At 31.9% G+C, this 57,671-nt stretch carries 49 protein-coding genes and 1 pseudogene (1 of these 50 running past the window's edge); 22 read left to right on the top strand and 28 right to left on the bottom strand.

The features are described 5' to 3' along the window. The coding region (locus F6464_RS11830) for a beta strand repeat-containing protein (protein ID WP_191963380.1) at positions 1-4,405 on the bottom strand (4,405 nt) is incomplete at its 3' end. A gap of 738 nt (positions 4,406-5,143) precedes the next feature. Further along, complete coding sequence (locus F6464_RS11835; protein WP_394349407.1) at positions 5,144-7,015, bottom strand: alpha-amylase family glycosyl hydrolase; 1,872 nt, start codon at positions 7,013-7,015, stop codon at positions 5,144-5,146. A 133-nt stretch (positions 7,016-7,148) separates the two neighbouring features. Here F6464_RS11835 and F6464_RS11840 point away from each other — a divergent pair, with 133 nt between their 5' ends. The 6 genes from F6464_RS11840 (at position 7,149) to hemN (ending at position 16,242) form a co-directional block, all read left to right on the top strand. Next, on the top strand, positions 7,149-8,795 hold the full coding sequence (locus F6464_RS11840; RefSeq protein WP_394349408.1) for an OstA-like protein: 1,647 nt from the start codon (positions 7,149-7,151) through the stop codon (positions 8,793-8,795). A gap of 21 nt (positions 8,796-8,816) precedes the next feature. Then, positions 8,817-10,013, top strand: coding sequence for an aspartate aminotransferase family protein (locus F6464_RS11845; protein WP_151108094.1), 1,197 nt, complete (start codon positions 8,817-8,819; stop codon positions 10,011-10,013). Between the two features lie 130 nt (positions 10,014-10,143). After that, positions 10,144-11,541, top strand: coding sequence for a tetratricopeptide repeat protein (locus F6464_RS11850; protein ID WP_151108096.1), 1,398 nt, complete (start codon positions 10,144-10,146; stop codon positions 11,539-11,541). 158 nt (positions 11,542-11,699) lie between these two features. After that, positions 11,700-12,443 (top strand): shikimate dehydrogenase family protein, encoded by a 744-nt coding sequence (locus F6464_RS11855; RefSeq protein ID WP_151108098.1) that lies wholly within the window; start codon positions 11,700-11,702, stop codon positions 12,441-12,443. A 180-nt stretch (positions 12,444-12,623) separates the two neighbouring features. Then, entirely contained in the window at positions 12,624-14,756 is a 2,133-nt protein-coding gene (locus F6464_RS11860) for a DUF349 domain-containing protein (RefSeq protein ID WP_151108099.1), read from the top strand. 121 nt (positions 14,757-14,877) lie between these two features. Next, positions 14,878-16,242, top strand: a complete 1,365-nt coding sequence (gene hemN / locus F6464_RS11865) for an oxygen-independent coproporphyrinogen III oxidase (protein ID WP_151108101.1) — start codon at positions 14,878-14,880, stop codon at positions 16,240-16,242. Here hemN and F6464_RS11870 read toward each other — a convergent pair whose 3' ends face one another. From F6464_RS11870 to F6464_RS11905, 8 genes are all read right to left on the bottom strand, one after another. Continuing rightward, positions 16,243-16,944: a sulfite exporter TauE/SafE family protein gene (locus F6464_RS11870; protein ID WP_151108103.1), complete on the bottom strand. Its 702-nt coding sequence runs from the start codon at positions 16,942-16,944 to the stop codon at positions 16,243-16,245. It lies immediately after the preceding gene. Between the two features lie 118 nt (positions 16,945-17,062). Further along, a complete protein-coding gene (locus F6464_RS11875; RefSeq protein WP_151108105.1) occupies positions 17,063-17,512 on the bottom strand; it encodes a FixH family protein in 450 nt (149 codons plus the stop codon). Between the two features lie 16 nt (positions 17,513-17,528). Continuing rightward, positions 17,529-18,947 (bottom strand): cytochrome c oxidase accessory protein CcoG, encoded by a 1,419-nt coding sequence (gene ccoG / locus F6464_RS11880; protein WP_151108107.1) that lies wholly within the window; start codon positions 18,945-18,947, stop codon positions 17,529-17,531. A 4-nt stretch (positions 18,948-18,951) separates the two neighbouring features. Further along, entirely contained in the window at positions 18,952-19,890 is a 939-nt protein-coding gene (locus F6464_RS11885; RefSeq protein WP_151108109.1) for a cbb3-type cytochrome c oxidase N-terminal domain-containing protein, read from the bottom strand. Positions 19,891-19,928: 38 nt separating this feature from the next. Next, complete coding sequence (locus F6464_RS11890; RefSeq protein WP_151108111.1) at positions 19,929-20,099, bottom strand: CcoQ/FixQ family Cbb3-type cytochrome c oxidase assembly chaperone; 171 nt, start codon at positions 20,097-20,099, stop codon at positions 19,929-19,931. A 6-nt stretch (positions 20,100-20,105) separates the two neighbouring features. Beyond that, positions 20,106-22,295, bottom strand: a complete 2,190-nt coding sequence (gene ccoN, locus F6464_RS11895; RefSeq protein ID WP_151108113.1) for a cytochrome-c oxidase, cbb3-type subunit I — start codon at positions 22,293-22,295, stop codon at positions 20,106-20,108. 36 nt (positions 22,296-22,331) lie between these two features. Further along, positions 22,332-22,523: a cbb3-type cytochrome oxidase assembly protein CcoS gene (gene ccoS / locus F6464_RS11900; RefSeq protein ID WP_151108115.1), complete on the bottom strand. Its 192-nt coding sequence runs from the start codon at positions 22,521-22,523 to the stop codon at positions 22,332-22,334. Between the two features lie 65 nt (positions 22,524-22,588). Further along, complete coding sequence (locus F6464_RS11905; RefSeq protein ID WP_151108283.1) at positions 22,589-24,979, bottom strand: heavy metal translocating P-type ATPase; 2,391 nt, start codon at positions 24,977-24,979, stop codon at positions 22,589-22,591. Between the two features lie 105 nt (positions 24,980-25,084). On the opposite strand from F6464_RS11905, the gene F6464_RS11910 reads away from it, so the two are divergent. Beyond that, positions 25,085-25,765, top strand: a complete 681-nt coding sequence (locus tag F6464_RS11910) for a Crp/Fnr family transcriptional regulator (protein ID WP_151108117.1) — start codon at positions 25,085-25,087, stop codon at positions 25,763-25,765. A gap of 2 nt (positions 25,766-25,767) precedes the next feature. On the opposite strand, the pseudogene F6464_RS14675 reads toward F6464_RS11910, so the two are convergent. The 6 genes and pseudogenes from F6464_RS14675 to ruvX form a co-directional block, all read right to left on the bottom strand. Beyond that, positions 25,768-25,908 (bottom strand): annotated as a pseudogene (locus tag F6464_RS14675) (nucleoside triphosphate pyrophosphohydrolase); the annotation flags it as partial. Positions 25,909-25,991: 83 nt separating this feature from the next. Beyond that, positions 25,992-26,546 (bottom strand): REP-associated tyrosine transposase, encoded by a 555-nt coding sequence (locus F6464_RS11920; protein ID WP_151108119.1) that lies wholly within the window; start codon positions 26,544-26,546, stop codon positions 25,992-25,994. A 760-nt stretch (positions 26,547-27,306) separates the two neighbouring features. Continuing rightward, entirely contained in the window at positions 27,307-28,080 is a 774-nt protein-coding gene (gene mazG / locus F6464_RS11925; protein WP_151108121.1) for a nucleoside triphosphate pyrophosphohydrolase, read from the bottom strand. Positions 28,081-28,177: 97 nt separating this feature from the next. Next, positions 28,178-28,699, bottom strand: a complete 522-nt coding sequence (locus F6464_RS11930; protein ID WP_151108123.1) for a DUF5606 family protein — start codon at positions 28,697-28,699, stop codon at positions 28,178-28,180. A gap of 55 nt (positions 28,700-28,754) precedes the next feature. Beyond that, positions 28,755-29,342, bottom strand: coding sequence for a peptide deformylase (gene def, locus F6464_RS11935; protein ID WP_151108125.1), 588 nt, complete (start codon positions 29,340-29,342; stop codon positions 28,755-28,757). A gap of 134 nt (positions 29,343-29,476) precedes the next feature. Next, positions 29,477-29,893: a Holliday junction resolvase RuvX gene (gene ruvX / locus F6464_RS11940; RefSeq protein ID WP_151108127.1), complete on the bottom strand. Its 417-nt coding sequence runs from the start codon at positions 29,891-29,893 to the stop codon at positions 29,477-29,479. A gap of 214 nt (positions 29,894-30,107) precedes the next feature. Here ruvX and F6464_RS11945 point away from each other — a divergent pair, with 214 nt between their 5' ends. Both F6464_RS11945 and F6464_RS11950 read left to right on the top strand, forming a co-directional pair. Beyond that, entirely contained in the window at positions 30,108-30,491 is a 384-nt protein-coding gene (locus F6464_RS11945; protein WP_151108129.1) for a hypothetical protein, read from the top strand. A gap of 150 nt (positions 30,492-30,641) precedes the next feature. Beyond that, on the top strand, positions 30,642-31,457 hold the full coding sequence (locus F6464_RS11950; protein WP_151108131.1) for a 2,3,4,5-tetrahydropyridine-2,6-dicarboxylate N-succinyltransferase: 816 nt from the start codon (positions 30,642-30,644) through the stop codon (positions 31,455-31,457). Between the two features lie 54 nt (positions 31,458-31,511). On the opposite strand, the gene F6464_RS11955 is transcribed toward F6464_RS11950, so the two are convergent. Then, the gene (locus F6464_RS11955; protein ID WP_151108133.1) at positions 31,512-32,267 is read right to left on the bottom strand and encodes a lipopolysaccharide kinase; all 756 of its coding nucleotides are present in this window, start codon (positions 32,265-32,267) and stop codon (positions 31,512-31,514) included. A gap of 157 nt (positions 32,268-32,424) precedes the next feature. Between F6464_RS11955 and F6464_RS11960 the strand changes: the two genes are divergently transcribed. After that, positions 32,425-33,486: a glycosyltransferase family 9 protein gene (locus F6464_RS11960; protein ID WP_151108135.1), complete on the top strand. Its 1,062-nt coding sequence runs from the start codon at positions 32,425-32,427 to the stop codon at positions 33,484-33,486. A 5-nt stretch (positions 33,487-33,491) separates the two neighbouring features. On the opposite strand, the gene F6464_RS11965 is transcribed toward F6464_RS11960, so the two are convergent. Further along, a complete protein-coding gene (locus F6464_RS11965; protein WP_151108136.1) occupies positions 33,492-34,313 on the bottom strand; it encodes a glycosyltransferase family 2 protein in 822 nt (273 codons plus the stop codon). A gap of 55 nt (positions 34,314-34,368) precedes the next feature. On the opposite strand from F6464_RS11965, the gene F6464_RS11970 reads away from it, so the two are divergent. Beyond that, positions 34,369-35,106 carry a glycosyltransferase family 2 protein gene (locus tag F6464_RS11970; protein WP_151108138.1) on the top strand — a complete coding sequence of 246 codons (738 nt, stop codon included), beginning with the start codon at positions 34,369-34,371 and terminating at the stop codon, positions 35,104-35,106. On the opposite strand, the gene F6464_RS11975 is transcribed toward F6464_RS11970, so the two are convergent. Then, a complete protein-coding gene (locus F6464_RS11975) occupies positions 35,098-35,820 on the bottom strand; it encodes a polysaccharide deacetylase family protein (RefSeq protein WP_151108140.1) in 723 nt (240 codons plus the stop codon). The genes F6464_RS11970 and F6464_RS11975 overlap by 9 nt on opposite strands. Positions 35,821-35,886: 66 nt before the next feature. Here F6464_RS11975 and F6464_RS11980 point away from each other — a divergent pair, with 66 nt between their 5' ends. Both F6464_RS11980 and F6464_RS11985 read left to right on the top strand, forming a co-directional pair. Continuing rightward, entirely contained in the window at positions 35,887-36,657 is a 771-nt protein-coding gene (locus F6464_RS11980) for a glycosyltransferase family 2 protein (RefSeq protein WP_151108142.1), read from the top strand. A gap of 58 nt (positions 36,658-36,715) precedes the next feature. Continuing rightward, positions 36,716-38,641 (top strand): LTA synthase family protein, encoded by a 1,926-nt coding sequence (locus tag F6464_RS11985; protein WP_151108144.1) that lies wholly within the window; start codon positions 36,716-36,718, stop codon positions 38,639-38,641. A gap of 17 nt (positions 38,642-38,658) precedes the next feature. Here F6464_RS11985 and F6464_RS11990 read toward each other — a convergent pair whose 3' ends face one another. The 6 genes from F6464_RS11990 to F6464_RS12015 form a co-directional block, all read right to left on the bottom strand. Continuing rightward, positions 38,659-39,450 (bottom strand): glycosyltransferase family 2 protein, encoded by a 792-nt coding sequence (locus F6464_RS11990; RefSeq protein WP_151108146.1) that lies wholly within the window; start codon positions 39,448-39,450, stop codon positions 38,659-38,661. Positions 39,451-39,459: 9 nt separating this feature from the next. After that, complete coding sequence (locus F6464_RS11995) at positions 39,460-40,362, bottom strand: hypothetical protein (protein WP_151108148.1); 903 nt, start codon at positions 40,360-40,362, stop codon at positions 39,460-39,462. Between the two features lie 31 nt (positions 40,363-40,393). Then, positions 40,394-41,227, bottom strand: a complete 834-nt coding sequence (locus F6464_RS12000) for a glycosyltransferase family 2 protein (protein WP_151108150.1) — start codon at positions 41,225-41,227, stop codon at positions 40,394-40,396. A gap of 14 nt (positions 41,228-41,241) precedes the next feature. Continuing rightward, positions 41,242-42,165, bottom strand: a complete 924-nt coding sequence (locus F6464_RS12005) for a GDP-L-fucose synthase family protein (RefSeq protein WP_151108152.1) — start codon at positions 42,163-42,165, stop codon at positions 41,242-41,244. Positions 42,166-42,176: 11 nt separating this feature from the next. Next, positions 42,177-43,265 (bottom strand): GDP-mannose 4,6-dehydratase, encoded by a 1,089-nt coding sequence (gene gmd, locus F6464_RS12010; protein ID WP_151108154.1) that lies wholly within the window; start codon positions 43,263-43,265, stop codon positions 42,177-42,179. Positions 43,266-43,378: 113 nt separating this feature from the next. After that, positions 43,379-44,680 carry a glycosyltransferase gene (locus F6464_RS12015; protein ID WP_151108155.1) on the bottom strand — a complete coding sequence of 434 codons (1,302 nt, stop codon included), beginning with the start codon at positions 44,678-44,680 and terminating at the stop codon, positions 43,379-43,381. A 161-nt stretch (positions 44,681-44,841) separates the two neighbouring features. On the opposite strand from F6464_RS12015, the gene F6464_RS12020 reads away from it, so the two are divergent. The 5 genes from F6464_RS12020 (at position 44,842) to F6464_RS12040 (ending at position 49,238) form a co-directional block, all read left to right on the top strand. Continuing rightward, a complete protein-coding gene (locus F6464_RS12020; RefSeq protein ID WP_151108157.1) occupies positions 44,842-45,426 on the top strand; it encodes an L-threonylcarbamoyladenylate synthase in 585 nt (194 codons plus the stop codon). Positions 45,427-45,453: 27 nt separating this feature from the next. Next, positions 45,454-45,837 (top strand): GxxExxY protein, encoded by a 384-nt coding sequence (locus tag F6464_RS12025; RefSeq protein ID WP_151108159.1) that lies wholly within the window; start codon positions 45,454-45,456, stop codon positions 45,835-45,837. A 27-nt stretch (positions 45,838-45,864) separates the two neighbouring features. Further along, positions 45,865-47,283: a CCA tRNA nucleotidyltransferase gene (locus F6464_RS12030; protein ID WP_151108161.1), complete on the top strand. Its 1,419-nt coding sequence runs from the start codon at positions 45,865-45,867 to the stop codon at positions 47,281-47,283. Between the two features lie 120 nt (positions 47,284-47,403). Further along, positions 47,404-48,423, top strand: coding sequence for a COX15/CtaA family protein (locus tag F6464_RS12035; protein ID WP_151108163.1), 1,020 nt, complete (start codon positions 47,404-47,406; stop codon positions 48,421-48,423). 41 nt (positions 48,424-48,464) lie between these two features. After that, positions 48,465-49,238 carry a CDP-alcohol phosphatidyltransferase family protein gene (locus tag F6464_RS12040; protein WP_151108165.1) on the top strand — a complete coding sequence of 258 codons (774 nt, stop codon included), beginning with the start codon at positions 48,465-48,467 and terminating at the stop codon, positions 49,236-49,238. A 244-nt stretch (positions 49,239-49,482) separates the two neighbouring features. Here F6464_RS12040 and corA read toward each other — a convergent pair whose 3' ends face one another. Continuing rightward, positions 49,483-50,565: a magnesium/cobalt transporter CorA gene (corA, locus tag F6464_RS12045; RefSeq protein WP_151108284.1), complete on the bottom strand. Its 1,083-nt coding sequence runs from the start codon at positions 50,563-50,565 to the stop codon at positions 49,483-49,485. A gap of 68 nt (positions 50,566-50,633) precedes the next feature. Here corA and hutI point away from each other — a divergent pair, with 68 nt between their 5' ends. After that, entirely contained in the window at positions 50,634-51,872 is a 1,239-nt protein-coding gene (hutI, locus tag F6464_RS12050) for an imidazolonepropionase (RefSeq protein ID WP_151108167.1), read from the top strand. Positions 51,873-51,918: 46 nt separating this feature from the next. Here hutI and F6464_RS12055 read toward each other — a convergent pair whose 3' ends face one another. After that, positions 51,919-52,803 (bottom strand): GAS domain-containing protein, encoded by an 885-nt coding sequence (locus tag F6464_RS12055; protein ID WP_151108169.1) that lies wholly within the window; start codon positions 52,801-52,803, stop codon positions 51,919-51,921. 99 nt (positions 52,804-52,902) lie between these two features. Here F6464_RS12055 and F6464_RS12060 point away from each other — a divergent pair, with 99 nt between their 5' ends. Beyond that, entirely contained in the window at positions 52,903-53,970 is a 1,068-nt protein-coding gene (locus F6464_RS12060; RefSeq protein ID WP_151108171.1) for a formimidoylglutamase, read from the top strand. 81 nt (positions 53,971-54,051) lie between these two features. Beyond that, positions 54,052-55,305 (top strand): DEAD/DEAH box helicase, encoded by a 1,254-nt coding sequence (locus tag F6464_RS12065; protein ID WP_151108173.1) that lies wholly within the window; start codon positions 54,052-54,054, stop codon positions 55,303-55,305. A gap of 15 nt (positions 55,306-55,320) precedes the next feature. On the opposite strand, the gene ettA is transcribed toward F6464_RS12065, so the two are convergent. Beyond that, positions 55,321-57,015, bottom strand: coding sequence for an energy-dependent translational throttle protein EttA (ettA, locus tag F6464_RS12070; protein ID WP_151108175.1), 1,695 nt, complete (start codon positions 57,013-57,015; stop codon positions 55,321-55,323). 349 nt (positions 57,016-57,364) lie between these two features. On the opposite strand from ettA, the gene F6464_RS12075 reads away from it, so the two are divergent. Continuing rightward, on the top strand, positions 57,365-57,671 hold the 5' end (the start) of the coding sequence (locus tag F6464_RS12075; RefSeq protein ID WP_191963381.1) for an ice-binding family protein. 1,301 nt of this gene lie beyond the right edge of the window; the window shows 307 of its 1,608 coding nt (coding positions 1-307); the start codon lies at positions 57,365-57,367; the stop codon falls past the right edge of the window.

The following is a 57,671-nucleotide window of genomic DNA, read 5'->3' on the forward strand; positions in this document are numbered from 1 at the left end:
CAGTTGTTAAAGCAGTACCATAGGTTTTTGTTGGTCCTGTTGCAGTAATCGTCAAATTAGCTTGTCCTACAGTCCCGTTAAATGCGTTGAAAGTAATGTTATAATTCGCAGCTAAGAACCCGCCTGTTCCTGTTGGTGCTGATGGTGTAACCACATAGGCTAATCCCGCAGCTGTAGTTGCTGATAATCCTGCAACATTCGGCGTAAGGGTTACGCTTGTTATAGTTTGTCCTGGAATAGCTCCAACAGCTGTAAAGTTAGTTGCACTTGCTCCTGCTGTTAGGGCAGTACCATAGGTTTTTGTTGGTCCTGTTGCAGTAATCGTCAAATTAGCTTGTCCTACAGTCCCGTTAAATGCGTTGAAAGTAATGTTATAATTCGCAGCTAAGAACCCGCCTGTTCCTGTTGGTGCTGATGGTGTAACCACATAGGCTAATCCCGCAGCTGTAGTTGCTGATAATCCTGCAGCATTAGGTGTAAGGGTTACGCTTGTTACTGCTTCTCCTGGAATAGCTCCAACAGCTGTAAAGTTAGTTGAGCTTGCTCCTGCTGTTAGGGCAGTACCATAGGTTTTTGTTGGTCCAGTGGCTGTTACCGTTAAATTGGCTTGTCCTACAGTTCCGTTAAATGCGTTGAAAGTAATGTTATAATTTGCAGCTAAGAACCCGCCTGTTCCTGTTGGTGCTGATGGTGTAACCACATAGGCTAATCCCGTAGCTGTAGTTGCTGATAATCCTGCAGCATTCGGCGTAAGGGTTACGCTTGTTACAGTTTGTCCTGGAATAGCTCCAACAGCTGTAAAGTTAGTTGCACTTGCTACAGTTGTTAAAGCAGTACCATAGGTTTTTGTTGGTCCTGTTGCAGTAATCGTCAAATTAGCTTGTCCTACAGTCCCGTTAAATGCGTTGAAAGTAATGTTATAATTCGCAGCTAAGAACCCGCCTATTCCTGTTGGTGCTGATGGTGTAACCACATAGGCTAATCCCGCAGCTGTAGTTGCTGATAATCCTGCAGCATTAGGTGTAAGGGTTACGCTTGTTACTGCTTCTCCTGGAATAGCTCCAACAGCTGTAAAGTTAGTTGCGCTTGCTCCTGCTGTTAGGGCAGTACCATAGGTTTTTGTTGGTCCTGTTGCTGTAATCGTTAAATTAGCTTGTCCTACAGTTCCGTTAAATGCGTTGAAAGTAATGTTATAATTCGCAGCTAAGAACCCGCCTGTTCCTGTTGGTGCTGATGGTGTAACCACATAGGCTAATCCCGCAGCTGTAGTTGCTGATAATCCTGCAGCATTAGGTGTAAGGGTTACGCTTGTTACAGTTTGTCCTGGAATAGCTCCAACAGCCGTAAAGTTAGTTGCGCTTGCTCCTGCTGTTAGGGCAGTACCATAGGTTTTTGTTGGTCCTGTTGCTGTAATTGTTAAGTTTACTTTATTAATAACGAAATTTCCTGCCGACAATCCAGTTAAAGTACTGTAATTGGCAGTGTTGGTCGGCACAAAACTTGCAGTAACTGCATAAGTTGCAGCTGTTGTTTGAGATGCAGCAGCTCCTGTTAAAATTGTAGTTACTACTCCTGGTACTGAACTGGCAGAAATACTTACCGTAGCACTTTGAGCAGATCCTGAATAAGTTGCTGGTGAATTTGAAACCACTAAAGTCGCTGTAGGAGCTGTTCGAGAATCATTTGAAACATTAATAACACCAGATATGGTTGTAGTAAAGTTAGTTGTATTAATAAAAGTAGCACCAGATCCTGTAAAACCCCATGTTCCAATTGCAGTTCCTAATCCTCCAAGAGTAAGATTTGCAACGGTAACGTTTGATACAATATTAGCAAAAGCTCCACTAGCAATAGTTAAGTTATTTGCTACTGCGCCTAGAGCAGTAGTACTATTAATACTTAGTGTTCCTGCGCTTATGTTATTTCCGCCAGTGTAGGTATTAGCTCCACTAAGAGTTACTGTTCCTAAGTTCGATTTTGTTAAACCACCTGTACCGGCAAGTATTTTACTTATTGTTCCGCTTTCAACGGCATATGAAGCCGCTGTTAACGCGCCTGTAGTTCCTGTAATAGCACCACTCGTTAGCGTTACAGCACCAACTGTATCAGTAAAAGTCAACATGCTTAATGTTCCTCCTGAAACAGTAACTGCACCAGTTGCTATTGCACTATTTACTCCATATTGTAGCGTTCCTGCAGAAACGGTAGTTAAACCGGTATACCCATTACCAGCTGAAAGAATAACCGTACTTGATCCTATCTTTGTTAAACCAAGTGTACCACTAGAATTATTAATTGCACTTGAAAATGTGAGTTGTTGTCCTTCGGCACTAGCAGCGGTTGTTCCGCCTACATTCAAATTAAAAGTTGCAGCTACATTCTGATTGATACTTCCTGTAAATGAACTATTAACTCCAAAAGCATCAATAGTTGAATTAGTTGCACTAACTGTAAGTCCTCTGTCGAAAGAGGCTATATTTGATTGAAGTGTTCCTCCATTAAGGCTAATAGTACCTCCATTTCCAAGAGCACCATTACCCGAAGAAGCTACAACTGCACTTACTCTTAAAATCCCTGAAGTAATAGTTGTACCACCTGAATAAGAATTTGAAGCTCCAGAAATAATAGCGGTGCTAGTTCCAATTTTTGTTAAGCCTAATCCTGCGGAAGTATTGTTAATTAATCCTGAAAGTGTTAAGTCCTGACCCTCTGCACTTGCAACGGTAGTTCCTCCAATATTTAAATTAAAAGTACCAGCAGCCGTTTTTGTAATAGGCGCTGAAATAATTCGTGAAGTACCATACCCGTCTAGCCCAGAATTTGTTACTGCAACAGTAATCGTTTTACTAAAAGTTGCTGTGTTGAATTGAATAGTTCCACCATTTAAAATAATATTACTAGCTGCACTTGCACTGTTACCAAAAGCACCATTTGTATTTGTAACAACAGTATTATTAGAAGCTCTTAAAATCCCTGCGGTTACTGTTGTAGTTCCATTATATGTATTTAATGCGGACAAATCCATTGTACCAGCACCTTGTTTTGTAAGTCCTCCAGCACCACTTACTATTGAACTTATCGAAAGATCAACAGCTGTAGAGTTTGTAGGGTTAAAGGTATCATTAGCTACAATAAAGTTTCTAGTGGATGCCATTGTTATAGGTGCAGCTATTGTCGCACCACTTGTTCCTGTACCTGCATCTGTAACGGTTACATCTCCTCCAAGTGTTAATACTCCTGAACCAGTTATAGAAGAACCCGTTACTGCACCGCATTCTAACAATGTACTTGTAGGTGAAGCAAGATTGAACGTCGATAAAGCAAGTATACTTCCAGCAGTAACTGTTAAAGAACCTGAAAAAGAACTTTTACTAGCATTAAGCGTAACACCGTTTGAGTTATCAATGATTAGGTTAACGGTAACTGTGGATGGTAACTCAACATTAGATGTTATTTGAGCAGCACTCCCTTTATATTCTAAAATTGCAGTGGAATAGATTGGTGTAGTTCCTGCTACTGTTACAGTACCTTGTATAGAGAGCAGGGTATTAATCGTAGATGTGGCTGAAAATGTTTTAATTCCACTTCCAGACAAGGTCAAATTGTTATAGGTATAGGCACCTACGGTTTGATTAGCAGTTGTGCCTCCAGACCCATTGCCATAGTATTCTACAGTTCCTGTTGAGGCGGTAAATGTTCCTCCACTCATATTCCCACCCACATTCAAAAATCCAGCATTTGAAAAAGTAAATATATCATTAACATCACCCATTGTTATAGTCCCTGAAGCGGTAACGGTTCCTGTAGTTAAAGTTATACCTGAATTTCTTTGATTACTTCCTGTTGCGGTTACAGTTATTGTGGTACATGAAAGTGAACCTGATGCAACATCTAGAATTTTATCATCATTATTACCAGTTCCTGCTCCAATAAGTACTGCTCCTGAAACTGTAAGCGAATTTCCTGAACTAATGGTGACAGTATTCGCTGTATTACCACCGTTCATTGTATAAGTTTTACAGACTGCGCTAGTATTTATTGTGATAGTTGCAGTTACACCATTAGGAATTACTACATCATGAGCGCTTGTAGGAACCAGATTTAAAGACCAATTTGCAGCCGTATTCCAGTTGCTACTACTTGAACCATCCCAAGTATTAGTTTGCGCAGAAGCTGTGATTCCAAATAGCAAACTCAATAGCAGTATTGCCACCGAGAAAGAGTTGTTTAAAGGCTTCTTCTTTAAAATGATTTTCGAAAAGCCAACATCGTTAATAGGAATTAACAAAAGTCCTGTAATTTTACTGATAAAAAATCCAGTAGTCATTTGTTTTACGATTAAGAGCGCTGTTTTAAAAAAGGCAAATAGGGCATTTACGCTTTTTGTTTGTAATGGTGTTTCCATACTATTTAATTTAAACATTTTAAAAAAAATCGAGTACTTAATAAAGTAACTCTTACTTTTTCAGTTAATTAGGTTTCGTTTTGTGGTATTTTGGGTATTACATAGCAAAGTAAAGGGCAGTTTAAAAAAAATAAAAATAAATCTGTTAACTAACTCAAAAACTCGTTTAATAACCTATGCTAATCCGTTCATCTATAATAGGTGTATTTCATCGATAGTTAATTTTAACAAATATCTTTATAATTACATAATTTGTAAGAATAAATACTTTTTAACATTTTTTTTTTATAAAAACAGACTTATAGTAAGAATAATTTAATTAAAAATCGATTTCGAAGTATGATAAATAGATTATAATTGTTAAAAAAATAAATAAACAAGTGTTAAAAATGGAAAATACCTAAAGATTGAAAGATTGAAAAGTTAGCGCTAAAGAATTATTTTTATTGATTAAGGTGAGAAATGAATGGGAACCAAATAATAAAGCTGTTTTCTTTTGAAGTTATAGTGCACATGTTTTTAATGTTTAATTTTTTTTAACAATTAAGGCATTAAGAGAATTACGTTTTAGATTGTTCTTAATGAACCTTAAGTATTTTAATGATTCGAATTTTTGTGAACTTATTTCAAATGCTTTTAATGCTGGAGAAATTCAATAACTATTGTTTCTATTTCGAATAAAAAAAAAGCCTTACAAAATTGTAAAGCTTTTATGAAAAGGTATTTTAATTACAGTTTTTATAATTCATAAATAAACGATTCTAAGGGTGAAATGCTAATTTTCACTTTTCCCTCACCATTTACAACATGAAGTTTTGTAGTGCTTTTTCCGTATAATTGGTCTTTAATTGAATATATACCATCTTTTACTTTCCATGATTGAATGACATCAGCAGGGATTTTTAGCTCAAAATGACTGGTGTGTTCTGATGAAAAATTAGTAATTACAATGAGTTTTTGTTTATCAGACCAGCGTACAAACGAATAGACTTCAGGATAATACCCTGATGTAGCATAACGATTCAAACCATGTATTTCTTGGTATTTCCCCATTAATGCCGAACTGTTGATAGTAAAATTCAACAGTCGTTTGTAAAAATCCCGTAGGCTTTTTTCAGATTCTGATAATTGCCCACCGTCGAACTTGCCTCCATTCATCCAGCGTTGATGATTGGGAACGCCTACATAATCAAAAATTGATGTTCTAGAATGCGTGCCAAAACCGCCATTTTCGTTACCTGCCTCACCTACTTCTTGTCCGAAATAAATCATTGTTGGCGAAGTGCTTATCGTTGCCGAAAGTACCATTAATGGTTTTCCTTTTTCGGATGAACCTGCAAATTCTGGGCTTGCCAAACGTTGTTCATCGTGATTGTCTAGAAAATGCAACATATGATGTTCGATATCTGCCATACTTTTTTGAATATCGGTAATAGGATCAGTATTGCTTTTTCCTTGAATAATTTCTTTCAATTTATCATACAATGCCACTTTATCATACAGATAATCCATTTTCCCTAAACGAATGTAGTTTCTCGATTCATTAGGATTATAAACCTCAGCTATTAAAAAAGCATTTGGGTTTTTCATTTTAATAGACGAATTCATGTAACTCCAAAATTCATACGGCACCATTTCGGCCATGTCATAACGAAAGCCATCAACTCCTTTTGCGGTCCAATACAAAGCGATATCTCTAAATTTTGTCCAAGAGCTCGGTACCGATTTGTCTTTCCAAAAAGCAAAATGCTCCTTATTCGATTTTTTATCGTAACCTGCTGGAAGCTCCGGAAAATCTTTAGAACCATCGGGACGAATGCCATAGTTTATTTTTACCGTTTCATACCAATCGTTTATATCTGGTTTTGCCAATCGCGAACCATTGCCAGTCCATTTTGCAGGATTTTCATCAAATTTACCATCAATTAGAGGATTCTTTTCCCCATTTAAGGGTTTGTAATTATCCGATGTTGGTACTTGAAAAGCTTGTCCTGGAATGTAATAGAAATTGTTATTTCTGTCGTATTCTACTGTAATATTATCATCGGCGCCAAAATCGCGAACACCTTTCGGATTTGATTTTCCCTCGTATTTTCGTGCAATGTGATTCGGAACAATATCAATTATGACTTTTAACCCATTTTTGTGTGTTCGTGCTATTAAAGCTTCAAATTCTTCAAGCCGTTTTGCGGGATTTACTGCTAAGTCTGGATTAACATTGTAATAATCTTTTACAGCATACGGCGAACCTGCGCGCCCTTTTACAACTTCTGGATCGTCATTTGAAATTCCAATCGCAGTATAATCGTTTACCAATGCGTGATGTGGCACACCTGTATACCATATATGAGTGACTCCTAATTTCTTTATTTCTGTTAACGCTTTATCTGTAAAATCATTAAACTTACCTACTCCATTTTCTGCTATAGTTCCCCAAGGTTTATTTGTGGTGTTTTTATTACCAAACAATCTTGTAAAAACCTGATAAACAACTGCTTTTTTCTCTACAACTACTTCTTTTTTATTGGTAACCATACTTTTCTTCTTTTTATTTTGAGCATTTGCCGATAGCGTAAAACCTATTAATGCCATTAGAACTATTTTTTTCATGTTGTCTTTAATTTTAAAAAGTCTACTTCACAAATATAAAAAAATACCATTAGTTTGTATCTACTGATAAATTATTCTTAATAACGATTTTCCTTGTTGGCTTTTTCATAAATTTGGCAAAAAATAAAACCATTTGAAAAATATTCTTTTTTTTCTATTTCTTAACTTGTTCTTGCCAGGTTTTCAATCACTTTTGGCTCAAAGTTCAAAGAAAATTGTAATTGAGTATTCGGATTTTGCCGATGTCAATCAAACTGAAATACCAGATGCTTTACTACTTTCGGGAAATGTGCGTATCAATCATGACGGAGCCATTTTAACGTGTAATAAAGCCTACTATTTTCAGAAAGAAAACTACGTAAAAGCTTTTGGAAATGTTCAAATTGTGCAAGGCGATACCTTATATATGAACAGTAAATATGCTGAATATAATGGAAATATCAAGCAAGCCTATGCCACAGGAAATGTAGTGATGCGTTCACCTGAAATGACTTTAGCCACAGACACATTAAACTTTGACAGAAAAAATCAGCAAGCCTATTACAATACTAACGGAACCATTACGAATAAAGATAATGTTTTAAAAAGTAAATCGGGACGGTATTACGCAGCTGAAAAAAAGTTTCAATTTCTAACCGCAGTAACAATTAAAAATCCTAAATACGTAGTAAAATCGAACCATTTAGATTATTACAACAATTCAGGTCATTCGTATTTGTTTGGCCCATCAACCATCACTAGTGACCAAAATTTTATTTACACTGAGAAAGGGTTTTATGATAGTAAAAAGAATATTGGACATTTTCTCCGTAAATCTTATATAAAATACAAAGACCGATTGATAGAAGGAGACAGTTTGTATTACAATAGGACTAAAGATTTTGCATCGGCAACCAATAATGTAAAAATTACCGATACTATAAACAAAGGCATTATCAAAGGACATTATGCTGAAATTTACAAACAAAAAGATTCGATGTTTGTAACCAAAAGAGCCGTGGCTATTAATCTAGTCGATAAAGATTCTGTTTATATTCACGGCAAAAGACTTTTGATTACTGGCAAACCTGAAAATAGAATTGTTAGAGCTTACACTAATGCTCGATTTTTTAAAACCGATATGAGTGGTAAATGTGATTCGATACACTCTAATCAGAAAACTAAGCTCACGCAACTCATTGGAAAACCTATTCTTTGGAATTTTGACAACCAAATGACGGGCGATGTAATGCATTTAATTGGCAACGATACGACTCAAAAACTAGATTCACTCAAAGTGCTTAACAATGCCTTTCTGGTCTCTAAAGACACCTTAGGAACTGGCTTTAATCAAGTAAAAGGACAAAATTTATTCGGGAAATTTAAAGACAATAAACTCTACGAAGTGGATATTATAAAAAATACCGAAGTAATTTATTACCTCAGAAATGATGCCCATGAACTCATAGGGATTAATAAAAATGTGAGCAGCAAAATTAATTTAACTTTAGACGGCAACACTATAGATACCATGACGTTTTACACCAATGTGGATGGAGATATTTATCCTGAAAAAGACTTGCCCGAAAATGCAAGGAAACTTCGAGGATTTATTTATCGAGGTGAGGAACGAATGAAAACCAAAGATGATATTTTTCCACCAGAAGAAAATGAGTTAAACGATAAAATCATTAAAGAAAGTGAAGCCGAAATGAAAAAGGAAAATGTTCCAATGAAAGTACGAAAAGAAACCTTAGATTATGATAAGAACAATCCTGTTTCAAAACCAGTAGTAAAATAAATCAAAAAATACATATTCCTTTTGAATCCTGATTTCATCAAATACCAAGCACAAACGTCTCCCTACCCTTTAGGAATGGAGATTTCGCATGCGCTGGGTTCTTACATTTATGATACCAATACTAAAAAATATTTAGATTTTGTTGCTGGAGTTTCTGCTTGTGCACTTGGACATCAAAACAAAAGAGTTAATGATGCCATAAAAAACCAATTAGACAAATATTCACACGTGATGGTATACGGTGAATATTCGCAAAGCCCAGCGGTTGAATATTGCAAATTACTAGCCTCACTCCTACCCAAACCCTTAGAAAAAACCTATTTGGTCAACTCAGGAACTGAAGCTACTGAAGGAGCTTTAAAACTCGCTCGTAGAGTAACTGGCAGAAGCCAACTCATTTCTTGTCATAATGCGTATCACGGTAATACGATGGGATCGTTGAGTGTTATGGGATTTGAAGAGCGCAAGCAAATTTTTCGTCCGTTAATTCCAGATGTCGATTTTATAACTTTTAATAACGAAGCCGATATCTTAAAAATAACTACTAAAACTGCTGGAATTATTTTAGAAAGTATTCAAGGAGGTGCAGGATTTATTCAACCAGAAAATGATTTTTTAGTAAAAGTAAGACAACGTTGCGACGAAGTGGGTGCTTTATTGCTTATTGATGAAATCCAGCCAGGCTTTGGAAGAACCGGGAAATTATTCGGATTTCAAAACTATAATGTAGTTCCTGATATTGTTATTTTAGGGAAAGGAATGGGCGGAGGAATGCCAGTTGGTGCATTCTCAGCATCAGCGGCACACATGGATTTACTAAGCCACAACCCTAAACTGGGACACATTACCACATTTGGCGGACATCCTGTCATAGCGGCTGCCTGCTTAGCCACTTTACAAGAAATCATTGAAACTAACCTAATGCAAGAAGCATTAGAAAAAGAAAAACTATTTCGTTCGCTTTTGGTACACCCTTTGATACAAGAAGTAAGAGGAATAGGATTAATGTTGGCAATAATGACTAAAGATGCATCAATAACCAATCAAGTCATCTTTAAATGTCAAGACAAAGGATTAATTTTATTTTGGTTGCTTTTTGAGGGTTGCGCCATAAGAATTACACCTCCTTTAACTATTTCTAACGATGAAATTCGTGAAGGTTGTGCCATAATTCTTGAAGCAATGGATGAGATTCAATCGATAATGCATCATAAATAATTATCAATTGTTAATTCTAAATTATCAATTATTCTTTTGTTAATTAAATTGTTCACAACAATTCTAAATTTTCCTCACATTAAGAAGTACGTTACCTAATTTTATTTAGGATAATTTTAAAGAAAAAGATATGCAATTAAGCGACGAAGACGAAGAAGACTACAACTTATCCTTATCAAAATTTGAATCGATGTTGAAAACCAACAAAGTGCTCTTTTTTGATTCTGAGGAGTTTGAAGACATTATTCTTCATTACCTTGATATGGGTAAAGCCTCTTTAGCAAAAAAAGCCTTAAAATTAGCATTAGAACAACATCCCAAATCAACTGGTTTAAAATTGGTTCAGGTAGAAATGTTGGTCTATGAAGACAAACTCGATCAAGCAGAAAAATTACTGAACGAGTTATTTGCTATCGAACCCAACAACGAAGAAATATACATTCAAAAAGCCAACATCTATTCTAAAAGAGACAATCACGAAAAAGCCGTAGAATTATTAAAAACAGCTTTAAAATATACGGACGATTTTGCAGATGTTTATAATTTAATAGGTATGGAATATCTTTTTATGGACAATCTTGAAATGGCTAAAGAAAGCTTTATTAAATGTTTAGAAGAAGATGTAGAAGACCAAACCGCTTTGTACAATGTGGTATATTGTTTTGAGTTTTTAGACCAAAATGAATTGGCTATCGAATATCTGAATAAGTATATCAATAAAAATCCCTACAGTGAGATAGCTTGGCATCAAGTGGGGCGATTGAATTATGGTTTAAAAAAATACAACGAAGCTTTAATTGCATTTGATTATGCAACCCTTATAGACGATGAGTTTCTAGGCGCCTTTATGGAAAAAGCAAAAGCTTTAGAACGACTCAAAAAATATAAAGAAGCTATTGAAAGCTATAACCGAACAATTGAATTAGACGACCCTACGTCCTACGCCTTACTTAGAATAGGAAAATGCTATGAGAAATTAGGAAATAAAGTTTTAGCTTTAAAATTTTTCAACAAAACAGTTCATGAAGACCCACTGTTAGATAAAGGTTGGATTGCGATTACCGATTTTTATGTTCGTCAAAAAAACTTTCAAAAAGCCTTATACTATGTAAATAAGGCCTTGAGCATTGATAACGAAAATCGTTTTTATTGGAAACGATATGCTACCATCAACAAAGAAATGAATTTATTTGAAGAAGCAGAATTTGGTTATAGAAAAGCGGTAGAACATGGAGACTACCAATTAGATACTTGGTTGTTTTGGGTTGATATTTTACAATTTCAAGGCGAATTCGAAAGTGCCATTCAAACTTTATTACAAGCATCCGAATATTTTCCTGAAGAATATGAAGTAGCATATCGTTTGGCGGGATTGTATTTTATGATGTTAGACGACAAAAAAGGAAAATTTCATTTAAGCAATGGTTTACGTTTAAATTATAAACACCACACTATTATTAAAGAATTATTTCCAGTTGTTTGGGACAGAAAAATGGTGCAAAATGCCATAAATAAAAATAAAAAATAATAGGACTTGATTTCTTTACCGCAGATTCGCAGATTATTGAAAATTACTGAAAAAAATCTGCGAATCTGCGGTGGAATAAGTATTAATATTGAACAGATTTTCAATTTGATTACTATTTTTAAAAATATAAGAATAGTCATAAAAAATAAAATAACTTAATGTCACATAAACAATTCGGATTAGTTGGAAGAAATATTAGTTATTCCTTTTCAAAAAGTTATTTTACAGAACGCTTCCAAAAAGACAATACACAAGATTGCACTTACGAAAATTTTGATATTCAAGAAATTACTGATTTCCCGTCAATTCTAAAAAACAATCCCGATTTAGTAGGATTAAATGTCACTATACCTTACAAAGAAACCGTAATTCCGTTTCTTAATGAATTATCCGAAACGGCAGCCAAAATTGGTGCAGTAAACGTAATTAAAATTACAAAAGAAAGGAAATTAATTGGTCACAATTCAGATTGTTATGGTTTTAAAAAAGCATTAGAACCTTTATTAGAACCCCATCATAAAAAAGCCCTAATACTTGGAACAGGCGGTGCCTCTAAAGCGGTTGCCTTTGCCTTAGAAGAATTAGGAATTTCATCTGCTTTTGTTTCTCGAAAAGCTTCAGAAAAACAGATTAGTTATGACCAAATAGATGCTTCTACTTTCGAGAATTACCATATAATTATAAATAGTACTCCTTTAGGAACAAGCCCAAATACTGAGGCATTTCCTAAAATTCCTTATGAGTATTTTACACCAAAACACATTGCTTTCGATTTGATTTATAATCCAGCAGAAACCCAATTCCTTAAAAAAGCGAAAGCAAATGGAGCAGTAATAAAAAATGGTTTAGAAATGCTAGTGAATCAAGCGGAAAAAGCTTGGGAAATTTGGAATGAATCTTAAAAAATCTCTATTAAATTGTATCAACTGCTATACTTCATTTGATTATTTTTAGATTAAAAAAATTTAAATCCCTATAGTAATAGGTTTTAAATGTTTATAATTGTTGGTTTTACTTTGAATTTCAGTACATCTTTAGTATCTTTCGCCTTCAAAAAATAAAAACCTTATACATTTTATAAAATGTTAGAAGAAAAGACTGATAACCTGCTTGATGCAGACGGAGACAAAAACATGACATCGCAAGAAACGGTGCAAACTGAGAATACAGTTGAACAGACTGTAACAGAATCGATTCCTGATACCGAAGTTGAAGCGCCTATAGTAGCTGAAACCAATGAAGCGCCTGAAGTCGAAGATTTAGTTGGTGAAGAAATTGCTGAAAGTAAAATAGCAACTGAAACTAATCCTGAAGTTGAAGTTGAAACTTCAAACATTAATGATAGTCATATTATAGAACTTACTCCTGATGAATTAGCAAACGATGAATTAGAATATGAGCACGGAACCAACGATATCATAAATGCCATTGCCAATGTAAATGCGGCCGAAAGTGAAGATGAAACCGTTCGTCATGAAATTCCTTTACAAGATTATGAAACATTATCTATGGAAGCTCTAGTAGCTGAATTAGAAACTCTTGTAACAAACGAAAAAGTGATGGCTGTTAAAGATCATGTGGAGGAAATCAAAAAAGCTTTCTTGGCTAAATACCATCATTTTATTGAGGAGAAGAAAGACGAATTTCACGCTGAAAATCCTGATACTTCTGAAGATTTTCATTATCATTTTCCTTTAAAAGTAAAATTTGACCAATTATATTCTAAATACAGAGACAGAAAAAATAACCATTTTAAAAGTCTACAAACCAATTTAAAATCGAATTTAGAAATTCGTTTAGCCATTGTAGAAGAATTAAGAAACCTCATCAATCCACAAGAAAACATCAAGGATACCTTAAAGCATTTTAATGAATTGAGAGATCGCTGGAAAAATGCAGGTCCGATACCAAAAGACAAATACAATCATGTTTGGAATAATTACCATTTTCATGTGGAAAATTTCTATGATTATTTGCACTTAGACCGTGAGGCTCGTGATATCGATTTTAAACACAATTTAGACCAAAAACTAAAAATTATTGCTCGTGTAGAGGAACTAGTAAATGAAGCCGACATTAACAAAGCCTTTAGAGAATTACAGGATTTACATAAAATTTGGAAGGAAGATATTGGTCCAGTTTCTAGAGAACATCGTGAAGAAGTTTGGAACAAATTTAGTGATTTGACCAAACAAATGCATGATAAACGAGAAGTCCTTTTCGAAAAATTGAGAGGCACAGAACTCGAAAATTTAAATACTAAAAAAGATATAATTGCTAAAATAGAAGTTTTAGCACAAGAGAAAGTAAATTCGCATGCCGCTTGGTTGGGTCAGGTTGAAAAAGTAGAAGCATTACGAAATGAATTCTTTATTGCCGGGAAAGTACCTAGCGATTTGAATGAGGAGACTTGGGCCAGTTTTAAAAACGCCGTTAGAAGTTTTAATGTTTTAAAAAACTCATTTTACAAAGACATTAAGAAAGATCAAAACGATAATCTTACAAAAAAACAAGCGTTAGTTGCTAAAGCTAAGGAGCTACAAGAAAGTACCGACTTTGAAACTACTACTCCAATCATGAAACAAATTCAGGAAGATTGGAAACAAATTGGACATGTTCCCAGAAAATATTCTGACAAATTATGGGCCGAATTTAGAGGTGCTTGCAATGGTTATTTCGAAAAATTAAAAGAACAAAAATCAGAAGAAAATGCTGTCGAAGTAGAAGCTTTCGATAAAAAGAAGGACTATTTAGAAACTATTAAAACCTTTGAATTAATTGGTGAACACAAAGCCGATTTAGCAGCTATAAAATTACATATAGAAGCTTGGAAAAGTTTTGGCAAAGTACCTTTTCAAAGAAGACATATAGAAGGCAAATTCAATAAAATTTTAGATGCCTTGTTCGAAAAATTAAGTTTGAGCAAGAAAGACACTGATATGATGCGTTTTGCAAATAGAATGGATCACTTATCTGAAAATAATGATACAAGAAAATTAGACAATGAAAAGATTTTCTTAATGCGTAAAATTGAAGAAGTTCAGAATGAAATTTTCCAATTAGAAAACAACATTCAGTTCTTTACCAATACAAGAAATGCTAAAAAAGAAAATTCTATAGTTTTAGAAGTTCGCAAAAACATTGCTATTCATAAAGAAAGTCTTGATGTTTGGAAAGAAAAACTAAAACAATTAAGAAATTTGAAACAAGAATAAATTTCGAATATTTTACCAGAAACCTCAATCTAATTTTAGTTTGAGGTTTTTTTTATATATGACAATTATCATTTTAAAACTTCAAATGTAGCCTTACTTTTGGATATTGAAAGATAGTACCATGAAAAAATCATTGCTTCAAAAGTATAATGTTCCAGGGCCTAGATACACGAGTTATCCAACAGTTCCGTATTGGAATGAAACCGATTTTAATTATCAAATTTGGATAGATACCTTAAAAAAATCTTTTTCAGAAAGCAATGATTCTGAAGGTATTAGTTTGTATATTCACTTGCCTTTTTGTGAAAGTTTGTGTGCTTTTTGTGGATGCAACAAACGGATTACCAAAAATCATGGTGTCGAGCATCCCTATATTGAAGCAGTATTAAAAGAATGGGCTTTGTATTGCAAAATAGTAAACAAAAAACCAAAAATAAAAGAAATTCATCTTGGCGGAGGCACTCCTACTTTTTTTTCTTCTAAAAACTTAGAAGATTTGATAAACGGTATTTTTAGTCATGCAACGAGAGCCGAAAATTATGTATTCAGTTTTGAAGGGCATCCTAATAATACCAAACGGGAACATTTACAGAAATTATATGATTTAGGCTTTCGTAGAGTGAGTTTCGGAGTTCAAGATTATTCTGAAAAAGTGCAAAAAGCCATTCATAGGGAACAACCTTTTCATAATGTGGCTAAAGTTACTTTTTGGGCGAAGGAAATTGGTTATACTTCTATTGGTCACGATATTATTTTTGGTTTGCCTTTTCAAGAATTAGAAGATGTAATCGATACTATAGAAAAAACAAATTCATTACAACCTGATCGATTAGCATTTTACAGTTATGCTCATGTGCCTTGGATAAAAGGAAATGGACAACGTGGTTTTAAAGATGAAGATGTACCAAAAGACGATATAAAAAGACAGCTTTATGAAGTGGGAAAACATTTGCTGTATGAAAATAACTATCATGAAATAGGAATGGATCATTTTGCTTTAAAAACAGATAGCTTGTACAAAGCCATTGAAAATAGGGAATTGCATCGTAATTTTATGGGCTACAGTTCTTCTAAAACACAATTAATGATTGGTTTAGGTGTTTCAGCTATTAGTGACAGTTGGTATAGTTTTGGCCAAAACGTAAAAAATTTAGAAGATTATTATCAAATGCTTGAATGGGATAAATTACCTATTTTTAGAGGTCATTTGCTAACAGATGAAGATTTGATCATAAGAAAACACATTCTTAATTTGATGTGCCAATTTGAAACGTCCTGGAAAGAGGAATCAAATTATTTTGAAGAAATACCTGAAGTTATGAATCAATTAAAAGAACTAGAAAAAGATGGGTTGGTATTAATTTCAAAAGATAATGTTCAAATTACTGAAGCAGGAAAACCTTTTGTTCGAAATATTTGTATGGCATTCGATTTACTCTTGAAACGCAAAGCACCTGAAACGCAATTGTTTTCGATGACTATTTAATTAATGACAATTGGGATGCGCTTGAATAAACAAGCTTAAATTTCCTGGAGAAACATAAGGAATTCCAAGTCCCAAACCTCTAAGAATAAATAAAATTCCTATACAAACAGCTGCATAAGGAATGATTTTCTGAATTTTATTTCGAACGGAAAGCGTTAAAAAAGAATTTAAATACACCACGCTACTCATTAAAGGAACGGTTCCTAAACCAAATAAAGTCATATACAAAGTTCCAAAACTAACACTTTGCATAGCAATAGCTCCGAACAAAGCTACGTAAACCATTCCACATGGTAAAAATCCGTTTAACAATCCTATAGTAAATAGCGATTTGTAACTTTTACTCCTAAACTGATTTCCTAGAGTGGCTTTTACTTTTGAAATTATTTTAAAAATTGGTTTTGAAAAATTATGGTTAGCGAAAACTTTTTCAGGAATTAAGACTATCAAAATCATCGCAATACCAATTAAAACAGATAATTGTTGTTGAATACCAGCAATAAATAAACCTTGTCCAAGCATCCCAAAAATTAAACCAATGCTTGCATATGCAGTAAGTCTACCTAAATGATAGGTTATAATTTGAGTGGTTTTTTTTGCTGGATTGGTTCTATCTACAGGTAACATCATAGCAATTGGCCCGCACATTCCTATGCAGTGCAAACTACTGATAAGGCCAAAGATAAAAGCAGAATAAAGCATTTTTTTTTAGATGATAGATGATAAACGGATAGATAATAGACTAATGGTCAAGTTCATAAAAGATTTATTTTAGTTTAAAAAATTTGTCCATACTCTATTATCGTTTCGTCTTTTTTCTTTAATTTATATATACTATTTCTTTAGTAAGATATGATTTTCCTTCATATTGCCATTCCATATTTATATCCCATCGACCGCCTAACAAACTTGTTTTAGGTATGAGCAAAGTTGGATTAGTTACCGAAATAGGAATTTCGAAATCTAATTTTTTGTTAGACGGTCTGTAAAGGGATACTTTACCTTTAATATTTTTTGGCACAAATTGATTTGGAAAGTGAATAGTTATTCCTTGAATGTCGGTTACTATTGTTGGTTTATACTTTAAATCCGTTGCGTTCTGTATGCGAATCATTTCATCTCCAAATTTGGCATCGTGTTTATAATATTCTTCAACAACCAAATCGTTATCGTACTTGCTATCGGTTTGTACTTTTATGATAAAATAAAAAATAAAACTTGCGAATAAAACAAATGCTATTACTATAGAAGTTCCCCAATTAATTTTCATTTTTTTATTTTTTTAATTAGTCAAAAGTTCTTGGACTTAAAAAACTAGTTGTTGTTGTTTCAAGTTTTTTATTGCCATTATAAACCTCAATTTTCAGTTTGGTTTTATCATTGTCTAATAAAAATCTGTTGATTTCTACAAACAACGTTCCTCCGTTCATCCCTTGTCGCGGTACTTTTAAATCTTGTACACCAACCACTTTCAAATCTCCTTTAATTCCTTTTAATTTAAAATGTACTTTGTTGAAATCTTCATTGGTTTTATTGATTATTTTAAAAGTAAATACATTACTAATATTATTGCCTTTGTGTTCGTACAACTGTCCTGGTAATCTTAATATTACGGTTTCAACATCATTTCTTAAAAATAATAAACCCGTTAAAACTCCTACTAAAATTAATAAAACTGCTGAATAGCCTTTCATTCTAGTGGTAAACTTGAATGTAGCTTTTTTTTCAATTTCATCTTCAGAAGCATAACGAATAAGTCCTTTAGGCAAATTCACGCTTTCCATTATTGTGTCACATTCGTCAATACAAGCGGTACAATTAATACATTCTAATTGGGTTCCGTTTCTTATGTCAATTCCAGTTGGACAAACGTTTACACATTGTTTGCAATCGATACAATCGCCTTTACCTGTTGTAGCCCGATCTTCTTGCTTGTTGAATTTTGCTCTTCCTAATTCTTTTTCACCCCTAACAAAATCATAGGCAACATTAATCGATTTATTATCTAAAAGAACGCCTTGTAATCTTCCGTAAGGACAAGCTATGATACAAACTTGTTCTCTAAACCAAACAAATACAAAGTAAAAAACTCCTGTAAAAATGAATAATGCGATCAAAGTACTGATATTGTCTTTTGGCCCATCCTCAATCATTTTAAACAATTCGTCGCTACTTATTAAATAGGCAAGAAAGATATTTGCAATAAAAAAGGATAGTATTAAAAATACAACCCACTTCAAACCTTTCTTTCTAATTTTTTCAGCATTCCATTCTTGTTTTGAGAGTCTAATTTGTGCTCCACGATCCCCTTCAATCCAGTATTCTATTCTTCTGAAAACCATTTCAAGAAATATGGTTTGCGGACAAATCCATCCACAAAATATCCTCCCAAAAATAACAGTGAAGAAGATGACAAATACAATCCCAATAATCATAAAAAGAACAAAAAGGTAAAAATCTTGTGGCCAAAACGGGAACCCAAAAACATTGAATCGCCGTTCCAAAACATTGAACATCATAAACTGATTGCCATTAATTTTTACAAAAGGATTGGCAACAAGAACAATTAATAAAAAATAGCTAACCCATTTTCGATAATTGTAAAATTTACCGCTTGGTTTTTTTGGAAAAATAAATTTCCTGTTCCCCTCTTCATCAATCGTTGCGATGGAATCTCTAAAAGATTCATCTGAAAAATTAGACATTATTTTATTTTTTTACTTGGGTTGTATCTGTTTTGGCAGTTGCAATATCATCACTTTTTTGAGCGCTTGTATCAATCCAAATTTCCCCATCTGGTGCTTTGGGATCTTTAGGATTAGTACCTTGTAACGAAATAACATAACTTGCCACTTTTTGCATTTCAGTTGGTTTTAGCGTTCCTTTCCATGAAATCATTCCTTTTCCGTCTCTTCCTCCATGTTCAAGAGTGTGGAAAATATTTTTAATACCACCGCCTAAAATCCAATGTGTATCGGTTAAATTTGGCCCTATTTGTCCACCAGCATCCGCTCTATGGCATGCCACACAATTGGTTGTAAAGATGGTTTTGCCTTCCGCTAAACTAGGAGTATCTGTTAAAAGAGTAACCGTTTCTTCATCCATCATATCAGGTGCTGTTTTCATATATTCAGCCACTTCAATTTTGGCTTGAGCCATTTCGTTTTTAAGTTCCATTTCTTGATCTGGAGCTCCTAAAATTTCAAATCTCACAAGGTAAATTATGGCAAATACTATGCATCCGTAGAACAAATAAACCCACCACGGTGGTAAAACATTATCTAATTCTTTAATTCCATCATAATCATGGTCTAACAAAAGTTGTCCCTCACTTTCCATTGGTACGGTTCTAGTGAGTTTTTTCAGAATGTTTTTGCACCAATCGCTTTCTTGAATACTTAAGCTATTTACGGCATCGACTTTTTGTTTTTGTTCTTCTGAAAGAATTTGATACATCACATTATCAATTGCGCTTATGGTAATCTCAATTGCTATCAAAAGAAAAAGGAACACTACCAGAAATAAGGAAATCATAGGAAACTTTACAAAAGCGAAATCATCTCCAGAGTCAACAAAATATTCCATAGCACCAACAACTGATAAGAAAATTAGAGGTACTCGTATGTAGGAAGGGATTAATTTTTTCATTTTTTAAAATTTTAGTGTGATATTGCTATTATCCAAATTTATTTATCATTTAGAGGAATGTTACTTATCTCTTCTATTTTTTCTTTTTTATAAGAGAACACCCAGAACCCTAGGCCAACAAAGAAGAAGAAAAAAATCAATAATGATAGTATTGGAAAAATGGCGACACCATCGATAGTTTCCATATTGTGTTTTATTTGCTCGAACATATTGGTTTAGTTTTTTGGGTTATTTTTTACTTTTATATCAGTTCCTAACCTCTGAATATAAGCTATCATAGCTACAATTTCTCTTTCATTCATAGGTACAAATTGCTCTCCTTTGGCTTCTGCCTTTTTCTTGCTATTTTCATAACTTTTTACGAAATCGGGATCTGCTTTTAGATTCTCTTCTATTTTTAGAGCTTGTTTTCTCAAATCATTAGTACCATTTGCTATTTCAGCATCCGAATAAGGAACACCAAGTGTTCGCATGGCTTTCATTTTCTTTTCTAATAAAGAAATATCCATTGCTTTATTATCAAACAACCATTTGTATCCTGGCATAATTGAACCTGCTGAAATACTTTGCGGATCCCAAAAATGATTGAAATGCCAGCTGTCATTGTATTTAGCTCCAACTCGTAATAAATCTGGACCCGTTCTTTTAGACCCCCAAAGGAATGGATGATCATAAACAAATTCTCCTGCTTTTGATTGTGGTCCGTAACGCTCTACTTCGCTTCTAAAAGGACGAACAGATTGAGAGTGACAGCCCACACAACCTTCACGAATGTATAAATCGCGACCTTCTAATTCTAAAGGCGTATAGGGTTTTACACTGGCAATAGTTGGAATATTTGATTTTATCATAATTGTTGGAACTATTTGAATAATTCCACCAATTAAAATAGCAATAACCGCAAAAAGTGTCAACTGAATAGGTCTTCTTTCCAACCAAGAATGGTATTTTTCGCCTTTAATTCTACCTGCACTTATTTTGATTAATGCAGGTGCTTCAGCCAATTCGTCTTCTACATTTGCATTAGCACGAACCGTTTGAATAATATTATAAACTAAAACCAACATTCCAATTAAATACATGGTTCCACCTACTGCTCTCATCCAATACATTGGCATGATTTGAGTTACAGTTTCAAGAAAGTTTCCGTAGGTCAACGTTCCGTCTGGATTGAATTGTTTCCACATTGATGCTTGTGTAAATCCCGCAACATACATGGGTAAAGTGTATATGATAATTCCTAAAGTTCCTATCCAAAAATGGAAATTAGCTAATTTAATAGAGTATAATTTTCCTTTTGTCATTCGAGGTATCAACCAATAAATCATACCAAATGCCATAAATCCGTTCCAAGCTAAAGCTCCAACGTGAACGTGAGCAATAATCCAATCGGTATAGTGTGCAATAGCATTAAACTTTTTAAGCGATAACATTGGACCTTCTAAAGTTGCCATTCCGTAACCTGTTATGGCAACTACGAAGAATTTCAAAATTGGTTCTTCACGTACTTTATCCCAAGCTCCACGAAGTGTTAAGAGTCCGTTTATCATACCACCCCAAGAAGGTGCAATTAACATAATGGAGAATACAACCCCTAAGTTTTGTGCCCAAGTTGGTAAGGCCGAGTATAATAAATGGTGTGGTCCTGCCCAAATATAAATGAATATCAATGACCAAAAATGAACTATAGAAAGTCTATACGAATATACTGGACGATTGGCGGCTTTTGGAATAAAATAATACATCAGTCCTAAAAAAGGAGTAGTTAAGAAAAATGCAACAGCATTGTGACCATACCACCACTGCACTAGAGCATCTTGTACACCTGCATAAACGCTGTAACTTTTCAATGTCGAAACTGGTAATTCTAAACTATTGAAAATATGTAAAACGGCTACAGTAACGAAAGTTGCAATGTAAAACCATATGGCAACATACAAGTGGCGCTCTCTTCTTTTTAAAATTGTTCCAATCATATTAATACCAAAAGCAACCCAAATTAAAGCGATAGCAATATCTATTGGCCACTCTAATTCGGCATATTCTTTTGAAGTACTATATCCTAACGGAAGTGAAACAGCAGCAGCAACAATAATTAATTGCCATCCCCAAAAATTTAAATTACTCAAAAAATCACTAAACATTCTGGCTTTAAGCAAACGTTGCAATGAATAATAAACTCCTGCGAACATTGCATTTCCTACGAAGGCAAAAATTACTGCATTGGTATGTAAAGGTCTCAAACGTCCAAAACTTAACCACGAAATTCCATCGGTTATATTTGGAAAAAGAAACATTATAGCTAGTATAAGTCCCACTAGCATTCCCACTACACCAAAAACGATAGTGGCGTAAAGAAACTTCTTTACAATTTTGTTGTCATAATAAAATTGTTGCATTTCCATAGATAGATATTTGATTTTAAGATTAAATAATTAGTTTCATTGATTTTCCTGACTTTCAGCTTTTGGCTTTTTGACATTAGACTGAATTAGTTCATCGTCAAAAAGCATTCTAACTGATGGGGTATAATCATCGTCATATTGACCTGATTTGACTGCTCTAATAAAAGCAATAAAAAAACCTATTGCTAAGACTATGCTAATGGGAATTAATAAATAAATGACACTCATACCTTAAATTTGTGTTAAACAAAAATACATTGGCCTTAACAATAAAAACATGACATTTGTCATACTTAAAAATTTTTAAATTTTAATTTTTTGCTGTAAAAATTACTCATTAAAGTCACGAAACTAACAATTGTTACAGTACTCAATGGCATTATTATAGCAGCGATTATTGGTGATAAATTTCCTGTTATGGCAAAAGATAAACCAACTACATTATACAAAAGCGATAGTGCAAAACTCATTTTAATAACACTAATTGATTTTTTTGACAATCGTAAAAAATAACCTAATTTTTCAAACTCACTGGCATCTAAAATGGCATCACAAGCAGGCGAAAAAACATTCACATTTTCTGAAATGGAAACCCCAACATTACTTTGTGCTAAAGCTCCAGCGTCGTTTAAACCATCTCCAACCATCATGACATTTTTGCCCTCTTCTTGCAATTTTTTTATAAATTCTAATTTCTGTTCTGGCTTTTGATTAAAGATTAATTCTACGCCTTTTGGAAGCATTGCTTCTAAAGTACTCCGCTCCCCTTCATTATCGCCAGATAATATTTTTATTTGATAATTTGCTTTTAAATTATTAAAAAGAGAAACTAAACCCTCTCTGTATTGATTGTTGAAAATGTATTTTCCTAAATAAACTTCATTAATCATTATATGTACTGCGGTTTGTTGAATACTATTTTCTTCTAGCTTACCTAAAAAAGAAGCAGATCCTATTTGTATAAAATCACCGTCAATTTTTGCTTGAATTCCTTTACCAACAATCTCTTCATAATCCATAACATTCAATCGGTTTGCTTCAAGTAAAAAATCATATAACATTCTACTTAACGGATGGTTTGAGGCTCTCAAGACATTTTTAATAGCTATGCAATTTTCTTCGGACAATGGTTTTCCTTCGTAAGTAATATTCGATTTTTTATTGGTTGTAATTGTTCCCGTTTTATCAAAAACGATGGTATCAACTTTAGCTAATTGCTCAATAACAATAGCATTTTTAAGATAAAACTTTTGTTTTCCTAAAATTCGTAAAACATTCCCGAAAGTAAACGGAGCAGTCAATGCCAATGCGCAAGGACACGCTACAATTAATACTGCCGTAAAAACATTAAAAGCAATATTGGCATCAATAAATATCCAATATCCAAAACCAGCAAAGGCAATTAGTAAAAGTATTGGGGTGAAATAGCGACTAATTTTATCCGTAATGGTTTTGTGGTGCTGTTCGACATTTTTTTGAAAAATAGCATTGCTCCACAACTGCGTTAAATAACTTTGTGATACTGATTGTAAAACCTCCATTTCAATAATTTTACCCATTTGTTTTCCGCCAGCAAATACTTTATCACCTGATTTTTTTGTAATTGGAATGGCTTCTCCCGTTACAAAACTATAATCAATCTCCGTTTTTTCAGATATTAATATACCATCAACAGGAATAAGTTCTTGATTTCTAATTACTAATCGGTCGCCTTTTTGAATGTCATAAATCGGAACACTTTCTTCAGAATTATTGCTATTTATTTTAGTAATTGCAATCGGAAAATAAGATTTAAAATCTCGTTCAAAACTCAAGAAACTATAGGTTTTAATTTGAAACATTTTACCTAAAAGCATAAAAAATATCAAACCCGTTAGGCTGTCAAAAAAGCCTGAACCATAATTCATTACAATATCAAAAGTACTTCTGATAAAAAAAATCACAATTCCTAAAGCGATAGGAATATCAATGTTTAGCATACCCGATTTAATACTCTTATAAGCAGATACATAATATCCACTTGCAGAGTAGAAAAAACTTGGTACCGATAATGCAAAAATTAACCAACGGAAAAATCCACGATAATGGTCTAACCAATATTCGCTTACTTCAAAATATTCTGGAAAAGAAAGCAGCATGATGTTACCAAAACAAAAAAAGGCAACTCCTAGTTTATAGGTCAAACTTCTATCAATAGTGCTTTTTTTAGTTTCATAATTCTCTAAACTAATGTAGGGTTCATAACCAATTGAACTTATTAAATTGACAATTGTTTTGAGAGAAACGATCTTAGGATTGAATGTAATTCGTACTTTCTTTTCAGGGAAATTTACTTGTGACGAGTTTATTCCTTTTTGAAGACGCTGTAGATTTTCCAAAATCCAAATGCATGAACTACAGTGAATATGAGGAATGTTAAGGGAAACGATAGCTGTTGCATCCTCTTGGAATTCCAAAAGTTTTGAAACAATACTTTCATTGTCTAAAAAATCATATTTTCCTTTTATATCTAGTGGTGTTGCCCCAGGTGATTTTTCGAAATCATAATAACAAGTCATATCATTGAGACTAAAAATTTCGTAAACGGTTTTACAGCCGTTGCAACAAAAATCTTTGGTGTCAAATTCAATTCGTTCTAATTTTACAATATCTAAACCACAGTGGAAACATTTTTGTGCATCCATAACTTTACTCATTTTACCTTTGGCAAATTTCTCAAACACTTGTCAAGAAAAGGATGACATTTATCATATTAATGTTTTAAATTTGCAATACTAAAGTCAACAAAAATGAGTAAATGTGAACAATGTATCGTGAGAGAATTCAGTTCTTTGAAAGCGTTAAACAAAGATGAATTGATTCAACTTTCTGATTGCAAAACATCCTACACCATTAAAAAAGGGGAAACTATTTTTGAAGAAGGTGAAAATGTAAACGGGATCTATTGTATAAAAGATGGGATTTGTAAACTCACAAAATTGAGTCCAAACGGTAAAGATCAAATTATTAAGTTGGTAAAAAAGGGAGAATTATTAGGACAACGTTCTATGATTAGTGAGGAACCCGTGAACCTAAGTGCCGTTGCTCTTGAAGACATGCAAGTGTGTTTTATTCCCAAATCAGACATCATGGGTTATTTTGATAAAAACAATCAGTTCTCGATGAATGTTATGCGAACCATTTGTAGTGATTTGAAAGACTCTGATGACCACATGGTCTCTTTGGCGCAAAAAACGGTTAAAGAACGATTAGCGGAAACCTTACTTTATTTAGAAGAAACTTTTGGAAAAAGTAGTGATGGCTCCTTAAACGTTCAACTTTCACGAGAAGAATTATCAGGAATGATAGGTACTGCTACCGAAAGTTGCATTCGATTATTATCTGATTTTAAAAAATTAGGATTGATAGAATTGAATGGTAAAAAAATTGTTTTAAAAGATAGTAGTAAATTGAAGAGAATTTCGGAATAGCATTATAATTTCTTCGCTTCATTCCAAAAAACATCCATTTCAGCGAAGGTCATATCCATTAAAGGTTTGCCTAATTCACCATCTTTACTTTCAAGATATTGAAAACGTTTGATGAATTTTTTATTGGTACGTTCTAACGCATCTCTTTCTGGTGCTCGTCTGCGACGAGTACCTACTTACTTTCGTATGACAAATAAAGCGTTTGCAACGAGGGTCATAAAACATTCTACCATAAAGTCTCTACATTTACATTACAAAACACTGTATTATCTTCTTCATAATTTCTATAGCTGCTATTTACATAATCTCTTTCATGAAAAACGATTTCGGCAGCTACAGGATTATAATGTATATAATTAACTCGCTGTTCTATTTTTTCTAAAGTATCTAGTATAACAGGATGAAAACCATCTTGCCATAATTTATAATTTTTAGCTCTTCCTGTTTTTTGTGCTTCATAACTAAATTTTCGTAAAAGCCACTCCCTTCTACTCTCTGGATGTTCTTGAATTGCTTCTACAAGTTTTTTGGACGTAAATTTTTTAAAATCCCGAATTACATTTTGCAACTCGCCATCAAATGCTGTTACGATTAAATGTATATGACTCGTCATATATACATAAGCATGTACACTCAGTCCTTTTTCCTTGATACAGTAATTTAAGGACTCATCAATAATAGTACAATAAATAGGTCTTGTAAATAAATCTACCCAATCTACAACTGTAATAGTAATAAAAGTAGGTACAGTGCTATCTATAACTTTGTATTTCTCAGACATTGTTTTCTTTCAAATATATTGATTTTATGAAAATTACTAAAAAGTTTGTTTATAGTATTTATGCTTTTGTAGCCGCGTTGCAGACGCTACGATTTGTCTTTTAATTTAAGTAGGTACTCGATGCAATCGAGCACCAGAGTTGCGGACAAACGAGCGACAGTGGGATAGTTTGTTTATAGTACTTCTACTTTTGTAGCCGCGTTGCAAACGCTACGATTTGTCATTTAATTTAAGTAGGTACTCGATGCAATCGAGCACCAGAGTTGTGGACAAACGAGAGCCAGTGGGAGAATACGTGGATAAACGAGAACCAGTGGGAGTAGTAAACTTAAAAGAATTTCGGAGTAATATATGTGATTCCTCCTTCGTCGGAATGACAAAACCGAGACTGTTTTTCCTTAACTTAATGAAATTGAGCTCTCGCTAGCAATACGTTTAAGTTCTGCTCTCGAAAGATTGGTAAATTATCTATAAAAGATCGAATGTAAACTTATTAAAACTAAAAAAAATCCCATTAAAATAAGAATTATACTGAAATGTTTCAAAAAAGTATATCCCAAAAAAGCATTAATCCCTAAACTAGGTTTTCGGATTTCTTTATTTTTAATATAAAAACCAATAATAATTATTAATATACCTATAATAATTGAAAAAAAATATTGTTCATAATTCCTAAATTTATTAAATCCGTTAGCACGTATTTGCAAACCGTGAACACAAACAAAGATTAAAACTAAATTTTAATTCTAATTTGTATTGATTACAACTTCTTCGCCTCTTCCCAAAAAACATCCATTTCAGCTAAAGTCATATCCATTAAGGGTTTCCCTAATTCCCCCGCTTTGCTTTCAAGATATTGAAAACGTTTGATAAATTTTTTATTGGTGCGTTCTAGGGCATCTTCGGGATTTATGTTTAAAAATCGAGCGTAATTTATCATCGAAAATAATACATCTCCAAACTCTGCTTCTATTTTATCTTGATTTCCTGCCTGAACTTCAACTTGCAATTCTTCTAATTCTTCTTGAACTTTATCCCAAACCTGATGCGGTTCTTCCCAATCAAACCCCACCCCTTTTACTTTGTCTTGAATTCTACTGGCTTTTACTAATGCTGGTAAACTTTTAGGAACGCCTTCTAAAACCGATTTCTTGCCTTCTTTTAGTTTTAGCTTTTCCCAATTTTGTTTCACTTCTTCTTCGTCAGCCACAACTACATCACTATAAATATGTGGATGGCGATGAATGAGTTTATCGCAAATTTCATTGCAAACATCAGCTATATCAAAATCATTGGTTTCACTTCCTATTTTAGCATAAAAAACAATATGCAACAATAAATCGCCTAACTCTTTTTTTACTTCGTTTAAATTATTATCTAAAATGGCATCTCCTAATTCATAAGTCTCCTCAATAGTTAAATGCCGCAACGTTTGAATGGTTTGCTTTTTATCCCAAGGACATTTCTCTCGCAATTCATCCATAATAGTTAATAGTCGTTCAAAAGCTTGGAGCTGATTTTTTTTGGAGTTCATTAAGAAAGGTTAAATGGTTTAAATTATCATTGTAAAAATAAGAAATCCTGTCAGGAAAATATCATGACAGGATTAAAATATAATGTAAAGAGTTAAATTACTCTTTCTTTGTTTTTGTTTTTTTTGCTGTGGCTTTTGGTTTTTCTGCAACAACTTTTTCTTCAATAGAATCAGAAACTGCTTCTTCTACTTGCTTTTCTTTGTCATTATCGGTAGCTTCAGTTTTAGGTTCTTCTTTAGAAACTAATCCGTTTGATTGAAGCATATTGTACCAATTTAATACTTTTTTAATATCAGATGGGTACACTCTATCAGCATCGTAATCTGGTAAAATTTCTTGAAAATAAGCAATCAATTTTCCGTTATCTTCCTTATGAGAAATGGCTGTAGGTCCATTATCTTCCTTAACAGCAATATTTCGCATTACCTCAGTCAATGGCTTTTCAGCACTGTTTGTATAAATAGAAATTTCTGATAAAAGACTCACATTACTTCTTAACCCAACGGTTACTTTTTTTCCGTCAAGTAATGACTCGGCAACAAATCCAGTTCTGGTTTGAACCTTTAGTAAGTATAATCCTGGTTTACCTGAAATTGATAATATTTTTTCTAAATTCATTTTGTAATTTTATAATTATGTGGTAATATATATTTTGGCTTAGTAAACTGTAAAATTATCTTCCTTTAGCAGAGAGAAATTTCATTTTATAATCAGGTCGAGTTTTGCCTTCCATTATATTTTGAAGTTTCTTTTTAATCAATTGTTTTTTTAATGAGGATAATAAATCTGTAAAAAGAACACCTTCAATATGGTCGTATTCATGCTGAATTACACGAGCTACAAGTCCGTCAAATACTTCTGTTTTTTTAATAAAATCTTGATCGTAATATTCGATTGTAATTTTTTCGTGTCTAAAAACATCTTCTCTAACTTCTGGAATACTCAAACAACCTTCATTAAAACCCCACTCCTCACCTTCTTCTTTTATCATTTTTGCATTAATAAAAGTTCGTTTAAAGTTTTTTAGTTGGTTTTGCTCATCATTAGACAAATCATCGTCTTCCCCAAAAGGAGAAGTATCTATTATAAATAAACGAATAGCAAGTCCTACTTGTGGTGCAGCAAGTCCTACACCATAAGCATTGTACATGGTTTCGTACATGTTAGCAATTGTTTCCATTAAATTGGGATAATCTGGTGCGATTTCCTCACCTACTTTACGCAGGACAGGATCTCCGTATCCTATAATTGGTAAAATCATTTTTAAAGTTTTTACGATTTGGAGTCAAAATTTATAAAAATCATGACATGGTTGGCAAAAATAGTAAAAAATAGAGAATGAATAATTTACTTTTTAATAATTAGCAAAAAATTATTAATTTATAAAATAAAACATCAAATCATCTTTCTGGTCAGATAGTCTTGTAGCATAATTGTTGCAGAAATTTCGTCTACTAATGCTTTATTCTGTCTCTTTTTTTTATTTAATCCACTATCAATCATCGTTTGAAATGCCATTTTAGAGGTAAAGCGTTCATCAACTCTGATAATTTTCATTTCAGGAAAAGCTTTAGAAAATTTCTTAACAAACTCTTCAATTATTGCAGTACTTTCAGAGGGTTCTCCATTCATTTGTTTGGGTTCTCCAATCAAAACTTCCGAAACTTGTTCTTTACTAAAATAAGTAGTTAAAAAGGATATAGCAGTTTCTGAAGGAATAGTAGTAAGACCTGAAGCAATTATTTCTAATTCATCAGTTACTGCAATACCAGTTCGCTTGAGTCCATAATCTATTGAGAGTATTCTAGGCATTTTTTTGGTAAAGATAAAGCTTCGTTTTGAGTTATAATTTCTTTTTTTATTAGAAATTTATAAAAATTAGGAAGAGTATTTGTCACAGTATTTTTAAAGAATGTCAAGGAATTACATTTAAAAAAACAATTTTATAAAAATTTTTAACATATTTTAATAATTCATTACAATTATGTTAAAAAAAATAACGTAATTGCAACACTAAATTTTCAATATGAAGCACCATAAAGTACTTTTTTTATTATTACTAATTGCTTCATTTGCTAATTCGCAAAACAAAACCTTTTCAATAGATCATGTTGAATCTAGAGATAACAATCTAGAATGGACACTTATTAAAAACATTGGAGAACAAATGGTTCACTTTTCTAAAAGCGAAATTAATTTGTTTATTGATAAAAGATATCATCTTACCATTATTTCAAAAACAGATTTACCAGAGAAAGGCATTATTTATTTATGTAATGATGAATCAAAAAATTTAGTTACCATTATGCTTATTGATAATATAAAGATGTATTTATATAGCAAAACAAAACGTTTTCTAATTAATTTCGAAAACAAAAAACTATTAAAACTTACTGCTGATATAGATTAATAGTATAATCATTATTTGTGTTTCGTGAAATTATTTTTCTCCTCCCCCCTCCAAAAAATTACTGAATAACTGTAAAAATATTTTCAGTATTCTATTTTAAATTAGAGCTATTATAAAAAATGATTTTATATTTGCCAAAAATCACAACTTATGACAGCTTTACAAACCATCATTGAACAAGCATGGGAAAACCGCGCATTATTACAAGAAGAGAAAACTATAAATTCCATTAGAGAAGTTATTGACTTATTAGATTCGGGAATCCTTCGTGTTGCTGAACCTATAAATGATTCTTGGCAGGTTAATGAGTGGGTAAAAAAAGCAGTCGTTCTTTATTTTCCTATTCAAAAAATGGAAACATTTGAGGTAGGTATTTTTGAATATCATGATAAAATTCCGTTGAAACGTGGTTATGCCGAAAAAGGAATTCGTGTGGTGCCTCATGCAGTAGCTAGACATGGTGCCTATTTATCAAAAGGGGTAATCTTAATGCCTAGTTATGTAAATATAGGTGCGTATGTAGATGAAGGAACAATGGTTGATACATGGGCTACTGTAGGAAGCTGTGCTCAAATAGGTAAAAACGTACATCTTTCTGGCGGTGTTGGTATTGGCGGTGTGCTTGAACCTTTACAAGCCGCACCTGTAATTATTGAAGATGGTGCCTTTATTGGTTCGCGTTGTATTGTTGTAGAAGGGGTTCACGTTGGTAAAGAAGCAGTTCTAGGAGCTAATGTTTGCCTAACAGCTTCAACAAAAATTATTGATGTTACAGGAGAAACTCCAGTAGAAAGAAAAGGATTTGTTCCTGCTCGTTCAGTTGTGATTCCAGGAAGTTATACCAAAAAATTTGCTGCTGGTGAATTTCAAGTGCCTTGTGCGTTAATCATAGGAACTCGTAAACCGTCAACCGATTTAAAGACTTCATTAAATAATGCTTTGAGGGAATATGATGTAGCGGTTTAAATCGTTCTATCATGAAATAATACTTATCAAAATCCGAATTTAGTTTCGGATTTTTTATTTGCCAATTTTTCGCTTCAGATATTTCTTTTTAGTGATTTTTCGTTTAAATTGGATCGTTTTTTTCAAAAGTAATGCTTGTAATTTTGGTTCCGAATTACCACTTAACTCCGCATATTTTTTCGCAACGATTTTTACCATTTGTTTGGAAAGCCACATTTTCTTAAAATTATCCATACGGTTTTCTATAGACAAATTTTCAAATTTCATGCGATTTAAATCAATTAAGAAAAAATCATAATTACTATTATCATTTTTAATAATTAAAGTATTCCCTGGCGAATGATCTAAAAAATTAACCTTTGCTTCGTGCATTTTATATGTAAACTCGGTAAATTGTTCTAAAATTAAATTTCGTTCAGGAAACAACGGATTATGAATTAATTCTCTAATGGTAAAATCATAATCTATTTGTTGGCTCATGTAAAAACTATCCCCTAATAAGTCCAAACTGTTTCTTTCTTCAACATAGGCTATAGGAATTGGGGTTTTAATAGAATGGTCATTTAAATAATTGGCATAATCAAACGAACGTTTGGCTTTAGTGCTTCTAAAAAAAGAATAAATAATAGCTTTAAGTAAACCTGGTTTTTTAAAAAATTTAATGTTTACCTTTTCATTTTCGAGAAAATTCGATTTAATGGTATTCCTAGAACCTTGTACAATTAGACTACCCTCGCTAAAAAAACGATTAACTAATTGAAGTATAGCTTTTTCATGTTGTTTGTAATTTGGATTTAGGATAATCTTCACAGTGTATAATAATATTTTGGTTTAAATGTATAAAAAATAGTACTTTGCAGCAAGAATTAGTTTTATGAAATCACCATAAAAACAAGTTTTTGTAAAAAACACCAATAAAAAAAAAGCGATATCCTATCTGATAGTTGAAAAATTAAAATTCACCGATATGAAAAAAATTTTAATCATACAAAATAAGCGAATTGGTGATGTACTTATTAGCTCAGTTATAGCAAATAATTTTAAAGCAAAATATCCCGAGAGCGAAATTCATTTTATGGCTTATGATTTTACTCATGGTGTAATCCAAAACAATCCTAATATTGATAAAATTATTTCGATTAAAGAAAAGGAACTCAAAAAAATTCCTGTTTTATTTCAACTTATACGACAAATTCGAAAGGAAAAATACGATATCATTTTCGACCCTTACTCTAAAACTCAAAGCCGATTAATTTGTAAATTTTCAGGAGCTACTCAAACCATAGGACATAAAAGTAGAAAGAAACTAGGAAACTTTGGTTATTATACTCATCCTATTTCTATTTCTAAAGAAAAAACTAAAATATGTGGTAAAGCTATTGAAGACCGAATTCATCTATTGAGTCAATCTGGAGATTTTGAACCAATAGATTATGAACCAAAAATATTTTTATCGGATGCAGAAAAATCAGAAAACTGGTTGGGCAAGTATCAGTATAAAAAAGTAATCGTTTTAGGCGTTCTTGGCAGTACTCCCCAAAAATCTATGCCTTACAAATATGTTGCAGAAATTATAGACTGGATTGCGGAAAAATATGATGTGTACTTGCTTTTTAATTATGCACCACATCAAAAAGAAGAAGCTCAAAAAATACATGACTTATGTAAAAACAAATCCAATATTATCTTAGACATTTATGCTCCTACCATTCGTGATTTTATAAAACTCATGAATCAATGTAGTCTTTTAGTAGCTAACGAAGGAGGTACTGTACATATTGCAAAGGCACTGAACAAACCAACATTTACTATTTTTTCACCTTATGTAAATAAAGAGCATTGGGCAAGTTTTGAAGACGGAAAAACACACCATTCAGTGCATTTATTAGAAATGAAACCTGATTTATTTGAAAGTTTTACATTTGAAGACCGTAAAAAAATAGAGAAAAACCCAGATGTATTATACCATCAACTTACTCCTGAACTTATTATACCGGAATTAGAAATTTTCTTAAAAAGCAATCTGTAATTTTTTTATTGCTTCTTTATAATTCCAAAATCAGTCCACTTTTTTAATTGCTCTTTCGTTTCTTTACGAATGTTTCTATTTTTGTTTATAGATTCCGGAGTGGCATACCCACGAGGATGATCTAAATGCAAACAAACCGTACTGTACCTAATTTGCTTGGGCTTAATGCCAAAATTTACTAATCTTTCCCCTAACTCTCTATCTTGGCCACCATATTGCATTCTTTCATCAAAACCATTTATGTCTAATATATCTTTTTTCCAACCTGATGCATTATGACCGTTCCAGCTAGGTGTTGTAGGTGTTACTAAATTTAAAAGAAAACTAATTAATCCTTTAGAATATACTTTACTATTTTTGAAAGATGTGTTCATACCTTTGGATTTTAGCCAATTTAAATCAAAACATTTTTCAGAATAGATTTCGTCCTGAGTAATATTTTGAGATAACATTAATGGCAACTTATGATAACCACCAGAAAGAAAAAAACCTTCTTCACGAAACTTAATATGTTGTTCTATAAAATCAGGCCTTGGAATACAGTCTCCATCTGACATTAAAATATAAGGAGTATTGCAACTTAAAATAGACTTGTTTAAAATTTGCGATTTTTGAAAGCCATTATCTTCGTGCCAAACATGAATTATAGGAAAAAAAACTTCTTTTCTTATTTCTTCAATCAAATCGGAAGTAGCTTGAGTTGAGCCATCATCAGCAATTACCATTTCGAAATTGCGATAGGTTTGGGTATTGTATCCCCAAATCACTTTTTTAAGCCATTCGGTAGCATTATAGGTGCTAATAATAACAGAAATATTCTTTTGCATAATTAAACAAAGATAATTTATTTTTGTTAAATTTGCTTTCCTATCAAAAAAATTAATGAGTACGCTTACTGTAATTATCCCTACTTTTAATGAAGTTAGTTATATTGAAGACGCAATTAAATCGGTAAATTTTGCTGATGAAATCATAATTGTTGATTCCTACAGCACCGATGGCACCCAGCAAAAAGCAAAACAGTTAGGTTGTAAAATTATAGAAAGACAATTTGATAATTTTTCTAATCAAAAAAACAATGCTATTGAATTTGCTATAAATGATTGGATTTTATTTTTAGATGCCGATGAGCGCGTTAGCCAAAAACTTAAGTTAGAGATTTTATCGGTTATTAAAACCCCAAAACATTCAGGTTATAAAATAAGTTTTCCACACTTTTATATGAATCGTTTTTTGTACCATAAAGTAGATAAAGTACTGCGGTTAGTAAAGAATAAGAATGTAAAATTTACTGGTGATGTTCACGAAAAACTACAAATTGATGGTAGCATAGGTTGTCTTAAAAACTTTATGATTCATTATACCTATAAAGGTTTATTTCATTTATTGAATAAAAAAGATTCATATGCTTGGTTTCAGGCAAAAACATCATATAAAAAAGATAAAAAAGCAACCTACTTTCATCTTATTTTCAAACCCTCGTATCGCTTTTTTTCATCCTATATTTTAAAAAGAGGTTTTTTAGATGGAGTTCCAGGATTGGCATTGGCAAGTATTAATGCTTATGGGGTTTTTTCGCGTTATGTGAAAATCATTTTAATTGAAAAAGGATTAAAATAGTTTTAATTTCCCAAAACGAATTTTTAATTTAAATTTCAATAAACTATCTTCTCCCTTTATATCTAAACGCATAATTTCATAAATGCTTTTTAAAGGAAATTGGTTTACTCTATTGCCAATTCGTAAGCCCATTTTTATATTGTTTTGTTTTAAAACTTTAAAAAAACTTTCTTTTTTCACGCCATTTTTTGGAAAATTACCATAGGGGTATGCAATAGCATTGTATACTTTTAAGTTGTTTTTATTAATAATTTCGAAACATTTTTCAAAGTCTTTTGTAATTTCTATATCGGATAAACTATCGTATTCTTTATGACTATAAGAATGTAAACCTAGTTCAATTGAACTATCCAAACTTTTTAATTGTTCTAAAGACATTATTTTTTCCGGTGAAGATTTTGAACTAGCGTTCCATATATCGGTTTTTCCAATAAAGGCAAACGGAATAAAAAAAGTGGCTTTAAAATTGTATTTTAGCAATAAAGGGATTGCATAATGAAACTGATTTTCAGTGACATCATCAAAAGTAATTACAATACTTTTTTTAGGAATTGTAACTTTATGCTCTAATTCTGACAAATGAAAACTAGTATATCTATTTTCTGCCAAATGTCGCAACTGATTTTCTAATTTTTGTACAGAAATATGTAAACCCTTGCTTTCATTTTCATTAATACAAATATTGTGATACATCAAAACGGGTAACTTGGACATTCAAATAAATTTTTAAAAAGTTAGTATGTGTAAAATTATTACATTTGCTCTAATATATATTGTTTTATGTTTGAAAATAATACGAGCCAAAAAATAACTGCATTAGCCATTACTTTTAATGAAGCAGAAAATGTAAAAAGATATATTGAAAGTTTGTCTTTTGCTGATGAAATAATTTTTGTAGATTCTTTCAGTACTGATAATACTGTTGCTATTGCTCAGGAAATGGGCGTTAACGTCATACAAAACAAATTTAAAGATTTCTCATCTCAAAGAAACTTTGCAATAAGCCAAGCTAAATACGATTGGATTACTTTTTTTGATTTGGATGAAATTGTAACTGAAGCCCTTGAAGCCGAAATTAAACTTGCCGTAGCTTCAAATAATCAAGTTGTTGCCTATTTTGTAAAGCGAATTTTTTACTTTCTAGGTGAACGAATTAATTATGGTGGATGGCAAAATGATAAAGTGATTAGAGTTTTTAATAAAAAATTTTGCAAATACAACGGAAACTTAGTGCATGAAGTTGTTGCTGCTAACGGAAAAATAGGTTTATTAAAAAACAGTGTTAATCATTATAGTTATAAAGACTTTGATAATTATAATAACAAATTGAATCATTACAGCAAATTACAAGCCGAAGCACTATATTTAAAGAACAGAAGACCAAATGGATATCATTTTTTCTTTAGACCTTTGTATCGCTTTTTTTGGCAATACATTTATCGATTAGGAATTTTAGACGGAAAACAAGGCTATATTTTAGCTTATGTTCATTCGTTTTCAGTTTTTAAGCGCTACTTGCAATTATGGATGAAATATCGAAAAATTGATTGATGATTTTCAATTTCAAACTTTAGATATAATTTATATTTACTTTATAATTTAAAAAAAAATGATTAATAGCATACGCTTGAACGAATATAAAGTATTGATTTATAGGATATTTTTAGCTTATTTTTTTTATTTTATTACTAGAGTCCTATTTTATGTTTATAACTCTAGCTTATTACATGTAGAATCTATTTATGACTTTTTAGCTTTATGTTATTACGGATTAGCTTTTGATACTACTGCAATCTTGTATGTCAACCTACTCTTTATTCTGTTTTCGATCCTTCCATTTTTAAAAAACACCTTAACTGGTTATCAAAAATTTCTTTTTTATCTCTATTTTGTTACTAATTTAGTAGCTTTTGCAACAAATTTTGTAGATTTTATCTATTACAAATACACCTTTGCTAGAACAACAATTGTTGCATTAGAAGTGCTAAAACACGAAACAAATAAAGCAACTTTATTTTCGAGTTTTTTAATTCATTATTGGCATGTATTTTTATTGTTTTTAGTATTGTCAGCTTTTTGGATTTATTTATATAAAAAAGTGAGTGTCAAAAAATCTTTAGCAGCTAAAAAAATACATTATTTTGGGTTTTCTATTGTTGGGTTTCTTATTATTTCATTATTAATTATAGGAGGAATTCGGGGTGGTGATTTTAAAAAATCTACTCGTCCTATTAACCTATTAGATGCTAGTAAACACGTTAAAAACATTGTTCATTCCGACATTGTTCTTAATACGCCTTTTGCCATAATTAGGACTTTATTTACTAATAGTTTTGTTAAAACAAACTATAAAAATGTTACTAATAAAGTTATTTTAGAAAAAATTCAACCTATAAAACAATACCATAATAACCCTAAAACTAAACCCAATATAGTTGTATTTATTTTAGAAAGTTATGGTCGAGAATATATAGGAGCATTAAATAAAGGCGCTAAAATTACTAATTATAAAAGCCATGCTCCTTTTTTAGATTCTTTATCGCAACATAGCCTTATTTTTACAAATGGGTATGCAAATGGGAGACAATCTATTCACGGGATGTCATCTATATTAGCTGGAATTCCATCATTTAAAGATGCTTTTACTTCATCTCCTTATCCAAAACAAAAAATAGAATCTTTAGTTTCTACTCTTGAAAGTGAAGGATATAACACTTCATTTTTTCATGGTGCTGCAAATGGTTCGATGGGATTTTTAGGTTTCGGAAATATTCTTGGCATAGACAATTATTACGGAAGAACAGAGTTTAATGACGATTCGCAATTTGATGGTTTTTGGGGGATTTGGGATGAACCTTTTCTTCAATTCATGAAAAACACATTAGACAAGAAAAAGACTCCGTTTTTTGCATCTGTATTTACTGTCTCCTCACATGAACCGTATATTATTCCAGAAAAATATAAAAATAAATTTCAAGAAGGAAGCATCCCTATGCACAAATGTGTGGAGTATACTGACTATGCTTTGAAGCGATTTTTTGGTGAAGCTAAAAAGCAACCTTGGTTTTCTAATACCATTTTTGTTTTAGTTGCCGATCATGGTAATCAGGTTTTTTATAATGAATACAACAAAGCTATTAATCGTTTTACAGTACCAATAATTATCTACAAACCAAATAGTAAATATGTAGGAGTTGATACTGATTTAGCACAACAAATAGACATTTACCCCACAATTTTAGATATGATTGGTTATAAAAAACGGTTTAGAAGTTGGGGCAGAAGTTTATTAGATAAAAAATCGAGCGAACCTTTTGTAATTAACTCAACTGGTAATATTTATCAATTTTTAAGAGGAAATTACATTTGTACTTTTGATGGTAAAAAAGCACTTGGTTTTTATGCCAAAGACGATAAAGGGCTTGAAAAAAATTTAATTCAACACAAAAATGCGGAAATGAATGATATTGAACTACATTGTAAAGCATTTATTCAAGATTATATGGAAAGAGTTGTTGATAAAAAATTGTATTAAAAACAAACTGTTGTTATTTATAAATATTGATTAATTCCTTTACTAATTTTCGTATGCTTTTTTAAAATAGTCTCGTTTTGTATGGCATCGTTTAATTCAAAATTTTCTTTCGAATTGATTTTATGATAAATATGAAATATTATACCTGCATAACGCATCCTTTTCGATTGAACGCCATTGTTTCCAATACGAATCACTAAATCCGAATCTTCTCTCCCCCAGCCTTCAAAATCTTCGTTATAACCGTTTATGGCAATAAAATCATTCCGCCAAAAAGACACATTGCAACCACGAAACTTTTTTGAAACTCCTTTATGAATTTTAAATAAATTTGACAAAAAAGGGACATGTAAACAACGAGATTTATTTTTAATTTCCTTAGAAAAAAAATTAAAAAATATTTGCTTTTTTTCTAAAACTTCATCAACATAAGCAGGTAAAATATTAACTCTTGAACCATACAAATAAACTCCTTTTTGGCTTGAGTTTACATGATCTTCAATAAAATTTTTATGTAATATACAATCACCATCAATCTGAATTATATATTCAGATGAAGCTTTAGCTATTGCTTTATTTAGTATTTTTGATTTTCTAAATCCTAAGTCTTCTTGCCATATATGATGAATTGGTACTGTACTCGTTTTTTTAAACTCCTCAATTAACAATTGAGTTTCTAGTCTAGAACCATCATCGGCAATAAGAATTTCTGAAGGCAAAACGGTTTGTGACATAGCACTTTTTAAAACTAATTCTAATGCTTCTGGCCAATTATACGTTGAAATTAATAAAGCAGTTTTAAAATTCATAATAAGTTTTTAGAAATATTTTTCGAATTTTGGGTGGTAATTTATTTTCTTAATTTGTAAATGCTTAAACCATTGACCAAAATTTCTAAAAAAAAGCTTAACTCTTGGTATCTTTAAATTGGCATCTTCTTGAACTAATTTTTTCAATTCAGATAAAGATTTAGTAGGAAAATAACCCAGCTCTTTCCAAATTTCAGGATTTAAATAGAAAACATCTTTTATTTCATGATAGTTATCTTTGTTGGCTCTTTTCCATTTTTCTAAAAAATTAGGATTTACATCTTCTTTATGACTCCAATTTTTAAGTTTTAAAACTAACTCTTCTTCTGTTCGAGCTAATCCTTCATGAAGAATAAAGTCTTCATCATAAATAATTCGCTCTTTAGTGTTTTTAGCATATTTATAATTTGGATAATTTGTAGCCAAAAGTAACTTTGTTGGCTTATTTACATATAATAATCCGTCCTCTAAATATTTATATACATTTATATGAAAACCTGCAAACTGTATAGGATGTTTACTTGGATTTATTAAATAGGAATCATACTTTCTTATTCTCTTAACAAATTTTTCAAAGTCTATAAAAATTTCATCAGAATCTACTTGAATTAACCAATTTCCAATACCCATCTTTAAGGCAAGCATATATCTTTCACGAGTATCGTTTTGCATTCCCGTAATTTCAGGAACATAAAAATCATCTTCGTAAATGACAATTTTATTTTTTACATCAAACTCTTTTAACCATCTATAAAAACTATCGTCTACTTCAAAATAATTTCCTGACCATGTTCTCTTTTTATAATCTAAAGCTAAAAAAATAGTGTCTGCCATTTCATAAACTGGCGGAATTGATTTTTTTAACAATTCGTAATCATAAGACATTAAAAAACCAACTTGAATTTTTTTCATTTTATATCGACTAAAGGAGCTTACAAATATTTTATTCTTTTTTCATTTCGTTAGAAATTTTAGGCAAAAATAACAACATAATACTTAGAATCAGTTTTAAAACTTTCCAAGAAAATGAATATTTTTTAATATACTGAAATTGAATAAACCGCTTAGAATTAAGTTCATTAACATTCTCATAATCCTTTATAAAAGTAGGGAAATATTTTTGAATGGATTGTGACTTTTCTTTATGGAATACTTCTGAAAATTTAGGATTAGACGAAATACCGTTAAAGTCGTAAACTGAAATCGTCTTTTTTAAGTATTTATAAGGAACATTTTTATGACAAATAACATACGCGAAAAACTCCCAGTCAGATGCTATTTTATACTCTTCATTGTAATAAAAATGTTCTTCAAATAACGATTTTCTTATAAAAGTGGATTGATGATTTAGTGAACTAGTATAAAAGAAAGAAAACTGCAAATGCTCAGGATAAGTTTTTAAGCGCTTAGAATTTCCACTCTCTTTATAATTATCACCGTAGTAAATATCGAATTGAGAATTAAGTTCAGGAACTACTTGAGACAAGGTCGCTTCAGAATAAAAAGTATCCCCACCATTCATAAAAATAACAAAATCACCAGTTGCAACTTTAATCCCTTTATTCATAGCATGAAAAACTCCATTGTCATTCTCACTTACCCAATAGGAAATTTTATCTGCATATTCTAAAATTAGATCTTTGCTCCCATCGGTACTTCCTCCATCAATTACTATAAATTCATATTCATCATACGTTTGGCTAACAACGCTTTCTAAAGTTTTTTTTAAACCTTTTTTATCGTTATAATTTATGGTAATAATGGATAATTTAGCCATATGAAAGTTATCAATTATCCATTAAATTTCTCTTGATAAACTCTTCTAATTCCTTCCGGAAGTTCAATAGTATGTCTCCAACCTAAACCGTTTAACTTAGTCGTATCTGTCAATTTCCTAGGTGTTCCATCGGGTTTTGAAGTGTCAAAAACGATTTGGCCTTCATAACCAACAATATGTTTGACTAATATAGCCAAGTCCTTAATTGAAATTTCTTTACCAGTACCAATATTTACAAAACCTTTTTCATTGTAGTTTTGCATTAAATAGACACAAGCATTTGCCATATCCGAAGCGTGTAAAAACTCCCTAAGCGGAGTTCCAGTTCCCCAAACTACAACTTCACTTTCATTATTTTGCTTGGCTTCATGAAACTTTCTTAACAATGCAGGTAATACATGAGAGTTCTGTAAATCATAATTATCATTAAAACCGTACAAATTGGTTGGCATAACAGATATAAAATTACTATTGTATTGATCTCTATAGGCATCGCACATTTTTATTCCTGCAATTTTTGCGATAGCATACGGCTCATTAGTTTCTTCTAACAAACCTGTTAAAAGATATTCTTCCTTTAAAGGTTGTGGGGCTAATTTTGGATAAATGCATGTTGAACCTAAAAACAATAACTTTTTCACTCCATTTTTATAACTTTGATGAATAACATTACTTTGAATAAGTATGTTTTCATAAATAAAATCAGCTCTTAGCGTATTATTGGCAACTATCCCACCAACTTTAGCAGCCGCTAAAAAAACGTATTCAGGTTTTTCTTTTTCAAAGAAATCGGCAACATCTTGTTGATTAATAAGGTTTAATTCAGTTGAAGTTCTGGTAATGATATTTGTAAATCCTCTATTTGTTAAATCTTTAACAATGGCACTACCTACCATTCCGCGATGGCCTGCAACATATATTTTAGAAGTAATTTGCATGTTAACTGATTTTATTTGAAATTTTTTAAATGTTTCTCCTTTTTGAAAATTTCTAAATCAGCTTGCATCATTTCTTTTACCAACATATCTAAAGTATATTTTGGTTCCCAACCTAGTTTAGTTTTAGCTTTTGTATTATCGCCAATTAATAATTCAACCTCAGTAGGTCTAAAATAGGCTGGATCGATTTTTACAACCACTTGCCCAACTTTAAAAGCATATTCAGGGTTAGATGAAGAAACAACTGTTGCGGTTTCGTTTACGCCTTCGCCTTTAAAATCTACCACTACACCAACTTCGCTGAATGACATTTTAATAAATTCACGAACTGTGGTTGTTACACCAGTGGATATTACAAAATCTTCTGGGGTTTCTTGTTGTAATATAAGCCACATTGCTTCAACATAATCTTTCGCATGACCCCAGTCGCGTTGAGAATCTATGTTACCCATATACAAGCAATCGTCAATACCTAAAGCCATTTGAGAAACTCCACGGGTAATTTTTCTGGTAACAAATGTTTCTCCACGTCTTGGACTTTCGTGATTAAAAAGGATTCCGTTGCAAGCAAACATATCATACGCTTCACGATAATTTACAGTAATCCAATAGGCATACATTTTTGCTACCGCATAAGGCGAACGCGGATAAAAAGGAGTTGTCTCTTTTTGAGGAACTTCTTGAACTAATCCATATAATTCAGAAGTGGATGCCTGATAAATTTTAGTTTTTTTAGTTAATCCTAATAACCTAACAGCATCAAGAATTCGCAATGTTCCTATACCATCTGCATTTGCAGTATATTCAGGAATATCAAAACTCACTTTTACATGACTCATTGCACCTAAATTATAGATTTCATCAGGTTGGGTTTCTTGTATAATTCGTATCAAGTTCGTAGAATCACTTAAATCACCGTAATGCAATTTAAAATGCTGATTATTCACATGTGGGTCTTCATATATATGATCGATTCTTTGCGTATTAAATAAAGAACTTCTTCTTTTAATACCATGAACCATATATCCTTTAGACAATAATAATTCTGCTAAATAGGCTCCGTCCTGTCCTGTTATTCCTGTTACTAATGCTACTTTCATTTGATGCTTTGAATTTTTATAATATTGTAAGAATTGATTTAAATTTTATTAAGTGTAAAATGCAAAATATATTATGTGGCAAATTTAATATTAAAATCATGATTTCAATTATTCTATTCAAATAATGTTTGTAATACAGAAGTCCCATATTCAAATGATGAAAGTTTTTGAACTTGGCTTACTGCATTCTTTGAATAATTTTCATAATCTTCAGGTGATAATCTATAAACTATTTTAATACCATTAGCAAGGTCTTTAGAATCTTTTAAAATAGCTCTATAACCGTTATATCTGTTTATTACCATACTGTTAACTATACCCATATCAAATCCCACAACAGGAGTTCCGCAAGCTAATGCCTCACTAACCATCATAGGCCCAGAATCTTCAATTGAAGAATTTACATAAACATCAACCGCTTGATAAAGTAATGATAAAATATTATAATCTTTTATATATCCTAAATGTTTAATTCCAAACGGAATTTCTTTAAAAACTTTTTTATTATTAGAGTTACTAGAAATCATCAAAATATTTATTCTCGACCTTTCTATTGTATCTAGTTCCTGAAATAGAATTTTTAAACTTTCTAAAAAATAATTAAACCCTTTTCTTAATTCATTATCATAAGTAGCTCCTACTAAAATGTAAAATTTATTTTCGTCTAGATTAAAAAATTCTTTGGCCTTTATTTTGCCTTTAGGTTTCATTATAGTTGTATCTATTAAACTATTAATGTTTAAAATTTGATCTTGATTTTTATATATCATAGAGGACAATGCCTGTTTCTTAACCCAATCTGAACCTGAAATAATTTTAAAGTTTCCTTCTCTAGCATTCTTCAATTTAGTCTCAAAATTTATTTTGGCAATTTCTTTAAAATACGGACTTTTTATTGCAGGACATTTTTCAGTACAACCTCCATTACTATACTGTTTACAATCCCAAGCAAAATGACATCCTCCAGTAAAATGGTTCATATCTATAGTAATAGTATATACTTGAGCATTTGAATGTTTTTGTAACAAAAGTAGATCTGAAGAATTCATAAAATCTGCAGTCCAACCAGAAAAGATATAATCAGGTGTAAATCCTATAGCACTTATCACTTTCTCGGGATCAATAGTAATAAGTGTTTCATTCTTACTATAAAAATGATATTTTGAATCTAATCTTAATTTCTTTTTTCTTCTAAAAGTTTTTTCAAGGAATTTAGTATACAAAGATTTTCTCTTGACTGGCGGCGATGAAAACTCTAAAATATACTCTTCTTCTTTTGTTTTCTTTTTTACAAGCATAACAACTTTATGTCCCTGGTTTTTAAATATTCTAGCTATTTTATGAACAAATTCACCTCCTCCTCCATAATCATGGGTGACTAAAAGTAATATATTTTTTGATTTATTTACATTCATTAATTGAAAATATATAGTCTAAATTTTTATATTTTTTCAAAGATAATTTTATTTAATAAAAAAACTGTTGAAAATAAATAAGAATAAAGGTAAGTTTTATAAAGCTCAATAAAAGTTAATACCTTTGTAACAATCAAAAAATATCTTATTACCAAATTTAAATGAATGAAAATAGTAATTCTATACTAAATACCGAAATTCATAACGCCTTTGAAATCATACAAAATGGAGGAATAATTCTTTATCCTACTGATACTATTTGGGGCATAGGTTGTGATGCTACCAATCCTGAGGCAGTTGCAAAAATATACAAACTCAAACAACGTAATGATTCTCAAACTATGATTTGCCTTATGAATGGCGAAAAAATGATGTATAATGTATTCAAAGATATACCTGCTGTAGCATGGGAAATATTAGATTTATCTGAAAAGCCTACAACCTTAATTCTCGATAATGCTAGAAATATTGCTCCCAATATTATTGGAATTGATAAAACTTTAGGCGTTCGTATAGTAAAAGAGCCCTTTTGTTTTAAATTAATGGAACGCATGAAAAAGCCTTTGGTGTCAACTTCTGCTAATATATCGGGTATGTTTACCCCAAAATCTTTTAAAGAAATTAGCCCAGAAATTATAAATGGTGTAGACTATGTAGTAAATTTGCATCGCGATAAAATTTGTGATAAACCATCTACGATTATTAAGTTAACTAATGATTGTCAGGTAAAAATTATTAGAAAATAAAAATAACCGCAGATTTGCAGATTTTTTATGGAAGACTATAAAAATAAAGATGAAACTTATCAAATTATTGGAATATTATTTGAAGTTAATAAAAATTTAGGAAAAGGATTTTCTGAAATCGTATATAAAGATGCTATTGAGTATGAATTTAATGAACTTCAAATTCCTTTTGAAAGAGAGAAAGAATTCTCTGTTAATTATAAAAACACAACTTTAAAGCATAAATTCTATGCGGATTTTGTAGTTTATAATGAAATAATATTAGAAATTAAAACTGTAGATTGTTTTAATAATAGTCACTACAATCAATGCTTAAATTATTTAAAAGTATCTAATAACGAATTGGCTCTTTTAGTCAATTTTAATTCTATTTCATTAGATTATAAAAGAATTGTTAGAACAAAAAAATAAAAAAATCTGCGAATCTGCGGTAAAACAATGAACTACACAAAAGCACTCCAAAATCCATTATTTAAAATCATTGCAAAAGCAAGTCAAGAACTTAACCTTGAAAGTTATGTAATTGGTGGATTTGTTCGTGATTACTTATTGCAACGCGATTTCAAAAAAGACATTGATATTGTAGCCATTGGCTCTGGAATTGAATTGGCTTTAAAAGTTTCGGAATTATTGCCTCATAAACCCAAAGTACAAGTTTTTAAAAACTACGGAACAGCCATGTTACGCTACAAAGAAATTGATATTGAGTTTGTAGGAGCCCGAAAAGAAAGCTACAATCAAGACAGTCGTAATCCCATAGTTGAGAACGGCACTTTAGAAGATGATCAGAACAGACGTGATTTTACCATTAATGCTTTGGCTTTTTCTTTAAATCCAAATAATTTTGGAGCATTAGTTGATCCGTTTAATGGTTTATCCGATTTAGAAAACAAAATAATCAAAACACCTTTAAGTCCTGATATTACTTATTCTGATGATCCGTTACGCATGTTACGTGGAATCCGTTTTGCAACGCAATTGCATTTTGATATTGAAACAGAATCGTTTCTAGCCATAAAAAGAAATGCCGAAAGAATTAAAATTATTTCTGGAGAACGAATTGTAGATGAATTAAACAAAATATTAGAAACCGAAAAGCCATCAATTGGATTTTTACTTTTATACAAAACGGGACTTTTAGACCTGATTTTACCTGAATTAACTGCCCTGAATAATGTAGAAGAAATAGACGGACAAACTCATAAAAATAATTTCTATCATACATTAGAGGTGGTGGACAATATTTGTTCGAATACTGATGATGTTTGGTTGCGATGGGCAGCGCTATTGCATGATATTGGAAAAGCACCAACAAAAAAATTCAACAAGAAACAAGGTTGGACGTTTCATGGACACGAATTTCTTGGTGGCAAAATGGTAAAGAGAATCTTTGAACGATTGCATATGCCGTTGAATAATAAATTAAAATTTGTTCAAAAAATGGTTATGCTAAGTTCACGACCAATTGTATTAGCCGAAGATATTGTAACAGATTCAGCTGTACGTCGCTTAGTTTTTGATGCTGGCGAAGATGTAGATTATTTGATGACACTTTGCGAAGCTGACATTACGACCAAAAACCCTAAAAAATTTAAGAAATACCATGATAATTTTGACATTGTTCGCAACAAAATAATTGAAGTTGAAGAACGTGATCATGTGAGACAATTTCAACCACCAATTTCAGGTGAGGAAATTATGGAACTCTTTAATTTAAAACCTTCACGAGAAATTGGCATTTTGAAAGAAGCTGTTAAAGAAGCCATTTTAGAGGGCGAAATTCCAAATGAATATGAAGCAGCTTTCGAATTCGTATTGAAAAGAGCAGAGAGATTAGGATTGACAAGAATTGTATAGTAACAAATTTTGAAAGACTTATGTTTATTATATAAAGGTTATATCTTTATTATAAATTGTTTAAACTCGAAAACTTTGAAACTTTGTATCTTTGCGCCTGTTAAAAATTGAATATAAAAAATGAACACTAATAAATCAGTTATTTACTGGCTACTTACAGGTTGTATCCTACTATTTTTAATGGTTACCGTTGGCGGGATTACACGCTTAACAAACTCAGGGTTATCTATGACCGATTGGCATTTGGTTACCGATACATTTCCTCCTTTGTCAGAAGAAAAATGGACAGCAGCTTTTGAAGAATATAAAAAATTTCCCGAATACCAAAAAATCAATATTCATAACGACTTTTCACTTTCGGATTATAAATTTATTTATTTCTGGGAATGGTTTCACCGATTTATTGGACGCATCATTGGTTTGGTTTTTATCATCCCTTTTGTATACTTTTTAATCAAGAAAAAACTAAATCCTTCAACAATAAAAAAATGCTCTATTCTTCTGGGAATGGGTGCTTTTCAGGGATTTTTAGGTTGGTTTATGGTAAAAAGTGGTTTGATTGATAATCCAGACGTGAGTCATTTTAGATTATCATTGCACTTAACTTTTGCTTTTATCACCTTTGCTTATACCCTTTGGGTAGCATTAGACTTAATTTATCCTGATAAAATAGAAATAAATATTCCATTAAAAAAACTAGCGCGAATTACATTAGTGTTCCTTTTAATTCAGATAATTTACGGTGGATTTGTAGCTGGGTTAAATGCAGGGTTAATTCACAACCATTGGCCTTTAATGAGCGATGGGCAACTATTTCATGAAAGCATTTTGGTTGAAAAAAACAGTTGGCTTCTAAGACTAACCGAAGGTAAAAGTGGCGTTCAATTTGTACACAGAACGCTAGCTTATGCTGTTGTTGGATTAATTGTATTTCTTTATTTTAAAAGTAAAAAATACACACTTTCATTACAACAAGAGAATGGAATAAACGCTTTGTTATTTGTAGTTTTTTTACAATTTACCTTGGGAGTCTTGACATTAATATATAACGTACCTTTGTGGTTAGGATTAACGCATCAAATCATGGCATTTATCTTATTAGCAACCATGACTTATACTTTGCATCGATTCTCAAAATAAATACCTGACTATATTGTCGCATTTCTATTTAGCATTTTTTAATGTCAAAACTTACTGCTCAAGATAAATTTTTAGATTTATCAGACTATGGAAGACCTTTAGGAAAATTTCTTGCCAATCAGCTTAAAACAACACGATTCACCCCTATTCATGTCACAATTCTTTTTGGGATTTCGGGTTTAATTGCGATTTATTGCATCTTAAACAATCAGTATCTACTAGCAGGATTTTTCATCATTCTAAAATCGTGTATCGATGCTGCCGATGGCGAATTAGCACGATTAAAGAATACACCATCTTATGTGGGAAGATATTTAGATAGTGTCTTTGATATTATTCTGAATTTCTTATTTTTAATGACCATATGTTATGTTTCTAAAACGAGCATTTGGATTACGATTTTAGCTTTTATCGGCATTCAATTACAAGGCACTTTATACAATTATTACTATGTAATTTTAAGAAACAAATCAGTTGGTGGTGATGCAACAAGTAAAGTTTTTGAATACAAATCACCTAGAGCTTTACCTGGTGAAACTCAAAAATCAGTTGATATTTTGTTTACAATTTACACCGTCGTTTATGGAATATTCGATAAGATAATTCACTATTTAGACAAACAGGCTTACAAGGTAAAAACGTTTCCAAATTGGTTTATGACACTTGTTTCTATGTATGGATTGGGTTTTCAATTGTTGCTCATTGCAATTATGCTACCTATGAATTGGATTGAATATATTGTACCCTTTTTTATCCTATACACCTTTTTTATTTTTGTGCTGATTGGAATTAGAAAAGTCTTTTTAAAGGTTTAAAATCACGATAGTATTTATCTATACTTATTTATTAAACAATTATTAATCAAATATTTATGTTAATTCATGTAAAATGTTAATTTAATATGGAATCAACCTATTCAAAACTTGAATTCAAAAACTTTTTCTCTACTAACAATCACTTCTTCCTCTTTATAAGAAGGTAAAATCATCCTCAGTTTTTAATACCTTTTCGTAAAATCACCCTAAATATTTTATGAATAATTTTAATGAAGTAACCAAATCAAAACCATTTCTTCTTTTTAAAATAATACACCATTCCTAAAGCAATTGCAACCATAACAGCAACTACAATATAGTAGCCATAAGCGTATTCCAATTCAGGCATGTGTTTAAAATTCATTCCGTAAACTCCTACTAAAAAAGTCAACGGCATAAAAATGACAGAAACTACCGTTAGAACTTTCATGATTTCATTCATCCTGTGGCTTTGAGACGAAAAATAGAAACTCGAAGCACTATCCAACGTATTCATATCGTATTCTATTTGTTCTAAAATCTCTAATGATTTTTGATGCAAACGCGCAAAAAAACTATAATTTGCTTTTTCAATTCCGTCATAATCATCTTCGTCGTGTTCGCTTTTTAGATTGAATAAAGCGTCCCGCAAAGGCAAAATAGACCGTTTCAAGAAATTTAAATGTTCTCTATTGCGTTCAATTCGAACTAGAACTTCTGGATTATCACTCGATTTGGCTTCAATCATCAAATCCTCAATTTGATCTTCATAAAATTCAATTGTAATATAAAAATTTTCCATGACCGCTTCTAGAAGTAAGTAGAGTAAATAATCATTTTTCTTTTTACGAACAATACCACTATGTGTTTTAATTCGTTCTCGAATATGAGTAAAAAAATCGCTTTTCTTTTCCTGAAATGAAACCAACAAATTGTCTTTTAATAAAAAACTAATTTGCTCCACACTTACCATATCATAGTCATTGTCAGGCAAAATCGATTTAATACTAAAGAATAGGACTTTGTCTAACTCCTCCATTTTACTTCTTCGATTGGTATTAAGAATATCGCTTATAATAAAAGGCTCTATAGCTAACATTTCGCCAATTTCTTTAACTAACTCTACATTATGTAAACCATGAATATTAAACCACTTAACATCATTTTCTTGAAGTTCATCTTCGATTTCTTTTTTTACTCTTTGGAGGGCAACTTTTTTATATTCTTCATAACCTGCATCGTCATAAACAAATAATTGCATCTCGATAGGATCTGTTTTATGAATTCCCGTATACTCAAAATAATTGGGCTGAACCTTTCTAACTTTTTTGTATTTTATTCTTTTCAAAACATAATAATTTGTCATAAAGATAGGAGTTTTTAAATTTCCAATTTACATTTACAAAAAAATCTCCTATGCAAACATTAATTATTAATATTAAAGAATTGCTACAAGTAAGAGAAAGCCCAATCATTAAAGTTTCAGGTGCTGAAATGGCGGTGCTTCCAACAATTAAAAATGCTTTTTTACTTTTAGAGGATACTATAATTGTTGATTTTGGTGTAATGGAAAATTGCCCTAAAATAAATCCTGAATTAACTATTGATGCAACAGGTAAAATGGTATTGCCATCTTGGTGCGACAGCCATACTCATATTGTTTATGCTGGCAATCGAGAGCAGGAATTTGTTGATAGAATAAACGGATTAAGCTATGAAGAAATTGCTAATCGAGGTGGCGGTATATTAAATTCGGCTAAAAAACTACATGAAACTTCCGAAGACGAAATTTACAATGAATCCAAAGTTCGTTTAGAAGAAATTATGAGTTTAGGAACTGGCGCAGTTGAAATAAAATCGGGTTACGGTTTGACGGTTGAAGATGAATTGAAAATGCTTCGTGTTATTAAACGATTAAACCAAAACTACCCAATTACAATAAAAGCCACATTTCTTGGAGCCCATGCTTTTCCAAATGAATTTAAAGATAATCATCAAGGTTATATTGATTTAATTTGTAAAGAGATGATTCATAAAATCGCTGAAGAAAACCTTGCAAAATATATTGATGTTTTTTGTGAAACTGGCTATTTTTCTGTTTCAGAAACAGAAGCTATTTTAAAAAGCGGACTAGAATATGGCTTAATTCCAAAAATACATGTCAATCAATTCCATTCTATTGGAGGTGTTCAAGTTGGAGTTAAACACAAAGCTCTATCTGTAGACCATCTTGAAATTATGAATAAGGAAGACCTTGAATCATTGAAAAATTCTGAAACTATGCCAGTAGCATTGCCTTCTTGCTCTTATTTCCTAAGTATTCCTTATACTCCTGCTCGAGAAATGATAGACTGTGGATTATCAATTGCCTTGGCTTCTGATTTCAATCCAGGTTCTTCACCCTCCGGAAACATGAATTTTGTAGTCGCTACGGCTTGTATCAAAATGAAAATGACTCCCGAGGAAGCTATAAATGCAGCTACTATAAATGGAGCGTATGCGATGGGGATTTCTAAAACTCATGGTAGTATTACTAAAGGCAAAAAAGCCAATTTAATTATTACTAAACCTATTTCGTCCTATTATCAGTTGCCATATGCTTTTGGAAGCAATTTGATTGATTGTATAATACTTGAAGGAAAAATAATACTATAAAAAAAGGAACCCTTTCGAGTTCCTTTTTCATTTATTCTTTAAAATTTTATCTCAAACTAAAGCTTGACTTAGAAACTAACTCTCCGTTATCAAATACATTTACAAAGTAAGATCCTTTTTCGAAATCTTTACCTGGTAAATCTTGAACAACATCTACCGTTTTGTTTTCAAACTTAACAGTTGTCAAAAAACTATAGGTCAAAGATTTTCCACCAAAAGATTGGGTTTCTTTTTGACCTAAAACATTGTTTTTACTGTCAATTACTTGAACATAATACGTTTTATCGCCAGATTTAGCAACTTTATTTTCTGCAATTGTAAAGCTAATTTTTAAAACATCAGCTCTACTGGCTTTATCAGTTGCTATTTGTTTGCCAGAACTTCTTAACTTGTAAGCAGCTGTTTTTAAGTTCAAGACACTTAGTTTTGAAGCCACTTCAACCGTTTTAGACAATTCTTCATTTTGACCTACAAGAACTTCATTGTATTTTTTAGCTTCACCTAAAACCATTACCGTACTGTCTCTTTCTGTAGTTAGCTTAGTATTTGCTGTTTTCAAAACTTCAATTTCTTGCATCATGCCTTTCATTTTAGTTTCTAAAGCAAAATATTGCGTTTTGTATTTTGACATTGAAGCGGCATCTCCTTTAGATTTCTTTAAATCAGCAATCAAGTTAACTACTTTCTCCCTTTCAGCAATTAATTCTTCAGACATTGATGTGTTTTCAGCAATTGCTGCATCATAAGTAGCTTTCAACTCTTCTAAGTCTTTCATTACAGACTCTTTCTCGGTTTTTGTAGTTGTAAGCTCAGTTAATTGCGCTTTAGCATCTGAAGTCAACTTAAAAATATAAACTAAACTTCCCACTAGAAGTAAAGCTAATACGGCTACGACAGCTTTTAGACTTGAGTTGTTTTTTTGATTTTCCATAAAATTGTGTTTAGATTGTTTTAACAAAAATAATAATATTTAAGGTAATAACGTATGTTTGTACAAATATATTATTTTTGAAAGTTAATTTTTTTTGATATGGACAAATTAATTCCGTTTTGTATTAATGATCTTGCAAAACTTACGAACCACAGAAGTGGCGAAATTAAGTTTGGAGAAAAAATGATTACTGTTCAAAAAGACACTGATATTAAAGCATTTATTAAAAAATGTACTGCGAAGTATGTCTTATTTGGTATACCAGAAGATATTGGGGTTCGAGCCAATTTTGGAAGACCGGGAGCAGCATCGGCATGGGAAAGTACTATAAAAAGTATTGCAAACATTCAGCATAATAAATTTTGTAAAGGTGAAGACCTATTAGTTTTAGGGCAATTGGATGTTACTGAAGAAATGAAAGCTGTAGAAAATTTAGATTTTCACAATACAGCTGACAGAAAAAAATTGAGTGATTTAGTCGTTACTATTGATAAAGAGGTTGCTCATATTATATCTTTTATTGTAAAATCTGGGAAAAAACCTATAATTATTGGTGGCGGTCACAACAATTCCTATGGAAATATAAAAGGAACAGCTTTAGCAAAAGGCAAGCCTATTAATGCAGTTAACTTTGATGCCCATTCTGATTTTAGAATTCTGGAAGGAAGACATAGTGGCAATGGATTTTCGTATGCTTATGAAGAAGGGTTTTTAAATAAATATTTCATTTTTGGTTTACACGAAAACTATACTTCAAAAAAAGTATTGATTAATATAAAGAAAATTCAAGATCGAGTGCGTTACAATACTTATGATGAAATCTCGATTCGGAATCAAAAAAGTTTTGACAAAGAATTAGTCCAAGCCTTAAGTTTTATAAACAATGACTTTTTTGGCATTGAGATTGATTTAGATGCCATTCCAAATATTGCAAGCAGTGCTATGACTATAAGTGGATTTTCTGTAGAGCAAGTACGACAATTTGTGTATTTTTTTGGCAAAAGTCAAAATGCAACCTATTTGCATATTTGTGAAGGAGCACCTGACTTGTGTGCTGAGAAAAACAACAACCTTATAGGAAAATTGATTGGATATTTAGTGACCGATTTTATAAAAGCCAACAACCCATTAGAAGAAAAAATCAATTACATGGATGTGAAGTTTTAATGATAAAAATCCAAATAAATTAAATAACCTATCTTTGCCAAGAATCCTAACACTTTTGCTGGATTCTTAATACACAAAAATATGTTATTTGAAGATTTATCACTTTCTAAAAGTATCCAAAAAGCCGTTTTCGAAGAAGGCTATACTGAGGCAACTCCAATTCAAGAACAATCGATTCCTATCGTTTTATCAGGCAGAGATTTAATAGGTTGCGCTCAAACAGGAACAGGAAAAACGGCAGCGTTTGCCATTCCAATTATTCATCAACTGCATAGAATTGTTGGTTCTTCTAAAAAAGCCAAACCCATTCGAGCATTAGTGATTACACCTACTAGAGAGTTAGCCGTGCAAATTGGCCAAAACTTTGACCGTTACGGAAAATATACCAATTTGACCCAGTTGACCATTTTTGGTGGTGTTTCTCAAATTCCTCAAGTAGACGTTTTACGAAAAGGTGTCGATATTTTAGTCGCCACTCCAGGTCGATTATTAGACTTGCACAAACAAGGATTTATAGATTTAGACCATTTGCATACTTTGGTTTTAGACGAAGCTGACCAAATGCTGGATATGGGTTTTGTAAATGATGTAAAGAAAATTGTAAAACTAACGCCAAATAACAGACAAACTTTATTATTCTCTGCAACGATGCCAATCGCAATTAGAGAATTAGCTGAAATGTTCCTGAAAGATCCAGCTACTGTTTCCGTTTCTCCAGTTTCATCCACAGCTGAAAAAGTAGAACAACACGTTTATTTTGTAGATAAAACCGAAAAAAGAAACTTATTGTATCATTTGATTCGCAATGAAAAATTATCAGATGTGTTGGTTTTTTCCAGAACCAAACACGGAGCGGATAATGTGGTAAAAGCCTTGCGCAAACATGGCGTAGCTGCAGAAGCCATTCATGGAGACAAATCGCAAACGGCAAGACAACGCGTTTTGGATGCTTTCAAAAATAAAGAAGTGGGTGTTTTGGTTGCTACCGATATTGCAGCTCGTGGTATTGATATTGACCAATTGCCTTTTGTTATTAATTTTGATTTACCTAATATTCCAGAAACCTATGTACACCGAATTGGTAGAACAGGACGTGCCGGAAATGGAGGAATTGCTATATCGTTTTGCAGTAAAGACGAAGAACCGTACTGGAAAGACATTATGAAATTGATAAAAGTAGACGTAAAAACTATTTCAGATCATCCGTATCCTTGGCATGCGGGAAGTCCTGAAGCTACGGCTGCTACGCCTCCTAAAAATTCAAATCGTAGTGGTGAAAAGCACAAATCAAGAAAATCAGAAGCTTCTAAACAAAATAAAAAACGCTGGTATTAACCAGCGTTTTCGTTTTTAACCTCTTATCAGTTTTCTGTATTTCAATCGTTTTGGGGTTAAATCTCCACCCAAACGTTTCTTCTTATTCTCTTCATAATCAGAAAATCCTCCTTCAAAATAATACACGTCTGAGTTGCCTTCAAAAGCTAAAATGTGTGTGCAAATTCTGTCCAAGAACCACCTGTCGTGAGAAATTACTACGGCACAACCTGCAAAATTTTCTAATCCTTCTTCTAAAGCACGTAGCGTATTTATATCTAAATCATTGGTAGGCTCATCTAATAATAGTACGTTCCCTTCTTCTTTTAAGGTCATCGCAAGATGCAAACGGTTACGTTCTCCTCCTGATAATGCTGATACTTTTTTATTTTGATCGCTTCCTCCAAAGTTAAAACGGGATAAATAAGCTCTCGAATTTACTTGGCGTCCTCCCATCATAATCAATTCCTGACCATCACAAAAGTTTTCCCAAATGGATTTATCTGGATTTATATTTGAATGTGCTTGATCTACATAAGCAATTTTAACGGTATCGCCTATGATAAACTCCCCCGCATCAGGCTTTTCTTCTCCCATAATCATCCTGAAAATAGTTGATTTACCAGCGCCATTCGGACCTATAATTCCAACAATTCCTGCTTGTGGCAAGGTAAAATTCAAATTATCATACAGTAATTTATCTCCAAAAGATTTGGCTACATTTTTAGCTTCAATAACATTGGTTCCCAAACGTGGACCATTTGGAATGTAAATTTCTAATTTTTCATCCAATTGTTTTTGGTCCTCATTCAACAATTTATCATAATTCTGTAAACGTGCTTTCTGTTTTGTCTGACGACCTTTCGCACCTTGACGCACCCAATCCAACTCGCGTTCTAGTGTTTTTCTACGTTTCGAAGCTACTTTTTCTTCTGATGCCATACGGCTTGACTTTTGGTCTAACCAAGACGAGTAATTCCCTTTCCAAGGAATACCTTCTCCTCTATCCAATTCTAAAATCCAACCTGCCACATTATCCAAGAAGTATCTATCGTGAGTAACCGCAATTACGGTTCCTGCATATTGTGCCAAATGTTGTTCTAACCAAAGTACACTTTCTGCATCTAAGTGATTCGTTGGCTCGTCTAATAATAAAACATCCGGTTGTTGCAACAACAAACGACATAATGCTACACGACGACGCTCGCCTCCTGAAAGATTTTTTATTGGTGTATCGCCTTCTGGTGTGCGCAAGGCATCCATGGCGATTTCTAGTTTGGTATCGATTTCCCAAGCACCAAGCGCATCAATTTTGTCTTGCAATTCGGCTTGTCTGTTCATCAATTTGTCCATTTTATCGGCATCAGAATAATTTTCTTCGAGACCAAATAAATCATTGATTTGATTGTATTCCTCTAAAACTTTCATAGTTTCTGCTACACCCTCACGAACCACCTCAATAACCGTTTTGCTGTCGTCTAATTTTGGTTCTTGCTCTAAATATCCAACCGTATAACCAGGTTGAAAAACCACATCACCTTGATAATTCTTATCAACACCTGCAATGATTTTTAATAAAGAAGATTTTCCTGAACCGTTCAAACCTAAAATTCCAATCTTAGCTCCGTAAAAGAAACTCAAATAAATATTTTTTAATACGGGTTTGTCTGCACCTTGATAGGTTTTACTCAATTTTTGCATTGAGAATATTACTTTTTTATCGTCTGCCATTTTTACTGTTATTTATTTTATTTTTTGAATAATTTTTATAAACTGATTCAATTAAAACCGAATCCAAAACACCTTATCTAGCCTCTGAAAACCAATTTTAACCTTTTCAACGTGCAAATATATTACATTATAATAACAAAAAAAGTTTTAACTAATAAAGAATAAAATGTTGGAAACGCTATATATTTTAAAAATTTGATCCACAAGGAAGATGTTGCGAACCATTTTTAAGGTTAAAATTAACAGGTGTGAATAATACAACTTTTACCATTAATTAAACAATAATTTAAGTCCAAATGACCATCACCTTTGCTAAGTGAAAATGATTTCACATTTAAATATAAAAAAAATGAAAACAAGACTACTTGGTGCAATAATGGTGTTTTCCCTATTATTATTGCAAAATTTAAGCTACGGACAAGCCCCAAACCTAGGAACTTCAGCCAATTTTGTGCTATTTTCCTCAGTTGGAGCGGTTAGAAATACTGGGATTACCCACCTTACAGGAAATGTAGGAACAAATAGTGGTTCTAGTACTGGTTTTGGTAACGTAGATGGAGTAATGCATGACGGAGACGGAACGAGTGCTCAATGTGGTACCGATTTATTAATTGCTTACAATCAATTAAATAGTGCTATCCCTAATTATTTTCCAG

The organism is Flavobacterium luteum (assembly GCF_008806775.1).
GTDB lineage: Bacteria > Bacteroidota > Bacteroidia > Flavobacteriales > Flavobacteriaceae > Flavobacterium > Flavobacterium luteum.

What these genes read in the sequence shown, in the direction of transcription:
- F6464_RS11835 (WP_394349407.1), bottom strand. Translation starts at nt 7,015, where the DNA reads ATGAAAAAAATAGTTCTAATGGCATTAATAGGTTTTACGCTATCGGCA.
- F6464_RS11850 (WP_151108096.1), top strand. Translation starts at nt 10,144, where the DNA reads ATGCAATTAAGCGACGAAGACGAAGAAGACTACAACTTATCCTTATCA.
- F6464_RS11855 (WP_151108098.1), top strand. Translation starts at nt 11,700, where the DNA reads ATGTCACATAAACAATTCGGATTAGTTGGAAGAAATATTAGTTATTCC.
- F6464_RS11860 (WP_151108099.1), top strand. Translation starts at nt 12,624, where the DNA reads ATGTTAGAAGAAAAGACTGATAACCTGCTTGATGCAGACGGAGACAAA.
- hemN (WP_151108101.1), top strand. Translation starts at nt 14,878, where the DNA reads ATGAAAAAATCATTGCTTCAAAAGTATAATGTTCCAGGGCCTAGATAC.
- F6464_RS11870 (WP_151108103.1), bottom strand. Translation starts at nt 16,944, where the DNA reads ATGCTTTATTCTGCTTTTATCTTTGGCCTTATCAGTAGTTTGCACTGC.
- F6464_RS11875 (WP_151108105.1), bottom strand. Translation starts at nt 17,512, where the DNA reads ATGAAAATTAATTGGGGAACTTCTATAGTAATAGCATTTGTTTTATTC.
- ccoG (WP_151108107.1), bottom strand. Translation starts at nt 18,947, where the DNA reads ATGTCTAATTTTTCAGATGAATCTTTTAGAGATTCCATCGCAACGATT.
- F6464_RS11885 (WP_151108109.1), bottom strand. Translation starts at nt 19,890, where the DNA reads ATGAAAAAATTAATCCCTTCCTACATACGAGTACCTCTAATTTTCTTA.
- F6464_RS11890 (WP_151108111.1), bottom strand. Translation starts at nt 20,099, where the DNA reads ATGTTCGAGCAAATAAAACACAATATGGAAACTATCGATGGTGTCGCC.
- ccoN (WP_151108113.1), bottom strand. Translation starts at nt 22,295, where the DNA reads ATGGAAATGCAACAATTTTATTATGACAACAAAATTGTAAAGAAGTTT.
- ccoS (WP_151108115.1), bottom strand. Translation starts at nt 22,523, where the DNA reads ATGAGTGTCATTTATTTATTAATTCCCATTAGCATAGTCTTAGCAATA.
- F6464_RS11905 (WP_151108283.1), bottom strand. Translation starts at nt 24,979, where the DNA reads ATGGATGCACAAAAATGTTTCCACTGTGGTTTAGATATTGTAAAATTA.
- F6464_RS11910 (WP_151108117.1), top strand. Translation starts at nt 25,085, where the DNA reads ATGAGTAAATGTGAACAATGTATCGTGAGAGAATTCAGTTCTTTGAAA.
- F6464_RS11920 (WP_151108119.1), bottom strand. Translation starts at nt 26,546, where the DNA reads ATGTCTGAGAAATACAAAGTTATAGATAGCACTGTACCTACTTTTATT.
- mazG (WP_151108121.1), bottom strand. Translation starts at nt 28,080, where the DNA reads ATGAACTCCAAAAAAAATCAGCTCCAAGCTTTTGAACGACTATTAACT.
- F6464_RS11930 (WP_151108123.1), bottom strand. Translation starts at nt 28,699, where the DNA reads ATGAATTTAGAAAAAATATTATCAATTTCAGGTAAACCAGGATTATAC.
- def (WP_151108125.1), bottom strand. Translation starts at nt 29,342, where the DNA reads ATGATTTTACCAATTATAGGATACGGAGATCCTGTCCTGCGTAAAGTA.
- ruvX (WP_151108127.1), bottom strand. Translation starts at nt 29,893, where the DNA reads ATGCCTAGAATACTCTCAATAGATTATGGACTCAAGCGAACTGGTATT.
- F6464_RS11945 (WP_151108129.1), top strand. Translation starts at nt 30,108, where the DNA reads ATGAAGCACCATAAAGTACTTTTTTTATTATTACTAATTGCTTCATTT.
- F6464_RS11950 (WP_151108131.1), top strand. Translation starts at nt 30,642, where the DNA reads ATGACAGCTTTACAAACCATCATTGAACAAGCATGGGAAAACCGCGCA.
- F6464_RS11960 (WP_151108135.1), top strand. Translation starts at nt 32,425, where the DNA reads ATGAAAAAAATTTTAATCATACAAAATAAGCGAATTGGTGATGTACTT.
- F6464_RS11965 (WP_151108136.1), bottom strand. Translation starts at nt 34,313, where the DNA reads ATGCAAAAGAATATTTCTGTTATTATTAGCACCTATAATGCTACCGAA.
- F6464_RS11970 (WP_151108138.1), top strand. Translation starts at nt 34,369, where the DNA reads ATGAGTACGCTTACTGTAATTATCCCTACTTTTAATGAAGTTAGTTAT.
- F6464_RS11975 (WP_151108140.1), bottom strand. Translation starts at nt 35,820, where the DNA reads ATGTCCAAGTTACCCGTTTTGATGTATCACAATATTTGTATTAATGAA.
- F6464_RS11980 (WP_151108142.1), top strand. Translation starts at nt 35,887, where the DNA reads ATGTTTGAAAATAATACGAGCCAAAAAATAACTGCATTAGCCATTACT.
- F6464_RS11985 (WP_151108144.1), top strand. Translation starts at nt 36,716, where the DNA reads ATGATTAATAGCATACGCTTGAACGAATATAAAGTATTGATTTATAGG.
- F6464_RS11990 (WP_151108146.1), bottom strand. Translation starts at nt 39,450, where the DNA reads ATGAATTTTAAAACTGCTTTATTAATTTCAACGTATAATTGGCCAGAA.
- F6464_RS11995 (WP_151108148.1), bottom strand. Translation starts at nt 40,362, where the DNA reads ATGAAAAAAATTCAAGTTGGTTTTTTAATGTCTTATGATTACGAATTG.
- F6464_RS12000 (WP_151108150.1), bottom strand. Translation starts at nt 41,227, where the DNA reads ATGGCTAAATTATCCATTATTACCATAAATTATAACGATAAAAAAGGT.
- F6464_RS12005 (WP_151108152.1), bottom strand. Translation starts at nt 42,165, where the DNA reads ATGCAAATTACTTCTAAAATATATGTTGCAGGCCATCGCGGAATGGTA.
- gmd (WP_151108154.1), bottom strand. Translation starts at nt 43,265, where the DNA reads ATGAAAGTAGCATTAGTAACAGGAATAACAGGACAGGACGGAGCCTAT.
- F6464_RS12015 (WP_151108155.1), bottom strand. Translation starts at nt 44,680, where the DNA reads ATGAATGTAAATAAATCAAAAAATATATTACTTTTAGTCACCCATGAT.
- F6464_RS12020 (WP_151108157.1), top strand. Translation starts at nt 44,842, where the DNA reads ATGAATGAAAATAGTAATTCTATACTAAATACCGAAATTCATAACGCC.
- F6464_RS12025 (WP_151108159.1), top strand. Translation starts at nt 45,454, where the DNA reads ATGGAAGACTATAAAAATAAAGATGAAACTTATCAAATTATTGGAATA.
- F6464_RS12030 (WP_151108161.1), top strand. Translation starts at nt 45,865, where the DNA reads ATGAACTACACAAAAGCACTCCAAAATCCATTATTTAAAATCATTGCA.
- F6464_RS12035 (WP_151108163.1), top strand. Translation starts at nt 47,404, where the DNA reads ATGAACACTAATAAATCAGTTATTTACTGGCTACTTACAGGTTGTATC.
- F6464_RS12040 (WP_151108165.1), top strand. Translation starts at nt 48,465, where the DNA reads ATGTCAAAACTTACTGCTCAAGATAAATTTTTAGATTTATCAGACTAT.
- hutI (WP_151108167.1), top strand. Translation starts at nt 50,634, where the DNA reads ATGCAAACATTAATTATTAATATTAAAGAATTGCTACAAGTAAGAGAA.
- F6464_RS12055 (WP_151108169.1), bottom strand. Translation starts at nt 52,803, where the DNA reads ATGGAAAATCAAAAAAACAACTCAAGTCTAAAAGCTGTCGTAGCCGTA.
- F6464_RS12060 (WP_151108171.1), top strand. Translation starts at nt 52,903, where the DNA reads ATGGACAAATTAATTCCGTTTTGTATTAATGATCTTGCAAAACTTACG.
- F6464_RS12065 (WP_151108173.1), top strand. Translation starts at nt 54,052, where the DNA reads ATGTTATTTGAAGATTTATCACTTTCTAAAAGTATCCAAAAAGCCGTT.
- ettA (WP_151108175.1), bottom strand. Translation starts at nt 57,015, where the DNA reads ATGGCAGACGATAAAAAAGTAATATTCTCAATGCAAAAATTGAGTAAA.